At 55.6% G+C, this 57671-nt stretch carries 46 protein-coding genes and 5 pseudogenes (1 of these 51 cut by a window edge); 25 read left to right on the top strand and 26 right to left on the bottom strand.

The window, feature by feature from the left end; genetic code table 11:
* The 5 genes in view from FY112_RS30175 to FY112_RS30155 are tightly spaced (at most 37 nt apart) and all read right to left on the bottom strand, a layout consistent with a single transcriptional unit that may run on beyond the window.
* On the bottom strand, window positions 1-700 hold the 5' portion of the coding sequence (locus FY112_RS30175; protein ID WP_138386454.1) for an ABC transporter permease. 80 nt of this gene lie to the left of the window's left edge; only the first 700 of its 780 coding nucleotides appear in the window; its start codon is at window positions 698-700; the stop codon falls past the left edge of the window.
* A 3-nt stretch (window positions 701-703) separates the two neighbouring features.
* Entirely contained in the window at window positions 704-1738 is a 1035-nt protein-coding gene (nodI, locus tag FY112_RS30170) for a nodulation factor ABC transporter ATP-binding protein NodI (RefSeq protein WP_151519989.1), read from the bottom strand.
* Between the two features lie 37 nt (window positions 1739-1775).
* Window positions 1776-3053 (bottom strand): chitooligosaccharide synthase NodC, encoded by a 1278-nt coding sequence (nodC, locus tag FY112_RS30165; RefSeq protein WP_151519979.1) that lies wholly within the window; start codon window positions 3051-3053, stop codon window positions 1776-1778.
* A gap of 22 nt (window positions 3054-3075) precedes the next feature.
* Window positions 3076-3726, bottom strand: a complete 651-nt coding sequence (gene nodB / locus FY112_RS30160) for a chitooligosaccharide deacetylase NodB (RefSeq protein ID WP_017958627.1) — start codon at window positions 3724-3726, stop codon at window positions 3076-3078.
* Window positions 3723-4313 carry a NodA family N-acyltransferase gene (locus FY112_RS30155; protein ID WP_017958626.1) on the bottom strand — a complete coding sequence of 197 codons (591 nt, stop codon included), beginning with the start codon at window positions 4311-4313 and terminating at the stop codon, window positions 3723-3725. The genes nodB and FY112_RS30155 overlap by 4 nt, the downstream gene beginning before the upstream one ends.
* 257 nt (window positions 4314-4570) lie before the next feature.
* On the opposite strand from FY112_RS30155, the gene nodD1 reads away from it, so the two are divergent.
* The 7 genes from nodD1 (at window position 4571) to FY112_RS30115 (ending at window position 13565) form a co-directional block, all read left to right on the top strand.
* The gene (nodD1, locus tag FY112_RS30150; protein WP_151519978.1) at window positions 4571-5503 is read left to right on the top strand and encodes a transcriptional regulator NodD1; all 933 of its coding nucleotides are present in this window, start codon (window positions 4571-4573) and stop codon (window positions 5501-5503) included.
* 653 nt (window positions 5504-6156) lie between these two features.
* Complete coding sequence (locus tag FY112_RS30145) at window positions 6157-6435, top strand: acyl carrier protein (RefSeq protein ID WP_077988156.1); 279 nt, start codon at window positions 6157-6159, stop codon at window positions 6433-6435.
* Window positions 6436-7647, top strand: a complete 1212-nt coding sequence (locus FY112_RS30140; RefSeq protein WP_151519977.1) for a beta-ketoacyl-[acyl-carrier-protein] synthase family protein — start codon at window positions 6436-6438, stop codon at window positions 7645-7647. It abuts the gene before it with no gap.
* 384 nt (window positions 7648-8031) lie between these two features.
* Window positions 8032-8604: a nodulation O-acetyltransferase NodL gene (gene nodL / locus FY112_RS30135; RefSeq protein WP_017958622.1), complete on the top strand. Its 573-nt coding sequence runs from the start codon at window positions 8032-8034 to the stop codon at window positions 8602-8604.
* A gap of 580 nt (window positions 8605-9184) precedes the next feature.
* The gene (gene glmS / locus FY112_RS30130; RefSeq protein ID WP_138386456.1) at window positions 9185-11011 is read left to right on the top strand and encodes a glutamine--fructose-6-phosphate transaminase (isomerizing); all 1827 of its coding nucleotides are present in this window, start codon (window positions 9185-9187) and stop codon (window positions 11009-11011) included.
* A gap of 77 nt (window positions 11012-11088) precedes the next feature.
* Complete coding sequence (locus FY112_RS30125) at window positions 11089-11574, top strand: MaoC family dehydratase (protein ID WP_138386457.1); 486 nt, start codon at window positions 11089-11091, stop codon at window positions 11572-11574.
* Between the two features lie 791 nt (window positions 11575-12365).
* Window positions 12366-13565 carry an IS256 family transposase gene (locus FY112_RS30115; protein ID WP_151519975.1) on the top strand — a complete coding sequence of 400 codons (1200 nt, stop codon included), beginning with the start codon at window positions 12366-12368 and terminating at the stop codon, window positions 13563-13565.
* 192 nt (window positions 13566-13757) lie between these two features.
* On the opposite strand, the gene FY112_RS30110 is transcribed toward FY112_RS30115, so the two are convergent.
* The gene (locus tag FY112_RS30110; protein WP_151519974.1) at window positions 13758-14606 is read right to left on the bottom strand and encodes a calcium-binding protein; all 849 of its coding nucleotides are present in this window, start codon (window positions 14604-14606) and stop codon (window positions 13758-13760) included.
* Window positions 14607-14922: 316 nt separating this feature from the next.
* Window positions 14923-15164, bottom strand: a pseudogene (locus FY112_RS30105) (SfnB family sulfur acquisition oxidoreductase); the annotation flags it as partial.
* 917 nt (window positions 15165-16081) lie between these two features.
* On the opposite strand from FY112_RS30105, the gene FY112_RS30100 reads away from it, so the two are divergent.
* Together FY112_RS30100 and FY112_RS30095 are read left to right on the top strand one after the other, a co-directional pair.
* Window positions 16082-16732: an outer membrane beta-barrel protein gene (locus FY112_RS30100; protein ID WP_151519973.1), complete on the top strand. Its 651-nt coding sequence runs from the start codon at window positions 16082-16084 to the stop codon at window positions 16730-16732.
* Window positions 16733-17211: 479 nt separating this feature from the next.
* The gene (locus FY112_RS30095) at window positions 17212-17955 is read left to right on the top strand and encodes a LuxR family transcriptional regulator (RefSeq protein WP_151519972.1); all 744 of its coding nucleotides are present in this window, start codon (window positions 17212-17214) and stop codon (window positions 17953-17955) included.
* A 757-nt stretch (window positions 17956-18712) separates the two neighbouring features.
* On the opposite strand, the gene FY112_RS30085 is transcribed toward FY112_RS30095, so the two are convergent.
* Together FY112_RS30085 and FY112_RS30080 are read right to left on the bottom strand one after the other, a co-directional pair.
* Window positions 18713-19189 carry a tail fiber protein gene (locus tag FY112_RS30085; protein WP_017958615.1) on the bottom strand — a complete coding sequence of 159 codons (477 nt, stop codon included), beginning with the start codon at window positions 19187-19189 and terminating at the stop codon, window positions 18713-18715.
* Between the two features lie 231 nt (window positions 19190-19420).
* On the bottom strand, window positions 19421-20116 hold the full coding sequence (locus FY112_RS30080; protein WP_017958614.1) for a hypothetical protein: 696 nt from the start codon (window positions 20114-20116) through the stop codon (window positions 19421-19423).
* Between the two features lie 568 nt (window positions 20117-20684).
* On the opposite strand from FY112_RS30080, the gene FY112_RS30075 reads away from it, so the two are divergent.
* From FY112_RS30075 to FY112_RS30060, 5 genes and pseudogenes are all read left to right on the top strand, one after another.
* Entirely contained in the window at window positions 20685-21251 is a 567-nt protein-coding gene (locus FY112_RS30075) for an acyl-homoserine-lactone synthase (RefSeq protein ID WP_017958613.1), read from the top strand.
* 310 nt (window positions 21252-21561) lie between these two features.
* Window positions 21562-21720, top strand: coding sequence for a hypothetical protein (locus tag FY112_RS37000; protein ID WP_017958612.1), 159 nt, complete (start codon window positions 21562-21564; stop codon window positions 21718-21720).
* A gap of 73 nt (window positions 21721-21793) precedes the next feature.
* Window positions 21794-23392, top strand: a complete 1599-nt coding sequence (locus tag FY112_RS30070; protein ID WP_017958611.1) for an asparagine synthase-related protein — start codon at window positions 21794-21796, stop codon at window positions 23390-23392.
* Window positions 23393-23456: 64 nt separating this feature from the next.
* Window positions 23457-23758: pseudogene (locus FY112_RS30065) on the top strand (transposase); the annotation flags it as partial.
* 625 nt (window positions 23759-24383) lie between these two features.
* A complete protein-coding gene (locus tag FY112_RS30060; protein WP_151519970.1) occupies window positions 24384-25856 on the top strand; it encodes an efflux transporter outer membrane subunit in 1473 nt (490 codons plus the stop codon).
* Window positions 25857-25964: 108 nt separating this feature from the next.
* Here the strand turns inward: FY112_RS30060 and FY112_RS30055 are convergent.
* Window positions 25965-26507, bottom strand: a pseudogene (locus tag FY112_RS30055) (glutamine synthetase); the annotation flags it as partial.
* 432 nt (window positions 26508-26939) lie between these two features.
* Window positions 26940-27716, bottom strand: a pseudogene (locus FY112_RS30050) (response regulator).
* Window positions 27717-28834: 1118 nt separating this feature from the next.
* On the opposite strand from FY112_RS30050, the gene FY112_RS30040 reads away from it, so the two are divergent.
* From FY112_RS30040 to FY112_RS30015, 5 genes are all read left to right on the top strand, one after another.
* Window positions 28835-29065: a hypothetical protein gene (locus tag FY112_RS30040; RefSeq protein ID WP_017958608.1), complete on the top strand. Its 231-nt coding sequence runs from the start codon at window positions 28835-28837 to the stop codon at window positions 29063-29065.
* 432 nt (window positions 29066-29497) lie between these two features.
* Window positions 29498-30223: a Crp/Fnr family transcriptional regulator gene (locus tag FY112_RS30035; RefSeq protein WP_151519968.1), complete on the top strand. Its 726-nt coding sequence runs from the start codon at window positions 29498-29500 to the stop codon at window positions 30221-30223.
* 780 nt (window positions 30224-31003) lie between these two features.
* Window positions 31004-31324, top strand: a complete 321-nt coding sequence (locus tag FY112_RS36995) for a hypothetical protein (RefSeq protein WP_157626460.1) — start codon at window positions 31004-31006, stop codon at window positions 31322-31324.
* A gap of 252 nt (window positions 31325-31576) precedes the next feature.
* Window positions 31577-32290 carry a GntR family transcriptional regulator gene (locus FY112_RS30020; RefSeq protein ID WP_017958606.1) on the top strand — a complete coding sequence of 238 codons (714 nt, stop codon included), beginning with the start codon at window positions 31577-31579 and terminating at the stop codon, window positions 32288-32290.
* A 245-nt stretch (window positions 32291-32535) separates the two neighbouring features.
* Window positions 32536-33252, top strand: a complete 717-nt coding sequence (locus tag FY112_RS30015) for a hypothetical protein (RefSeq protein ID WP_017958605.1) — start codon at window positions 32536-32538, stop codon at window positions 33250-33252.
* 340 nt (window positions 33253-33592) lie between these two features.
* Here FY112_RS30015 and FY112_RS30010 read toward each other — a convergent pair whose 3' ends face one another.
* From FY112_RS30010 to FY112_RS29990, 5 genes are all read right to left on the bottom strand, one after another.
* The gene (locus FY112_RS30010; RefSeq protein WP_151519988.1) at window positions 33593-34663 is read right to left on the bottom strand and encodes a hypothetical protein; all 1071 of its coding nucleotides are present in this window, start codon (window positions 34661-34663) and stop codon (window positions 33593-33595) included.
* A 48-nt stretch (window positions 34664-34711) separates the two neighbouring features.
* Window positions 34712-35920, bottom strand: coding sequence for a glycerophosphodiester phosphodiesterase family protein (locus FY112_RS30005; RefSeq protein WP_245274302.1), 1209 nt, complete (start codon window positions 35918-35920; stop codon window positions 34712-34714).
* A gap of 335 nt (window positions 35921-36255) precedes the next feature.
* Window positions 36256-36777, bottom strand: coding sequence for a GNAT family N-acetyltransferase (locus tag FY112_RS30000; RefSeq protein WP_244666026.1), 522 nt, complete (start codon window positions 36775-36777; stop codon window positions 36256-36258).
* A 154-nt stretch (window positions 36778-36931) separates the two neighbouring features.
* Window positions 36932-37603, bottom strand: coding sequence for an HAD family hydrolase (locus FY112_RS29995; RefSeq protein ID WP_017958601.1), 672 nt, complete (start codon window positions 37601-37603; stop codon window positions 36932-36934).
* 140 nt (window positions 37604-37743) lie between these two features.
* Window positions 37744-39030, bottom strand: coding sequence for a DegT/DnrJ/EryC1/StrS family aminotransferase (locus FY112_RS29990; protein WP_017958600.1), 1287 nt, complete (start codon window positions 39028-39030; stop codon window positions 37744-37746).
* A 463-nt stretch (window positions 39031-39493) separates the two neighbouring features.
* Between FY112_RS29990 and FY112_RS29985 the strand changes: the two genes are divergently transcribed.
* Complete coding sequence (locus FY112_RS29985; RefSeq protein WP_151519967.1) at window positions 39494-40765, top strand: ROK family protein; 1272 nt, start codon at window positions 39494-39496, stop codon at window positions 40763-40765.
* Between the two features lie 36 nt (window positions 40766-40801).
* On the opposite strand, the gene FY112_RS29980 is transcribed toward FY112_RS29985, so the two are convergent.
* The 7 genes from FY112_RS29980 to FY112_RS29955 form a co-directional block, all read right to left on the bottom strand.
* Entirely contained in the window at window positions 40802-42130 is a 1329-nt protein-coding gene (locus FY112_RS29980; RefSeq protein WP_348642765.1) for a methyl-accepting chemotaxis protein, read from the bottom strand.
* Between the two features lie 17 nt (window positions 42131-42147).
* Window positions 42148-42720 (bottom strand): Tar ligand binding domain-containing protein, encoded by a 573-nt coding sequence (locus FY112_RS38640; protein WP_240604623.1) that lies wholly within the window; start codon window positions 42718-42720, stop codon window positions 42148-42150.
* Window positions 42721-42902: 182 nt separating this feature from the next.
* Window positions 42903-44069 (bottom strand): sn-glycerol-3-phosphate ABC transporter ATP-binding protein UgpC, encoded by a 1167-nt coding sequence (gene ugpC, locus FY112_RS29975; RefSeq protein ID WP_017958598.1) that lies wholly within the window; start codon window positions 44067-44069, stop codon window positions 42903-42905.
* 78 nt (window positions 44070-44147) lie between these two features.
* The gene (locus FY112_RS29970) at window positions 44148-45173 is read right to left on the bottom strand and encodes a Gfo/Idh/MocA family oxidoreductase (RefSeq protein ID WP_026158467.1); all 1026 of its coding nucleotides are present in this window, start codon (window positions 45171-45173) and stop codon (window positions 44148-44150) included.
* A gap of 28 nt (window positions 45174-45201) precedes the next feature.
* Window positions 45202-46035: a carbohydrate ABC transporter permease gene (locus FY112_RS29965; protein WP_017958596.1), complete on the bottom strand. Its 834-nt coding sequence runs from the start codon at window positions 46033-46035 to the stop codon at window positions 45202-45204.
* 1 nt (window position 46036) lies between these two features.
* Window positions 46037-46966: a sugar ABC transporter permease gene (locus FY112_RS29960; protein ID WP_026158466.1), complete on the bottom strand. Its 930-nt coding sequence runs from the start codon at window positions 46964-46966 to the stop codon at window positions 46037-46039.
* Window positions 46967-47036: 70 nt separating this feature from the next.
* Entirely contained in the window at window positions 47037-48491 is a 1455-nt protein-coding gene (locus FY112_RS29955; RefSeq protein ID WP_151519966.1) for a substrate-binding domain-containing protein, read from the bottom strand.
* Between the two features lie 286 nt (window positions 48492-48777).
* Between FY112_RS29955 and FY112_RS29950 the strand changes: the two genes are divergently transcribed.
* Window positions 48778-50037 carry an ROK family transcriptional regulator gene (locus tag FY112_RS29950; protein ID WP_151519965.1) on the top strand — a complete coding sequence of 420 codons (1260 nt, stop codon included), beginning with the start codon at window positions 48778-48780 and terminating at the stop codon, window positions 50035-50037.
* Between the two features lie 119 nt (window positions 50038-50156).
* Here the strand turns inward: FY112_RS29950 and FY112_RS29945 are convergent, their stop codons facing one another.
* Window positions 50157-51314, bottom strand: coding sequence for an ROK family transcriptional regulator (locus tag FY112_RS29945; RefSeq protein WP_151519964.1), 1158 nt, complete (start codon window positions 51312-51314; stop codon window positions 50157-50159).
* Window positions 51315-51460: 146 nt separating this feature from the next.
* Here FY112_RS29945 and FY112_RS29940 point away from each other — a divergent pair, with 146 nt between their 5' ends.
* From FY112_RS29940 to FY112_RS29925, 4 genes are read left to right on the top strand one after another with little or no spacing between them, the layout of a single operon-like run.
* Window positions 51461-52465 (top strand): extracellular solute-binding protein, encoded by a 1005-nt coding sequence (locus FY112_RS29940; RefSeq protein WP_151519963.1) that lies wholly within the window; start codon window positions 51461-51463, stop codon window positions 52463-52465.
* A 50-nt stretch (window positions 52466-52515) separates the two neighbouring features.
* Window positions 52516-53520 carry an ABC transporter ATP-binding protein gene (locus tag FY112_RS29935; protein WP_017958590.1) on the top strand — a complete coding sequence of 335 codons (1005 nt, stop codon included), beginning with the start codon at window positions 52516-52518 and terminating at the stop codon, window positions 53518-53520.
* On the top strand, window positions 53517-55226 hold the full coding sequence (locus FY112_RS29930; RefSeq protein ID WP_017958589.1) for an iron ABC transporter permease: 1710 nt from the start codon (window positions 53517-53519) through the stop codon (window positions 55224-55226). Before FY112_RS29935 ends, FY112_RS29930 begins: the two co-directional genes overlap by 4 nt.
* Before the next feature lie 17 nt (window positions 55227-55243).
* Entirely contained in the window at window positions 55244-56167 is a 924-nt protein-coding gene (locus FY112_RS29925; RefSeq protein WP_026158465.1) for a sugar phosphate isomerase/epimerase family protein, read from the top strand.
* Here FY112_RS29925 and FY112_RS29920 read toward each other — a convergent pair.
* Window positions 56155-57095 (bottom strand): annotated as a pseudogene (locus tag FY112_RS29920) (IS1182 family transposase); the annotation flags it as partial. The gene FY112_RS29925 and the pseudogene FY112_RS29920 sit on opposite strands and share 13 nt — an antisense overlap.
* An 83-nt stretch (window positions 57096-57178) precedes the next feature.
* Window positions 57179-57671 (bottom strand): isocitrate/isopropylmalate family dehydrogenase (locus FY112_RS29915; RefSeq protein WP_246700782.1); only part of this gene is annotated, 493 nt, incomplete at its 5' end.

Below are 57671 nucleotides of genomic sequence, written 5' to 3'. Positions count from 1 at the left end.
GCAGGCAGACATTGGCGATTGGTTGGCCCAGCATCATCGGGCGGATAACATCGATCGAATGTGCCAAGGGCAAAAAGGCGGCTATCTGTTGGAATGCTACGGGCAATTGGTCTACGGGAAAGACTGCGCCTGACAAAAACAACATCGGTGTGATGACGAGGGTTTGGTAAAATATGAAGTAATCGTAACTGGGCGCGAGGGCCGTAACGACCATTCCAAGGCTCGCAAACGCTAAGCCAGTGAGGGCGATGACCGGAAGCGCATAGAGAAGACACAGCCAATGAGTGTATCCCAGCGTGGCGGCGACGATACCAATACCGGTGCCCGCCAGCGCCGCCTTAGTTGCTGCCCAGGCCATTTCCCCAACGACGATATCCCCTAGCGTGAGCTGTGTGTACAACATTGCTTCCCAGGTGCGCTGGCCCTGCATTCGGCCAAAGGCCGCATAGATAGTCTCGAAGGTTGCAGCAGTCATCGCGCTTGTCGCGATCATTCCAGCCGCCAAAAATGCAGTGTACGATACGCCGTCAACGCGCCCTACCATCACTCCCAATCCAGCGCCGAGCCCGAATAGGTATATTATAGGATCGGCTAGATTTCCGAGAATGGATGCCAGCGCCGCTTTTTTCCAAGCCAGATAGTTTCTGCGCCAAACTGCGAGCCAGTTCAAACCGCCGGCGGGTAATGTTGCTACGCCCATCGTCTACTTCTCCATCTCGCGTCCGGTTAACCGCAAGAAGACATCCTCTAGATTTGGTGGACGCTCCAGCAAGCGCAGGCCCGAATATCCACGCAGTTGCGCGCGCACCTGCTCTGGATCAGGCGTGTAGCAGAACAGGGTCTCTCCGCTGATCTCCAGTCGCCTAGCATTCGGCCTGACCAAAAGACTAAGCTCCTGCGGATCGCCACCATAAATTTCGATCACGGGACAACCAATCTGCTCCTCGATCAGGGCATGCGGTCGGCCTTCGGCGATCTTTCGCCCAGCTTCAAGCACGCACAGCCGGTCGCACAACCGCTCAGCCTCTTCCATGATATGGGTGGTCAGAAGAATTGTCTTGCCGCGTGCCAACAGCGATCGAAGTCGTTCCCAGATCAAGTGGCGCGCGTGTGGGTCGAGACCAGTAGTCGGCTCGTCCAAAATGAGTAGCTGCGGGTCATTAATGAGCGCACGCGCCAAAGTGAGGCGCCGCTTCATTCCTCCAGATAGGTCTGCCACACGCGTATTCGCCTTGCTCTCAAGTCTCGCAAATTCAAGTAGTGACGGGATGACCGCTTCGATTTCTCGGGTGCTCATGCGGAAGTAGCGGCCGTATACTAAAAGGTTTTCGCGGACCGTGAATTCCAGGTCCAGATTATCGAACTGAGAGACGATCCCGATTTTCGCGCGCGCCAAGCGAACCTGGCCCGGTTCCTGCGCTCCGAGTACAGTGATATTGCCTGCACTTGGCGACGTCATTCCTAGGATCATACGGGTGATCGTGCTTTTTCCCGCGCCGTTCGGTCCTAAAAGACCAAAACACTCTCCTGCGGCGATAGTAAACGACAAGTCATTGACGACGACTTTACCACCATATGACTTCGAAACGCCGGCCAGGTCGATTGCGACTGCGGACAAAGAGCCAGACGGCGAGTCTATTGCCTTAAATTTCGAACGGCCCTGCCGCTCCGATAGGATCATATGATCCTGGTGCGGATCAGCGATCGTCGTCTTCAAATTCACTAATTGCCCGTTCATTTGTTGCCCCAAATTTTGAGCTGCGGTGGCGCGATCATCACTCGCCACTATAGGCAATTTCAGATGTCGCCCGCCCTGGCATTTTGGTAGCGCCCTGCTGCCCAACAGTGGGCGCAATCGCAACTGATCCGCGCGACAGCCAGTCGCTATTGGATAGGGTACAAAGGGCATAGGCCTTCAAGGGAATTAAGAGAAAGATATTCACGAGCGTGTGGAGAGAAAAACCCAGAAACCTAAGCTCGCGGGCACGATAGGCAGCCACACTGCATCGCACAAGAGTCATGGAGCCGATGACCATGATCGTCCACCATGGTACTGTGGCGGTCAACGCAAACTGGCCAATACCCGTCAACACCGACAGCGCAAGAAGTAGAGGGCCGCCATTTTGCCCGATTACGTCCAGCGTGAGATATCGATCAAGGCCAGGCAGTACGGGGAACGCAAGCAAAGTATCCCGAAAAGTGCTGCGTGCCCACCGGAGTTGTTGACGCAGATAAACACCTATTGTGTCAGGAACGACTGTCGCCGCGATGGCGCTCGGAACATACTCGGTTCGAAAACCTGCGCTCAGCATGAGAATCGTCAAATGGCGATCTTCACCGAAGTCACTCGGCTTGCCGCGATAAAGTTGCGTCTCGTACTGATCCAGCAGCGAGAGCATAGCAGAACGCCGGTACATCGCGCATGGGCCGCAGCAGCACATAACTGCACCGAAGCGAGCTTGCGCCGCGCGCTCCTCGTTGCAGGCAAGCCAGTACTCCATGTCAATCAAGCGAGTCAGCCAAGTGTCCCCCTGGTTACTGGCTTTCAATTGGCCCATCGCCGCACCGACCGCTGGATCGCGCATTTTGTGGGCGAGCTTGGAGACGACGTCGGGGGCGAGCGTGGTGTCTGAGTCCACGTTCAAGATGAGATCCCCAGAGGACTGGGTGATAGCGGCGATTTGCGCTTTGCGCTTTCCAACATTTTTAGGGAGAATTGTGAAGTTGAATCTCTCATCGTCTGCATAGACAGCGCGCTGAGCCACAACCGCGTCCCAATTTTTGGAACCGTCGTCGACTACATAGATGCGCAATTGTCCGGCATAATCCTGTTCCGCAAGCGACGCGAGGCATTCCGAAAGAACGATTGGGTCCTCGTTGAAGGACGGCACAATGACATCAACGCTTGGCACAGAGGTGGCGTCGATATCTTTCGCAGGTGTTGTTGAGATCGTTGTCCGCCTAGCATGAAAGACCTGCGCGCTCTTATAAACAGTGGAGAGCATTGCATAAAGCGAGACGGCGGCGATGCTGGTTGTTGCGAGCAGGGTCATGGTTTCTCGTTTGTCCAGTGTTTCAGGGAAGTGAACGAATTTGGAATCCGCGGCTATGCAGTGCCGGAATAATTCGAGAGAGTGCTAAAAGCGTCTGGTCACGCAGTCCGGCAAGCGAGCATTGCTCAACCTCATCGGGAGGACACCCGTCGTGCAAAAGTACGATTGCCCCAGGCCGAGCAGCAGCAAGCACCTCATCAACGATCACATCGGTGCCCGGGCAAGACCAATCTCTAGGGTCGGCCGACCAGTGAACGGCTCCAAGTCCAGCCCTCACCGATGCTGAGAGCACGTCTTCAGTCCACGCCCCGTAAGGCGCTCGTAAGTGCCGGACCCGGGCTTGGGGGCAGGCCGAGACAATAGCTTGATGCGCCTCGTCTATTTCACGTTTCACATCCTTGGGATCGCAGGTGGCGAGGTCGGGATGCGTCATGGTATGATTGGCGACATCATGACCTTCCGCCACAAGGCGTTGAATGAGTTCCGGGTGATCCTTCACGTAGGAACCGATAGCAAAAAATGTTGCCGGGACGCGGTGCTCAGCTAGAACATCAAGGATTTGCGGCGTGCAGAATGGATTGGGACCATCATCGAACGTCAAGTAAACGCAGCGATCTTCCGGTCCGTTTGTGTGATTGACCGGTACTTCGCTCATATAGGCAGGCCGCTTCATAGTTCCGACCCGTTTCGTTCAATCAACGAGCCCGCAGGCCACTCAGTCATCGGACGGTCGACGGGAACTACCAATACGAGGACATCTTCAGTGCGCGTGGCTGGCAGGTCGGAATGCGCGTCTGGAAGCGTGGAGCGCACACGCAGCCCCGTCATCATATTGGCGGTTCCGTCTCGGCAGTATCTTTCCATGTGATTCCGCATGGCGTGGCGAACTGTTCCAAAAGCAAATGGAACGCTCAACTCGCGCAGAACCGGAAACATAGCGCGGACCGAGTGAGCGATGCCTAATCCTTCTAGATCCGGTCGCACTCCGTACAGGCCTAGCTCGGCCACAAGCAAATCAGTCGTACCGACCCTTACGAAGCGGCGTAACAAGCCCATGTGGCTAGCGACACCGCGCGAGTCATATGCGATTGCGCGGCGTTCGGGCCTCGCACCACCCCAGCTTCGGCCAGTCTCGAACGGCTTGGCATTGAAAGCTCCCGTCGGCCCATAGGTCTTGCAAAAAAAATCAGCGAGCTCCGCGTGGTCTGAAGCTTCCAGCTCATTTTCCCAGCATATTTTCCATCGCACTTCAGAAGACATGCAAAAGCTCCACGTTGTTCCTTCACCCAGCCACGATCAAAGCCGCGCGAGATTGTTGCGCATGACTATTGGATTGCCGGTTAGACAATCGAGCGGTTAGGAGAAGTAAAGAATTGAAATCGGGCCCTTGCCCGGCATTTCGATTTTTCGTTCCCGGCCTTGATATTGATCAAGTTCCGGCTTTTCTATAAGTGATCCGAAAGATTGGTAAAATTGATTGTTTGGATGGCAATCATCTATGGAATGGATATACACTCATGCGTTTTAAAGGCCTTGATCTCAACCTTCTTGTAGCGCTCGACGCTCTAATGACCGAGCGCAAGCTCACAGCAGCGGCACGCAGCATCAACCTCAGCCAACCCGCCATGAGCGCTGCCATCTCCAGGTTGCGCGCCTATTTCAACGACGAGCTTTTTATTATGCAGAGACGGGAGCTAATTCCGACCCCGCGTGCGGAGGCACTCGCCCCCGCTGTTCGCGATGCTCTCTTGCATATTCAGCTCTCCGTCATCGCATGGGATCCAATAATCCCTGCGGAGTCCGACCGCCGATTCAGAATTATCCTTTCAGACTTCATGGCACTGGTCTTCTTCGACAAGATCATCTTGCGCTTAGCTCGAGAGGCGCCGGGGGTCAGCTTCGAGTTGCTGCCACTTGACGACGATCCGGAGGAGCTTCTCCGCCGTGGGGATGTTGATTTTCTGATCCTTCCGGATTTGTTCATGTCTGGCGCCCACCCAAAAGCAAGGCTTTTCGAAGAGGAACTGGTGTGTGTCGGCTGCCCTACGAACGAGCAGCTGCCAGGGAAGCTCTCCCTGGAGCAATATATGTCCATGGGGCATGTTGCGGCTAAGTTCGGACGTGGTCTTAAGCCTTCTGTTGAGCAATGGTTATTGCTGGAGCACGGCTTCAAGAGGCGTATTGAACTCGTCGTGCCGGGGTTTAACCTGATCCCGCCGTTGCTGTCAGGCACTAACCGAATAGCAACCATCCCGCTCCGGCTGGTCAAACATTACGAACAAACTATCCCCTTACGGATCATCGAGCATCCTTTGCCACTGCTTTCGTTCACTGAGGCTGTCCAATGGCCGGCTCTTCACAACACTGATCCTGGAAACATATGGATGCGCAAGATTATGATCAAAGAGGCTTCGCGCATGGAATCTGAGATGCAAAGTTGCACGTCGTAAGCGGCACCCCCGGGTTCATTCCACAGCCCCAGTAGTTAGATGGGCGCTGATCATTGGAACCGATGCATTCGGTCCCCTAACGAGGCAACGCATTATAGGCGGGTCCCGGTGCCTCAGCTCATCCAGCGATTTAAGCCATTGTGCCGAGAGCGATCGTTTCTACCTGAAGGTGCCATGTATGCTTTACCTGGCCTAATGCAAAGTGATTCAAAACTTTATTCCTGTCATTTATGTTCGGCTCAATGCTGAAAACCAGCATCACGCCACGGCGACTTCATCGACCTCCCGCACATGCTTCCTGCGCCGCACTGATAACGCGCCGGCCCGGGAAGGGCCAAAGCTCAATACTTTCGATCCGCGTAATCACGCTTTTCCTGGAGGGTTTGAAACGCCGCCGGCTAATGAATTCAGCCGCGCAATGCGCTGAGCCACGATCCATGGCGTGGATGCTTTTGATCCACACAATCAATTTTACCAATCATTTCATATGATCCATAGCAAGGCAGCCGCGCGGTGAGGTTCGGTAATTTTGTCGGTTCTGTCATCACTTAACAGACGAGCCGGAACATCTTCCGATGTTAGCAGCAATTGGATCGGGTCTTCTCGCAAGGCCGGCGGCTTGTCGAAATTAGGCATGATGGAAAGGAACACAAATGGCTGATCAACTCACACTGGAAATTATCAGTGCGATCAATAAGCTCGTCAAAGCTGAAAACGGCGAGAGAACGACCGTAGCGCTCGGCGAAATAACGACTGACACGGAGTTGACTTCGCTTGGCATCGATTCGCTGGGTTTGGCCGATGTCCTTTGGGATCTGGAGCAAATCTACGGCATCAAGATCGAGATGAACACGGCAGATGCCTGGTCGAACCTCAACAATATCGGCGACGTGGTGGAAGCCGTCCGTGGCTTGCTCACCAAGGAGGTCTGAATGGACAGGCGCGTCGTTATCACCGGATTGGGCGGATTGTGCGGACTGGGCACCGATGCTTCCTCTATCTGGACGGAGATGCGCGAAGGCCGCTCCGCCATCGGCCCGATCTCAAACTCAGAGATTCATGAGCTGAAGGGGATGATCGGGACCGAGATCAAAGTGCTGCCTCAACACGACATTGATCGCAAGCAGCTCATCTCCATGGACCGCTTCAGCCTGCTTGCCGTGCTTGCAGCTAAAGAAGCCATGCTACAGGCCGGCCTTTCGTGCGATGAAGGAAATGCCCACCGTTTCGGCGCGACAGTGGGCGTTGGCTTTGGCGGCTGGGACGCTACCGAGAAGGCCTACCGCACCCTCCTACTGGGCGGCGCGACCCGCACTGAGCTATTCACTGGGGTAAAGGCAATGCCTAGCGCGGCTGCCTGTCAAGTAAGCATGAACCTCGGGCTGCGGGGGCCAGTCTTCGGTGCCACCTCCGCCTGCGCCTCGGCCAACCATGCGATCGCTTCAGCGGTAGACCAGATCAAGCTCGGTAGGGCGGACGTTATGCTAGCTGGAGGAAGCGACGCGCCACTCGTGTGGATCGTGCTTAAGGCATGGGAAGCAATGCGCGTACTCGCTCCAGATACTTGCCGGCCATTCTCCGCCGACAGGAAAGGACTAGTTTTGGGCGAGGGTGCGGGCATGGCGGTGCTGGAAAGTTATGAGCATGCCGCCGCCCGCGGTGCAACGATGCTTGCCGAGGTCGCCGGCATTGGCCTTTCCGCCGATGCCTACCACATCGCTGCACCAGCTGTGCATGGGCCGGAGGCGGCGATGCGCGCCTGCCTTGTTGATGCGGGTTTAAATCCCGAGGATGTAGACTACCTCAACGCCCATGGCACCGGCACCAAGGCCAACGATCAGATCGAAACGATGGCGATTAAGCGCGTCTTCGGTGACCATGCTCGATCGATGTCCATCTCTTCCACCAAATCCACTCACGCGCACTGCCTTGGGGCAGCAAGTGCGCTCGAAATGATAGCTTGCGTTATGGCGATCCAAGAAGATGTCGTGCCGCCGACGGCCAACTATCGCGAGCCAGACCCCGATTGTGATCTGGACATCACGCCAAATGTGCCCCGAGAGCGCAGGGTGCGCGTGGCCATGAGCAACGCCTTCGCGATGGGCGGCATGAATGCTGTCCTTGCGTTCAAGCAGGTGCAATGAAGTGAAGATCGTCATGATTGAACCCTTGTAAGGCCAGCGGCAAAATGCCTGAGGCGGGCGCCGCCGATTCCCGTTAGCGAGGTTTTGCTGCAGTTTCGCAGATACTCGCGCATCTGAAAAATGTTCCTCCGCGCAGCCACGTTATTCAGCTTTCACCATGTGTCGCGGGAGCTGGAGCCTGACTATTTTCGTCGCCGGAGTTCTCACTCGGCTCGCCGGTCGACTAAAGTTGACGCCTCATCCTTTTCTTCCACGAACAAGGAGTGTTACTATCAATTCCACCTCCGCCTACGCCCGATATCGTGCCAGGTGCTAGCTAGCTTGGTCGCGAAGTAGTCGCACTCAAGTACCGTCCTCCCGCGAACAAGATCTGAGAAGTGTACGATGACAAGCAGCCAAAAAGAGAAGATGCTGGCAGGCGAAATGTACAACGCAGCGGACCCCGAGATCCAAGCCGAGTTGCTCCTCACCGGGGCTTGGTTGAAGCGGTATAATGACACGCTGGGCGACTCCGCCGAGCGGTGGAATGCGCTCCTTTTAGAACGATTGGGAGCAGTCGGGCTTGGAGCGGTTATTCGTCCGCCGTTCCACTGCGATTACGGGTTTAACATCCGGGTCGGAGCTTGGGTTTACATCAATTACAACTGCGTCATTCTTGACGTGGCAGCGGTAACTATCGGTGACGGAACCGCAATAGGCCCTGCTGTGCAGATTTACACCGCGGACCATCCACATGATCCAGAGCAGCGCCAGGCTGGACTGCAGTTGGGACGACCTGTCAGCATTGGCAGGCACGCCTGGATTGGCGGTGGAGCAATCATTCTCCCGGGCGTGACAATTGGCGACCACGCTGTCATTGGCGCTGGTAGTGTGGTCACGCGAGATGTTCCTGCAGGAAGCACGGCCATGGGAAATCCAGCTCGGGTCAAGGCTGGTGGACGCTTGCCGAAATCATAAAAGCAGGCGTTGGGGTAAATCCTGCGTAAGGGGTAGCTTCTTTGCTTGTGCGAGCGGAACCTCTGGCCGTCCTTGCCGTTCCAACTGTCGGCACTTGCACTCTGACGCCAACCTCTTTGCAAATGCGGCTGGGCGGTCCTGCTGGCCGATTCGTGATCACGTTTGCATGCAAAGGGGCAACTACGACTTAGGGTCAACCCGCAGACACATACCGCGCAGAAAAACGAATTGTCTTTCAGTCCGTGCGCATGATGAAAGACAATTGATCGTGTCGAATGGACATGCGCGCGGCATGTCGTCGGCAAATACCAATTCCTGTTGGCTCGAACATTTTTAGAGGTAGGCGCCCAACACCCGGGCGTAAGTTATCATCGACACTTTGCAGAAGGCACCATACGCTGCCTGCAGCGTCTAATCGACGAAACCCGAGTGCGCGACATCCATATCGTGGATGGTAGCTATTGCAACAATCAATTTTACTAATCTGTTTGGATTTATTAGCACCCCTGGAGGACCCGCACCGAGCGGCGTCCGCCTTCCTGATGACCGGGCGGGGGCTCTTGGGACGTGGGTGACGAGCATGTGTGGGATTGTTGGCATAGTCGGACGGAAGCCCGTGTCGGAGCGGCTGATCGAAGCCTTGGAGCGACTGGAATATCGTGGCTATGATTCAGCCGGCGTTGCGACGATCTTCGAGGGAGAATTGCACCGACGCCGCGCAGAAGGCAAACTCGTGAACCTTAAAACGAGATTGAAAAAAGAGCCCCTGAGCGGCACCGTCGGCATCGCCCACACGCGCTGGGCGACGCATGGTGCGCCAACAGAATGCAACGCTCACCCGCACTTTGCCGATGGCGTAGCCGTTGTTCATAACGGCATCATCGAAAATTTTGCCGAGCTGAAGGACGGATTGGCGAAGGTAGGGGTCAAGTTTAAGACCGATACGGACACCGAGGTGATTGTGCATCTCCTGACCAAATTCCGTCAGGATGGCATGGGATGTCTTGAAGCAATGCAAGCCATGCTGAAGTGCGTTAACGGCGCCTTCGCTCTTGCCATTTTGTTTGAGGAAGATCCCGCAACCATTATGGTGGCGCGCAATGGGCCACCATTAGTGATAGGCCATGGCGATGGTGAGATGTTTCTGGGCTCCGACGCGATCGCTCTTGCTCCGTTCACCAATGACATCACTTATCTGCACGATGGCGATTGGGCTGTAGTAGGCAAAACGAGTGTCCAAGTTTTCGATATCGAAGGCAAAGTCGTTACGCGCCCGCGGCACATATCGATTGCTACCGCCGACCTGGTCTGCAAGGGCAATCACCGGCACTTTATGGACAAGGAAATCTACGAGCAACCCGAGGTCATCGCCCGCGCTCTTGGTCACTACATCGATGTCAACGAAAATCATGTCAAAGCCATTGCAGCCGACATCGGATTTGCCAGGGTTGAGAGCCTCGCAATTTCTGCCTGCGGCACTGCATATCTAGCGGGGCTGGTTGGCAAATATTGGTTCGAGCGCTACGCACGGTTAATGGTTGAAATTGATGTCGCCTCTGAATTCCGCTATCGAGAAATCCCATTGTCTCCGCGGTCGGCAGCGCTCTTCATCTCTCAATCTGGTGAAACGGCTGACACGCTTGCATCGCTGCGCTATTGCAAAGCACAAGGTCTGAGAATAGGCGCTGTCGTCAATACCCCAGAATCTACTATTGCCCGCGAGGCAGATGCCATCTTTCCGATCCTCGCCGGGCCAGAGATCGGCGTTGCTTCTACCAAGGCATTTACCTGCCAGCTTGCTGTTCTCGCTGCACTTGCCATCGGCGCAGGCAAGGCGCGGGGCACAATCACGGACGACGAGGAACAAGCGCTCGTCCAAAGCCTGGCGACGTTACCAGGCGTTATGCGACGGGTGCTGAACGACATCAAGCCGAAGATCGAGCTCTTGTCACGGGAATTGTCGCATTATCGCGACGTGCTCTATCTCGGCCGCGGCACGAATTTCCCATTGGCCATGGAAGGTGCGCTGAAGCTCAAGGAGGTTTCCTATATCCATGCTGAAGGCTATGCGGCAGGAGAATTAAAACATGGTCCGATCGCCCTGATCGACGAAAATATGCCAGTCATCGTCATCGCGCCACATGATCGGTTCTTCGACAAGACTGTCTCCAATATGCAGGAAGTGGCCGCCCGCGGCGGCCGCATCATTCTGATCACAGATGAGACGGGAGCTTCGATGTCGAAACTCCCCACCATGCACACTATCGTATTACCCAATGTCGAGGAGATTATCGCGCCAATGATCTTTTCTCTGCCGCTACAGCTTCTTGCGTATCACACGGCGGTGGTCATGGGGGCAGATGTGGACCAGCCGCGGAATCTAGCTAAGTCAGTCACAGTCGAATGATTGTGACGATTGATTAGATCGCAACTCGCCTCCGGGAAAATCCACGACTTGATCAGACATCAAATAAGTGAGGTCGAATGCACGAACTTTCGCTCGCCGACGTGCCGTCGCGAATTGGCCAGGAACTCGGCAAATCCGAATGGATCACCGTCGATCAAACTACAATCGATCTCTTTGCCGATGCGACACACGATCATCAATTCATCCACGTGCACCCGGAACGCGCTGCAGTCGAAAGCCCGTTTGGTGGCACTATCGCTCATGGCTTCTTGACACTCTCGCTTCTGTCGGCGATGAACTTCAGCGGCATGCCAAGGATCCGCGAGCAGACCCTGGGCCTTAACTACGGCTTAGACCGGGTGCGTTTCATGTCACCGGTTAGGACCGGCAGCCGTGTGCGCGGCCGCTTCGTTCTCTCTGAATGTCAATTTCGCGGCGCAAGCATGCTGGTGACCACCTATGAGGTGACGGTCGAGATCGAGAACGAAAACCGACCGGCACTCACTGCCAATTGGATCACGATCATTCAGTTTGACCCGAACGACAGGCCTAAAGGGATTTGACGCCAGCCTGCCCCAGTTGCCTGGTCTACGAATAGCATCCCCATGAGCCTACGCGCTGTTTTCCATTAAGCGTCTGTTTTTCCTTACGATCGTACCTTGCGAACGTACCTTGCGAACGCCTATTGCTTCGGCCGGTTGATTAGACTTGCGCCGCTAGCAAAGCGGCAGACTGCATGATGCGCAACATCTTGCAAAGCGTTGTCAGCGAGATGACTAGGCTCATTCAACGTAAATGATTGTTGAAGTAACGGCTGCTAATTTCCGGCCGAGCAGATCACCGAAGCCTGTTGCCAACGCCAGTATGTTGACAGCACTGGTAACGGCAACTGCCAACCGTCCTCGACGGAAGACGCACCACCACCGAAAGGACGTGACCGCGTGGGCCCCTCGCCATGCAGCCATGAAACGGGACGTAATCCTGCTAAGGCCCTCGACGCGGACTTTCACTAAGATGGAATTGCTTGGCGAGCCTGTACAGAAGAGGACGCTACGCAGGCGTCGCTCCTGATACCACGCTGGTCTTCAGCAGCAGAGAAACTCCGCCAGCATCTCACGATCATATCGACCAGGTCGCGTCTTTTCGGTTGAACACAACGCCGACATTGGACAGCACGCGACCGGCCATTGGACCGATCGTGTCCCGGCACGTGGTGTAGGTGGCGGGAGGTAGCAAAGCCGAGCGCCCGCGCGCTTTTCATAGCGCTGTAGCGGGTGATTGGGTTTGCGGGCGGCCATCAGTGTTTTCCGCTAGGGTCGGGTTGTTGAAGACCAACCTGACGGAAAGACCACCGATGACCAATGATATGATGAACGTGCGTTCGCTTGTTGAGAAGAGCGCCGATGCAGATTTGTTGCGTGAGATGATCGGCTTTGCCGCCGAGCGGCTGATGGAGCTGGAGGTCGGATCAGCTGCCGGTGCTGAGTTCGGCGAGAAGAACCCGATGCGCCTTGCTCAACGCAATGGCTACCGCGACCGCGATTGGGAGACGCGAGCCGGGACCGTTGAACTCCGCATTCCGAAGTTGCGCAAGGGTAGCTACTTTCCGAGCTTCCTTGAACCCCGTCGCATGGCGGAAAAGGCTCTGACGGCCGTCATCCAAGAAGCGTATATCCAGGGAATCTCGACCCGTTCTGTCGACGATCTGGTCAAAGCCATGGGCATGAGCGGTATTTCGAAGAGCCAGGTGTCCCGGCTGTGTGAAGAGATCGACGTCAAGGTGAAGGCTTTCCTCGACAGGCCGATTGAAGGCGAGTGGCCATACGTGTGGGTGGACGCGACCTACCTCAAAGTTCGGCGCGGCGGACGTGTCGTTTCCGTCGCCGTCATTATCGCTGTCGGCGTGAACAGCGATGGCCGGCGCGAGATCCTAGGCATGGAGGTCGGCACGTCGGAGGCCGAACCGATCTGGACGGAATTCCTGCGTAGGCTGACACGCCGAGGATTGCGCGGCGTGAAGCTCGTCGTCTCGGATGCCCATGAAGGCCTCAAGGCTGCTGTCACGAAGGTTTTGAATGCCACCTGGCAAAGATGCCGGGTTCACTTCATGAGGAACGTGCTGGCCCACGCCGGAAAGAGCGGCAGGCGGGTCGTCTCCGCTTTCATCGCAACGGCCTTCGCCCAAGAGACGTCGGAGGCAGCAAGTGCTCAATGGCGCAGTGTTACCGATCAGATCAGGCCGAAAGTGCCGAAGCTCGCCACCATCATGGACGATGCCGAAGAAGACGTGCTCGCCTACATGACTTTCCCGAAAGAGCACCGTGCAAAGCTGCACTCGACGAATCCAATCGAGCGTCTCAATGGCGAAATCAAGCGACGCACCGAGGTGGTCGGTATCTTTCCGAACGACGAGGCGATCGTCCGTCTCGTGGGCGCGCTGCTGCTCGAACAGAACGACGAGTGGGCCGTCCAACGCGCCAGGTATATGACCCTTGAGACCATGGCTCAAATGAGCGATGATCCCCAAATCAGCCTGCCCGCTGTGGCTCGCTGATATCCGCTCCGACCCATGTCGGAAAGCACGGCCATCAGCCGTCAGTTACACCACTCCCGTGGACACGATCATTGGACCTTGTTCACGTGCCGGTGCATTCGATCAAAAAAGCACGTCGTTTCTAGTTTCCGTACTGCGCCACGTTGGAAAAGTGAAGCGCCCCAAGGGTGGAGCGCTCCTCGGATCTTCGAATTAAATGAAGCCGAAATTTTCCGCCGTAAGTGAGGTAAGGTTCGACACGTCATGCAGATTGTCGACATGAGCGAAGGCATGCGCGTGGTTCGCAGAATCGACATAGGCCAGTGTCGCACCGTGAGTTTTGCCATCCTGACCGAGAGTTTTTTCATCATGGTAGACAATAATGTCACCGCGGGCTTCGCCTTGAATAGCGGTAGCGGCGGCAGAGCTGGACGTGAACCCTCGATCAGTGATTACCACAACGTGCTGACCATGCGCTTTCGCGGCCTCGCCATTGTAAAAAGTGTCCACAAATTCGCCCGGGAAACCCTTCGAATGGTTGATGAAATTTGCGCCAAACAGTTTCCCGTTACCGAAGTCACTGGCGTCCATGACAAAACGGTCTTGCTTCGGGTCGAAATCCGTCACAGTCGTATAGCAGTGCGTTGTTCCAACCATAGGATCGTGGAAACGAAACACGAAGGCGTCACCGTCTTCGCCGCCAGTCAAAACATCTGCGCCGTCACCAGCCGCTAGGATATCCTTCCCCTTTCCGCCGTCGAGCCAGTCGTCGCTCTCGCCGCTATGTGGTGTTACGCGGCGCTGTTCGAACGGGTTGAAGGCGACGTATGAGCCGTCGCTATACAGGACGTCGTCACCATCACCGCCATTGATTGCGTCTGAGCCATCCCCGGCCCAGACAATGTCATGGCCGTCCCCGGCCTCGATGCTGTCGTGGCCGCCTTCAGCCCAAATTCGATCATCGCCGCCGCCGGCTTTGATCCACTCATTGAGCTCGCGTCCATAGATTGTGTCGTAGTCATCGGATCCAATAATAAAGGGGCTGTTGCCTTTGATCATCATCGCATATTCTCCTTATGAGGCAGCCGAAGTTGCCAGTGCCCCTTATGTTTTCTGAGAGCGAATTAGTGAAATCCATTGTTTTGATACGAACGATTTGAGTGACGGATGCCGCAATGTTTATCTCGGCCGAACGGTCCGCCTTTTGTCGTGGGCCGGCAGAATATGAAAACGACTTAGGGCTATGACAATCCGCAGCCAAGCAGTGGCAACAATGTCCGCGACACCTCGTTGACGAAGGTGAAAGCTTCCCCCTCGTATACGTTGCAGACAAATCTGCAGAGCACCTGATCTCAGGGTGCTTTGCAGATCGAAAACCTCAGCTCCAGGCATGGAGCGGTGGCTTCTCGCCATTCAGGAAATACTTACCCAAAATGGCGTACTTCCAGCGGACCGGGTCATGCAGAGTATGGGTGCGGGCGTTGCGTCAGTGGCGATCAAGCCCGTGCTCTGCAAGGGTTGAACGCGTTCCTGCCAGCTCGAACAACTTGTGGCCGCAATCGCGATTTCGGTGGAGAGTATCTTCGCTTCGGCGGTAACGATCTGGGCTTCCGCAACCGTTCAGGAAGAACAAATTGGCGATGCTGATCACCCGCAGGAACAGCGCAGAGATACTGGTCGCGACGACGCCGTCAATGTTGTGAATATCCTCAAGCCGACCCGACGCGTCCCTATGACACGCTTCTCCACCAACGGTGAGCCCAACACGGCGGGGTGGGAGTCGGACGGGGGTCTCACCCATCACTCGCGAGTTGCCCAGACGGCTGAACCGGCCTCGGGATCGGGCATCGCACCGCGGGTCGGCAGCCGCTCGGCCCCACCCATCGGCTGACCGACGATCATATCACTGCGGATTACAGGCTCCTGGACCAGGAGTTGCAGGGACGCTCTGCGGATCTGGCCGCCCGGACGAGCGTCGTGAATTCTGTCGTGGCACAAGCTCAGCTACAGTCGCGCTTTCGTTGTACGAGCCTAAGTTTGTTGGCGCGGCAAATGCTTGTGCCACCAGCTGGAAAATAAACAATAAAATATTCGGAAATATATTTCCGTATAGTTTCCACTAAATGGTGAGCTATCAATGCACTACCGTTCTCTGGCGTAAGATAAACAAATATATTATTAAATATATCCTCTGCGTCTCTTGTCTTTAATCGGCCAATTGTAGAGAGTCGACTTATGAAAAAGGTATGACCATGCTGAAATATTCAACAGGCGAAGGGCTGTCGCAGGGAGGAACGTCGGGGGCTATGGTCCAGGAGATAGGCTCCGGCACAGCAGGGACAACCCCTCCTATGTCCCAAAGAGCGTCGGGTCGACACAAGACCCAACGGACGCGATGCGAAACTTGATCCAGTCCAGCGATCTGGCTTTTCTCATGGAAGCTCATGATGCCCTCTCCGGGGGTCAGGCGGGGTTTGCAGACCTTTGGGCGTCCAGCCCAGCACCGGATGTTAGCTTCGCTCGTTATGGAGTTATATATGTCGCCAATTAAAAGAAAAATCTTCTCCGTAGGCGTCTCGACCCTGATGGCATGCGGCGCGTCGGCGGCCGATCTAGCTGACCACAGGGTTCCGAGCGCGCTCTCTTATGGCGCACCGGGAACCTTCTCGTGGGCCGGGGCTTACGCCGGTCTTCACGGAGGTGTCGCGGCCTCCAAATTCGGCCCGTTTAACAATGATCGCGCCCCAGCAGTGGGCGCTCAGGTAGGTTACAATTTCCAGGCCGGATCGGGCGTTTTCGGCGCAGAACTCGAAGGCTCTTACATGAACAACGAAGTGCGTGTGCCCGGCGGCAAGGTGGAAAGCCGCTTCCGCGGTGCCGCGAAAGCGAAGGCTGGCCTGGGCTTTGACCGCACTTTCGTCTACGGCACCGCGGGCGTCACAACGACCGAGTTCGAGGGCCGCCACGCCGCATCCGGATCGGACATGTGGAAATCCGGACCGAGTAGCTGGAAAAAGGGCTACCTCTTCGGCGGCGGCGTCGAGCACGTGTTTTCGGGTGGCGTGTCGGCAAAGATCGAGTACAACTACGTCATTAACAACGCCGTCCCGACCACGAGCGGAGGCATCAGCTCGAAGTCCGACCTCAACGATAATGTAATTGAAGCGGGCCTAAACTTTCGCTTCTGACGAACTCGTCTGAAGCATTGAGCAAACCCAGATACAAGGCAACCGCCAGCGCGATCGGCCATGCTTTGAAAAGTGCCGGCCTTGAAATCATCCATCGATTGCCGCTTCAGCTTTTCGGCAGTAGCACTCAGAATCATCGGCTCGCTCCACAACTTTCGGAGCGGCAATCTCTCTTCCCATGTCAACATACCGTTGAGCGCCAAAATTTGCGACAGGCCCTGCTTCGAAGTTGTCAGTCGTCTGCCGCACGGTTCCGGGTGAATGCGTAGCTATGGCGATCGGGCTGACGCACTCGGTTAAAATTGACGGCTCGAACTGTTTTTAGACGAGCGGCGCCAAACGGTTTGCCGAGAATGCGCTTTTTGGTTGTATGCATCAAGGGTATCTAATATGGTTTTCAGAGTTTCGCTGCCCACGGAACTGGACACTCACTGCTTAGATGTGAGGAAGTTAATCTTGCGCCGAACCGGGAGGTTGTCGTGAAGGAAGAATCCTCAGCGGTCTCGAATCTGGTGTTCGATTTCCTGTCAGAGTCAGCCAGCGCAAAGAGCAAAGACGATGTGTTACTCTTACTTGGAAAAATTTCACAATATTTCGGGTTTAGTTATTTCGCGATATCCGGCATCCCCTCGCCTACTGAGCGAATTGATCCCTATTTCGTTTTGGGCAATTGGTCAGTCGGGTGGTTTGATCGCTATCGTGAAAACAATTATGTCCACGCCGACCCCATAGTGCATCTTAGCAAGACATGTGATCACGCATTTGTTTGGTCGGAAGCTCTGCGAGATCAAAAACTCAATCGGCAGAGCCGTCGTGTCATGGATGAGGCACGCGAATTCAAGTTGATTGACGGCTTCAGCGTTCCTTTACACACTGCCGCTGGGTTTCAATCGATTGTCAGTTTTGGAGCGGAAAAGGTAGAGCTCTCAACCTGCGACCGAAGCGCGCTCTATCTGATGGCGGCTTACGCGCATAGCTTGCTCCGCGCCCAAATTGGGAATGATGCCAGTCGAAAAATTCAGGCCTTACCCATGATCACAACGCGAGAGCGCGAAATCATCCATTGGTGTGCCGCAGGCAAAACAGCAATAGAGATCGCAACGATTCTCGGACGATCCCATCGAACCATTCAAAATGTCATTTTGAACATCCAGCGAAAGCTCAATGTGGTTAATACACCTCAGATGATTGCCGAAAGCTTTCGTCTCAGAATCATTCGCTGAAGCATATGGAGTTTTCGGCCACTTCAAAGATCGGGCCTGTTGGATCCCGACAGCCATCATGATCAGATAGTAGCCCCGTTGAAATGCAGAGCTAGATCTGCGTCTGAATTGATAGACAGGCGCAACACAGTCTTCGGTAGGTCGAGCAGGCAGCATCGATTGAGGTGGCTGCGAGGACGTGCTTTGAATTTGTTTCCCCAGAAGTCGTCCAACGACCGCCTACCGCCAGACGGCCCCCCCGAATTGACCAGTCCCGTCTTTTGGGGTGATCCCCGACAGATCGCAGTGGTTGGCATTTTCTGGTCGGGCAGCTTGGATTAGCCGCGCACTTTTGACCGGCGCATTTATCACGCAATACGCGTTAAAGCGTGCGGGAAGCCCTGGCAATGTATTCGCCCGGTTGCCACTTGGCCTGCAGTTGACGCTTGCCCCCTCCAAACGTCCGGATGGATCCACGGGCTCACCGCTGAAATCGCATGTTTTCCCGGTTGACGTTCCCGGATTTCCAACCGGGCCGGCAAGCGTGATGCCGCGGATCACAACGCCAGTTTCTACGGGCTTCGCTGCGACCTTGCCTTTTTGGTGCTCCTCAGCCGCGGCTCCCTGCGTTAAGGTGAAGGTCAGAGCGAAAGCAGCTAGGCATCCGAAAGCTCTCAAAGTAGCAGTCATTAGGCTTCTCCTCTTTTGCCGGCCGGCAAGATGTCGCTTCCGGACCGATGTCTCTGAATCGAATGAAAGGACCTGCGCCCCTTTCAAGTTACCGAAACTTGATCAGGTAATTCACGGCCACGTTCTTGGGACGCGTCTCAAGAGCTGTGCGTGCCGGATTTTCCGGTGAACCTGTCGATTTGCTTGAAATGGAAGTTCCGGCGGCACTGCCCTGTTGCGAAATTCCCGCCGGCGTCGTTATCTCATAGGGATGCGCATGAACTTGCAGAGCATCGCATTGGAGTGATCCAACAACGTTTGCAACATTATTGCCAGTAGGATCTAGCCGTCGTTTCGCGTCAGGGTCCATACCGGCACCGGAATCGAAACCGCGCAGGAACAGCCCACGGTAGTCTGGAATCCGAAATTCCAGATCGGCCGTGGAATTCCGCTCTCCATAGAGTCCGCCGAGAACGGCGTAGAGTTCTGGATAGGCGGCTGCCCTGAGATAGCGTCCATCGCAAAGCATCCATCCCTGGGCTTCGACGTAGCTGATCGGAGCTTCCGCATTTGTACCCGCAGCCACGCCAGAGCTTGCGCAGGGTGTGTTGCTCCAGATTGTGTTAACCGAGCTCGAGATAGGGGCAACTTGCCCCGCAAAGGGACACACCGCACCGATTGGAGGCCCTGCAAACATCTTTGGTTCCTCGGTCAAATTGATGTGTGAGGGAAGGAATGCCAATTATCAGCAACAACAGGCACTCCCCTGCATCAGCTCCGTCCTGACGGACGGAGCTGATGCCAATTCACCTTGCCATCAAGCCGGGTTGACATCCCAGGTATTGTCGTCTTGGAGCACGCCTACGAGATTGAAGACGGCAGAGGGAAACTTGGCTTCCCTGGTCTGGGTGATCGTGTCGATACTGAGCACCGAGCCGATGGTCACATTCGTTCCCGCCGCAATCCAATAACTCGGAGTCGGCGTGAACGTGTGGAGCAGATTGGTGCCCGCTTGTGCAACATAAGTTCCTGTTCCGGACATGCCGATGCCCACGGAGAACCGGTTGTTTGGCACATTGGCAGCATCGTTGATGACCAGTGATCCTGCAGGATCACCCTTGATCGGCGCGGTCAGGCCAGGTCCATCACTTAATGAAAAAGTAGTGGTGTTTCTCCCGCTGGGGCTGCAGTCCTCCACTCCAGAGGCAAGAAAGTCCACGCCAGCAATCAGGTGTCCCGTGTCGCTCCAGACGAAGTTATAGGCGAGCTCCCAAGTGAATTTGATTTGATTGCCAACCCGAATTTGATACGGAGAGCAGAACCATGCCAAGGAGAAGACATTGGCAACAGGCTGAGGCATCTTTTGATAGACGTAGAAGGTCCAAGGTTGCGCCGATTGATTCTTCAACAGCAACGAATATTGCGTTCCTTGGGCAAGCGCCGCGCTTCCCGGCTGTGATGCACGGGCATGATCCGTCATTTCCTTGTCTACGTAGCTGACATGCAAGGACATTTGATTCTCCCTTTCCGCTGATTTTCTATCTTCACGCCAGGACTGATCCAATCGTTTGGACCGCTTCTTGGCCCAGCTCCAACTGAGGCGAGTGTTATTGGAGACACCAATTCAGCTATAAGTATTTCTGGGTGACGTAAATGAGTAGATATACTCCCTGACAGACCACCATCAACCCATAGTCATGCCCCCGAGACCCGGGACGGTAAGAGCGGTCGATGCCTATTTGGTCGGTAGCAGATAAGCACGGCCGAGATGATTTTCTAACGCAATCCCATCAAACGAAAAGCGGCCTGAGAGCCGGCTCGATCGAGCCTTAGGCGTCTTTGACGCACACCGTATGCTCTGCAAATTTACTCTAGCGGTACGGGATGATGGCATTCTTAAGCCCGTTTTGGCTGATATTTCCGTTACCGCCATTTCCTATGCCGCGCGGATTATTTGATTTCAAACCATGGTAGCGCGACGAAGGACGTCAAACATCCGCGACCTAACTCAGAAATGAGTATTTCTACTCATTTTGAAGGACAGAAAAATCGCGCATAGTAATCCTCGGGGGCAGGGAGCGATGATGAAGATTTGCATTGGGAACTCTCGGGCTAACGCCGTGCTCATGGAGAAAATCTGGCGATTTCGACACCAGCAATTTGTGGAACGACGTGGATGGCAGGCATTACGCAAGAGTGATAGACGGGAAATAGATCAGTTTGATCACGATTGCGCTATTCATTTTAGCGTCCTCAAGAACGATGCGGTGATCGGGTATTCTCGGCTCCTTCCTACGGTGCAGCCACATCTTCTTTCAAGCGTCTACCCGCAAATCATGCGGGGCCAAAGGTGGCCAAGGTCGCACGACGTTTTCGAATGGACGCGGTGGGCGGTTGCAAGCGGTGACGAAAGGATTGACGGGGTTCGAGTATCGCGGGTTTTAATGATCGGGTTGATGGAGTTTTGCCGCGTTGCCGGCATCACCTCGCTTATCGGCGAGACGCATCCAAAGCTGATAAACTCCTTGCGCGCCAACGGGTGGCAAACACACATACTCTCAGAGCCCAGCATTTTCGAAAACGAATTAGTCGTGCCACTCGAAGTCATCCCCTCGTCCGCCCCGCAGACGTTGAAGGCAACTAGCTAGCATAGGAAATTCCGCTCGATGTTTGAACCTTATGGCTCAGGAAGTTTTGGTCACCAATTCGCCGCCAGTCCGGCTCATAAACGCACACAAGTTCCCGCCTGGATATCTTTTGCACAAGCGGTGCTACATCACAATCGATGCTGGGGTCAGAGAGCCAGTCACGTAGCCGCCCGGATCGATTGCAGCCTAATGATTCCGCAGCCTATGCCACCCTAGAACGGCATGGGACAGTCAGTGTACCTCAGTCACTCGCGTCATTGGCATCCCTTTAGGGGGACGGCGAGGAAAGCAACCAACGGAGAGTCATAACATGGAAACGACAACCACCCGCAAGCCCGTCAATCTCATCGGTAGCGAGTTGAGCGTGTTTGCCAAGGCGCCGCGCGTCGGACCGACCCCTTCGACCACAGAAATTGCTGCCATGATCAAGGGGGGCAAGCCAGGCGACATGGACAAACTGGACGTTTAAGTTTCATCCGTGTGACCGTCGCCAAGGCGGCGGTCACTGCCCCTTTAGATTTTCATCAACTAAGCGATCACCCATGTTCAAGGGAACGATTGACCGAGGTCATCTCGAGTGCGTGGCTGAGCCCCCGATGTACCCGCCGCCCTACCCCAACATCTCGATCAAGATCCTAGACCATCCTTTGCTCGAAAGCTTCCGGTGGGACACTACTGATCAAATCATCCTGATCTGCCGCGAGCGTTCCGCCGAAGCGAATGGGCAGCTTGTGGCACTCAGGGATTGGCCGATAGAACGAGCGCAGGATTTCTGTGCCTTTGGGCAATGGCCATTGGACTATCAGACAATTTCGATCAACCGCCATTCCGGCACGGTGACCTTCAGCGCCGGACATGGAGGTGTTGCGCCACTTTATCTGAAGGTCAGCGGCGAGCGCATTGATCTCTCCTGGTCGATAGCGGACTTTTATTCGGGCATGACCCTCGCCGACGTCGACACGGACCGAACTGGCCTGCGTCTTGTCGGCACGCTCCCCTATGCAACAACCACGATGTTTCGCGGTGTTTTCATGCTGACGGAGCGCGCGTCGCTTTGCATCAGCAGGACAGGAGCCGTCGAGACGAAATACCCCCCTCCGGCACCGTATTTCATCCCGACCCCGCTTGTGGATGAGGCCGATGTTGCAGCCGCAGCATGCCGTTTGATCGACACCCTGCTGCGTCGCTGGCAGCTCACGCCCACCCTCACTGCTAGCGAATTCAGCGGAGGATTGGATTCGGCAGTCGTTGCCGCCATTTTGGCTGGGCAGCATCCTGACGCCCTGCAAACCTATGCCTTGGAGGTCGAGGGGCAAGCTCGAAGTCAACAGACTTCGCGGCGCGAAATAGCAATCGAGCACTTTGGCTTCCACGACCAAACGCTGCGTGTTGACACGATACCAATGGTTCCGTGTGGATTCGAAGTGAGTAGCGACTACGTCGCCGCTCCCTACAATGCCGATCTGCAGCGGCCCCTCCATCAACTATTGAAGTCGCTCGCAACTGCCTCAGCCCCGCGGGCGGTCGCAACTGGTACAGGCGGTGATGAGTTGCTAAGGGCCCATGCTTTCGAACAAAGTCACGAGCAAATCGCTCGTAATATTAGCGATGCATTCCTTCCTGCGATCCTTCCCTCCGCCATGACGCTGGTGCTCAAAAGCCGATTGCCCGACTATGCAGCATGCTGCGATCGGGCACCCTTTCCTATTCTGCCGATCTCGGTACTGGAGGCACACGCCGCGCGGGCTCCTTTGTTTGCGAGCCATGGCATATGGCCAATTAGCCCATTCGCCCAGCCAGAAGCCGTACGATTTTATCGGAGTTTGCCTTTAGCCTGGAGGCACGAAAAGGCGCTGCATCGCCGGATGTTGGAACGGCTTGGATATCCGAAACGGTTCTTCGGCGTTTCTATAAGAGAAAATTTCGAACACTATCTGACCGGCTCGCTGATTATCGGTGCTAGCGAGATCACTAATCAATTATCCCGTCGTTGCCTGCTGCATGAACTGGGACTGATCGATGCTGACCGGCTGATCGCCACAATAGACGACATCCGATACGATTCTCCGCTTAGCGAACTCGGCTTTATCTTCCACGCAATTAACGTTGAACACATGCTCCGGCGAATTGATGGAACTTGAAGGAGATCACCCGCTAATGCAGCGGGATTTCGAGATGCCGGCAATTAGGTCCCTTACAATTCGGAAGCCAATGCAGAACGGCTATGTCGAGAGTTTCAACGGGCGCATGCGCGACGAGCTGCTCAACGATAGCCTTTTCTTCGGGTCTCGATCATGCCCGAAGCGCCATTGCTGAATGGGCGGACGATTACAACCGCTTCCGGCCACTCATCGCTCGGATACAAAACCCCAGCAGACTTTGCCGGGACCATCGCCGCAACCGGCTCCAACGCTGCGCAAGATGAAAACTTCGCGTTTCCGCCGGTTGCTCACACCGCGCCAATTGGCGTATTCAAAAACGCCGGGGCTCTAGTCGCCGCTGGCTGAAAGTTCAGTGGCAGGTCAAGGGGTACACGCCGAATCGTCGCCTTCCTGCAATGTCCGCCCACGCTGCGATCGCGATACCGCTGAGTGGTCTGGCGATGACCGATAGCAGCATCGTTGTGCCGGGGATTCCCCGGAAAAGTCTCATCAATCAATCACGGTATGACGTCACAACAGGTGAAATCGAAGAACTCTAAAATATGTCGAGGACAGCCGCTGCAAGCATATCCAGGATATGGCGCAACGATGTGTTCCGTCACTGTGGGTTGCAATCGCAAGACAGCGCGCCTCAAATCGACATCATGTTACCGGTTGGGCATCTAACGTGTCCGTCGAAATATGCCTGCTGGACTCGTCAAAGGTGTCATAAGCCAGCGTCTCCCCCAAAGCGCCGAAATTCTAGGCTTCCTGTCGGAGTCTGGCCGGCTTTCTGGCGACTTATTACAAATTTAGTCAAATGGGGAGGACAACGGTTGTAGACTTGTTGCTTTGGCTGCACGCGATTGCGTAGTCTCACGCCCGAATTCTTCGCCTCGATCGACTGCGTCGGCAATTGTGCGCTTGCATCATTCTTCGGGCAGGCGAAACGGGTTTGGCTTGAATTGTGCTGTAATCGAGGTTGATTGAAATGCATTCGCTCCGTCTAGCCGCTGCGGTGTTGCCGCCGCTTTTGTCATCTTGCATGCTCGGGCCCGACTTTGCATCGCCGGAAACACCTTTACCGGCGAAGTTTTCCGAGGGTGCAAAACAGAGCGTCGGCGATGTTGCGGTGTCGGCATGGTGGAATTCCTTTTCAGATCGTACGCTCAACCAGTACGTTGCCACCGGCCTGGATAAGAACCTCAGTGTTCAGCAGGCGCTCGAAAGGATTAATGCCGCCGCGGACGTCACCATCACTGGCGCCGGGGGCCTTCCCAACCTTGATTTTGGAGCATCACACACGATCTGCAAAGCGCGAGATGTCACGAGCACCCAGAATATCTCCGGGGGGCAACTATCGTTGACCGGGCTGCTGGACGTATTCGGCCAGTACCGGCGCAGCACCGAAAGCGCACTTGCTTCTCTTGATTCTGCGCATGCGGCTGTCGACGTCGCAAAGCTGGCTCTAATCAAAGATCTTGTTTCCTCCTACATCGACGCCCGGTACTACCAGCAGCGCGTCTCCATTTCTCGAGCGAACCTGAAGTCGCGCCAGGAGACCTACGATCTCACGAATTTTCAACTCGAAGCGGGAGCAGCTTCCCGGCTGGATGTCTCGCAGGCCGAAGCGCTTGTCCAGTCGACGATTGCCGAATTACCAAGTCTGGAACTGAATTTCCGCGTGTCGGCTCATCACATTGCGTCCCTCATCGCCTTGCCGTCGGAAATGGTGGTCAAGCAACTGCAGAAAAACGAAGGGCAGCCGGTCTATCGCGGAAAGATCAATGCCGGCATTCCCGCCGATCTTATTCGCAATCGACCCGATATTCGCCAAGCTGAGCGGAATCTCGCCGCGGCGACTGCAAAGATCGGCGTGGCGGAAGCACGGCTTTATCCCGCGATAACGCTCTCCGGCTCGATCACACCTTCCTACATCAATCAGCGTGGCCGTCGCGGCGATATCTCGAAATGGTCCTTCGGGCCGAGCCTTGACCTCCCGATTCTGGACGGCGGCCGTTTGCGGGCAAACGTGGAGACTTCTAAATCGGCCGCGGCAGCAGCCTACATAAGCTGGAAATCAACCGTGCTGACAGCTGTGCAGGAAGTTCAGGACGCTTTGACAGCCGTCCGACGCGACGTTCGCACAGTAAACTCACGTCACAGGCAAGTGGAAACGACCGAAGAAACACTGAGGCTTTCGGTGGACTCGCACAAGGATGGCGCCTCGTCTCTGCTTGATGTTCTCGACGCGCAAAGGCAGGTGTCCAGCGCTCAATCAAGCCTCGCTACGGCAATCCAAAAATTGGCCAAGGATCACGTGCAGTTGAATGTCGCAATCGGCGGTCGTTTTGCGGCTCCCATGGTCGCGTCGCCCTGGGTGGAGGCTTCACGGGTGTCGCAGCAAATGCAAACGTCCGGTCCCACTCGCAATAGTCGAGCATTGCATTGTGAGATGTTTTAACCTGATCACGTCATTGGCGCGCCAGCGCCCGAGTTGCATTGGCGCCGGCGGGAGGCCGGCGCCGTAGTAAAACTTAGGATGCAGCCGAAGCGGAGTCGGAGGGGATTTCTCCGAGATGGTCTTCAGAATCTGCGAAGCGAGCTTGTAGGGCGCGCCTGGGAGTTCGGGCTGCAATCTTCGAGGTAGCCCTTGTAGTGCTTCCTGAGAAGGAGTGCGGCACGCGGATCGAAGCACCACGGTCGGCAACGCCGTAGGAGAACTTGTTTCACGGAGCCGTCTTATGCTTGCCGGTCAGGCGCTTGTCGTTGTCAGGACCGTAGACGTTGATGTGGTCCATCAGGTTCTTTTCGAACTGGGCCGTCAGCGCTTCGAAATGGGCCTTGCCGCCAACTTCGCGGATGTTGCATGCCCGAACCGGTCCAGTCGGCGTCGCCGTGCGGCTTACAATGATACTCGATGTCGATGCCGTACTTTTCGGTCAGGCGCTGCAAGAGGTAGCGTGTCTATCCAGATCTGGTCGGCGATTTTATTGAGCCCTTGCCGAGGGTCCGGAATTCCCACTGGCGCTTGGCCACTTCGGCGTTGATGCCTTCGTGGTTGATGCCGGCTGCGAGGGCAGAGGTCGAGATGCTCTTTGACGTGTTCGCGGGCAGCCCGAGCCGACGCTCCCGCTCTTATTCATGACCAGACAGGTAAGGTCGTCCTGGATGATAAAGTCTGCGACAGCAATTCCTTGCGCGCAACAATTGCACCAACATGGAGGCCGAGGCGGTGATATCCTCAAATCGTTCCCGAAACATCATTATCCCGCAGGATCCGTCATCTACAAGCAGCGCAATCACATCGAAAGGTGCTTCAATCGCTGAAGCACTTCCGACGGTTTTCCCCCGCTACTAGAGTCGAGCTATCCGTTTCACAGGATTCATCCATCTCGCTGTAGTTATGATCTGGATACATTGAATCTCGATTGGTTCTAGGCGGCATTAAGACGAGGAGACGCTTGGCAGCGATATGCTGCATGACTATCTCGGTGGTCTCGTCATAAGGAATCCACTACACTCGCGCAGGTCCTGATTGCCGTTATTAGATCGGCGATGGCCCGTGCGCAACACGCACCCGATTGTCGTAAGGACCATTGACAAGACGGCTATTGTCCCCGTGCCGGATGCCCACATCAGCGTCGAAAAAATAGCCTGCGCCCCGGGCTGTTTAATTAGACGGGGGTTGGCCGGATCTGCTTCAAGCTTTCGGCGCACGCGCAAAATGAGGACATCAACGCTTCGGTCACACACCTCTTCTCCTCGAACTCGGCTCGCAAGTAGAAGCTGTTCTCGTCATAACGTCACGTGGCCTTTCCAAAAAGGCGACTAAAAGATTGAATTCACCGGCCGTCAACTTGACCTCATCGCTTTCTTCAGAGGTTAACTGACGCTGCCTAAGGTTCAAAGTCCATCCGGAAAAATGAAAGGAACGTCGATCTTTTGCCCGTGGGCCAATGGGCCGCCGGCGCAATGCTACGCGGATACGGGCTAAGGATTCGCGCATTCCAAAAGGCTTCGAAATAAAATCAGTTGCGCCGAGCTCCAGTGCAACAACTCGATCTGCCTCCTCAAGGCGGTCGCCGCTAATGGCAATGATGGGGATATCCCATTTCACCGTCAGATTACGCACGATGTCCGATCCATCTTCACGACGCAGATTAAAATCAAGAACTACAAGATCAACCGGTTCACATGCGAGCACACGTTTCAGCTGCCCACTATCGCTGACTGCGGTTACCTTAAAGGCATGCAATGTCAGATACTCGACAATAAGATTGCGCGTGGCGAGGTCGTCATCGGCGACAAGAACGTGTTTCAATGGCGTACCTTTCAAACTTATCCACGCTGGCAACTCCAGGCTACTGGTTTGTATTCGATCGTTTCCAATGAAGTCACTAGTTCCGTGCACGCTTGAGAAGCGACCCAAAGTTCGCGATTTGGTGAAGACACAATTTGTCGAAATATTCTAACAGCGGCGCATCCGTTAGAAACAAACTTCTTGGTCCGCCAACTCATGCGCGGCCGTTCGTCGAGGAATGCGCAACGATGACAACGAGGCCGACAGGCCGGGTGTTGGCCTTAAAGCGGATGTTAGCGACGTGCTTTCGATGCGATCTATCGGTTCCACTTCGTTTCACGCGCTTGATAGACTCCGAGAGTTGTAGCCGATCGAGCGGGACGACTATTTTGCGCCCCGAATTCGATCATCTAATGCTCTTCCGATGAAAGCGCGCGTTTCCCGGTTGTCGCGAATCTCAGTGCTTTTAGCGTGTATGACATTGCGTTGGCATTCCTGCACATTGCAGCGAGCTTCTTCCTGCTGTTCATCCAAGCACGCTTGAGTATGGGTTGGCCGGGCAACGTGACACAATGCCGTCGAGGTATAAATGGAAGAGAACTATGGGTTTACTAACCAATCCGGGCCATCCTGCACTCCTTGACTCGTCCTTTACCGCCTTCGAAACTGTCGACTTCAGTCTTCCTAACGATTCGATGAAATTGGTGCTATTGATCGTTTGAATGAAGTCCATCTACGGAATGGATGCTTAAATGACGCAGCGCTTAAATGCGGAGTCGACATCATGCTAATTGAGCTGAACGCAATTATCGGGGTGGGTACGAGTTCCTCTAGCCAGAGCACGCTTTCAGTAACTGATGTTTCGCCCCACGTTGTCGTATCGGCCGTGATCTGGTGATGGGCTTCCCATGATGAGCGAAGGGAGTTGTCTAGCCTTATTGGCGTTGGGCCCGTGCTGTAATGCGAGCGCCCGAAGCCACCGAACAGATGCGGCGCGATGATGCGCGTGGCTGTTGACCTCGCTGCGATCTGTTTCCTTGTGGATCACCGAATGAGCATATACTTCAGGCTGTCGGTCCAAATTATTCGGCTGCGACCGCTTGAGAGACACTTATGCTCCCGCCAGACTGGAGAGCACGGTGGTGTATCTGCAATATCTCCTTACCCTTGATGATGACGACATCGAATTGGTCACCAATGTCGTTCACGATTGGTGTAAAGCGTGCCACGTCCCGTTGGAAAGCGAGCTGGGACTGGAGGCGATGCGCTTTGCGGTCGGGAGGACGCTTGCGGGGGAGAAATCACCGGCTGCTCTTACCGAGGCAGTTACAATTCATATGCAGGTGGAAAGCTTTCGGCACCCGAGCTGACGCTATAACGCTGGAACGAGCGAGCAGCCCGCCGACCAACTCGATCCGCTACGTCCAGTCCCGAGTGGAGATCATCACAGACGACAGCGATGGTCTCGCTGCGAGCGAATTTGCACGCCGGCAATAAAAGAAGTCGATGTGTTCTGCTCAGAAAGGATGATGAAGCGGTCGAGAGGGCTATTGCGGATTTCACCTGACGATTAATCGGACATGCGCCGAGAAAGGGAGTATCCTGAGTAGCGTGCGAAAACGGACAATCGGGCGATCTTCATCGCATAACGGATTGCTTCGTAATGGCAATGACTTAGTCGACTTATGTCGAAACCGCACAAACAGCGCGTGGCCGTGGCCAATTCCGTTCTTGCTTCGTAGTTTTACGATTCACATTCACTTTGGCGTTTGGTAGCACCCAGGCTCCTCGGACGGAGCGCCATGACAACTTTCGAGCAATCGAGGACTTACAATACCCTCCTGAGGACGGTCAGCCCTCACATATTCGCTCGTCTCGCGGACGGTATGGAGCGGGTCGACCTGCCTTTGAAGTTCGTTTTGGTCGAAGATGGCGTCGCCCCTGACCATATTCATTTCCTGGAATCCGGACTCGGTTCGGTGGTCGCAACCAGCTCTGACGAAGAAGGCATCGAAGTGGGACACCTCGGGCGGGAGGGCGCATCTGGCATGCATGTCATGCTTGCAGTTCCCACAACGCCGGGCCGAACGTTCATGCAGGTAGCCGGGTCGGGAATACGTGTACCCACGAATGAGTTCACCGAAGCTGTGGTCTCCGACCGGGAAGCTCGCGAGTTCTTTCTCCGTTACGTCCACACGACTGTTCTGCAGCTTGCCCATTCGGCACTGGCAAATGCCCGCTACAGCATGCAGGAGAGGCTCGCACGCTGGCTATTGATGTGTCATGACCGCCTCGACGGTGACAATCTAATGGTGACGCATGAGTTCCTGTCGCTGATGCTCGGCGTACGGCGCTCTGGCGTGACGGATCATCTTCATATCCTCGAAGGCAGGCACGCCATCCGTTCCACGCGCGGAAATGTCCGCATTCTCGACCGCGAGATGCTGCTCGATATCGCTGGCGGTTGCTACGGCGTACCAGAGAGGGAATATGAAAAGGTGCTCGGCCTTCCGATGCGCGTGAAATAACTCAAGGTGCTGGCTTGATCGCGTCGGCGAACGCCAACGTCAGCAAGGCATCCCCAGCCTCGTTGCAAATTTCCAGCCGTCGCGAAGAGTGGCCGAGCAAAATTGAGTCGCTGATGAGGGCTCGGGCCCCCTCGAGGGCCTCTTCCCGAGCCTGTTCAAGACTTGGAAGCTCTCCAGGTCCTCCCGAACGCCATCTGCCCGATCAGCTGACTGTCGAGAGAAGTTCCGTGGGGCATGGAGAAGCTTAGGAATAAATCCGCTTCCCGGGGAGCGACCCGAACCGTCTGCGGCGATCTTACAAGCTCGAGGTCAAGATCAGGGGTCATGTCAGCGATCTGTGTTTGACTTTCAATACAAGCGCGAAGGAAATGTCTCCGTCGAGACTCAGATCCTTCCAATAAATTCAATCACTGGCGATCGGCCCGGTGGTGACGAAATACTCAATCCCACCAACATGTCGGGGGTGTCAGATAGAGGGGAACTTTTCGTGCTGCTTGAGGGAGACATAGCCGTACAGGATCACTTCGAGCTTTGGCCATCACCAACGGGCGATTGTCAGCTCGAGCATTCGCGGACTCAAGCAAACCTTCAATGCGCTTGAGCTATACTATTCGGCCGTAAGATTGTATTCGGCAATTAGAGTACAAGCGTCCGCTATGGCAATTTTCCAAATATATAAAAAAATATATTATTGTTAAATATTGATCTATGACGGAGCGCCGTCTAGACCTGCTCAACACGCGGCAGGGGGACTACCCTGGTCAGCGACGGGAGGCTTAGATGAACCGACGTGACAAAATGCATCCAAACAATGCCAGGTGTGATAGCCCGGAAATGGGGCTCGCCTTCCTCGATGGCGAACGTGTGGTTGCTCCACGGCGTGCTATACGCTGGCCGGCCGTGCGGAACGAGCATCTGGATGCGCTTCGCGACGTCGCAGATAGCGGAAGATACATCAAATCCGCCGATGCCTATAATCGGCTGATCGGTAGGAATAACCGATCAGCAAAATTATTCGTTGACGGTGAGGCCGACACGCGTCCACCGAAGAGCAAGGTTCACTTAAAGCCGGCCGCTTACGCGAAATACGACAGGCGGTAGACATTGGACCAGCGTGCCATCCCGACGCAGCCGTGTGCCTATGGCATTGAAATTAGAGGTAGAATGCAATAGCTGCCAATTACGGCCGCGGCTGTTACAGGTGGTTGGTGCCGAATCTGATTCGGGCGCGAAACGCGGTGCCGGCATTGGAAGGGCCGATTAATTCGACCTTCAATTCGAAGCGACCGTCCAGTCTCAATGCAAGAAACTCCTGTAGGTCCTTGAAGGATATCGACAGAGGAAAACTATCAAATGCGGTGTTGCAAGAACGCGCCCCAAGGTCGTGGGGGTGGCCCAAATTTTTCTACTGAACCAGAACCTGCAAAGGCCGATATTGCCTACGATGCTATTCTACGAATTCTCCACAGCAACGGTCGTGTGCCGGGGCAACATCTCAGGGAACAGGATCTAGCGTCTAAGCTCGATCTTGGTCGAACGCCAGTTCGCGAAGCGCTTCAGCGGCTTGCAGCTGAAGGGAAGATCCAATACATCCCTCAAAGAGGCTTTTTCACGAGACCGATGTCGGAAAGAACTCTGTTAGATCTTTATGTTGTCGGACGTGAGACGCTGATCTCGGCATTAAATCGAATGCGGCCGCAGGTCCCAGAGAGCTGGACCGTGACGGATAAATTGTCCCCTGACGAACTCGCCTTAAGGGCAGAAGCGATATTCACTAAAGTCGCCCAAGAAGCATCGAATTGCGAGGCTTGCAAAATCGTCCACCGATTCTGTTTTTGCACTCACCCTCTACGAATGGAAATAACTGCGTCGGAACTTCGGCCCGCGTTTGTCGAAAGCCTCGAGAAGCTAATTGCCGCAATGTCTGAACTAGGCACGGCAACGACCCTGGTGGAGTCCGCGTTGGTGAACCACCTTGATCTAGAACAGGGTGCCGTCTCAAGGATTGTACAAGAGGTGAACGAACGTGGATTAACAGGTTTTCCGGGGCCTGCGAGAAGTTTGTGACATCGCATACCGTCATCTCGACGAATGATCCTAATCAACGAACCCGAAGAATCTTGTCGAGTGCCGCGCATATCTGCGGCTGCTGCGGGCAATCCAAAAGCCGACGTCGGCATTACCTACCAGCATTTTAATTATGTTGCCAAATCAAAGAGGCTGCCACCATCCCTTCAGCATTCCAGAATACTGCGCTGGCAAAGCGAAAGTTGCTCGTGTCCTATCGGGCAACGCCCTCCGCAGGTTTCCATTTGCCGCAGCTTGCCCAGGCCAGCTATGATGATCGAGCGACGTTTTCAGCCGAAGTCTCAAAAGACATTGTGCCAAAGATAATAACAGCCAACGGGATCGACGCTGCGACCTTGAGGACAGAGGTTACGCCAGGCGGGTATCTCCTCAAAACCAATGCATCGCTTCAGACCGAGGGTGATCTCGATGACGCCGCGGCGGATCGACTTGCCGGCTCCCTTGGCTACGTCTTCCGCCAATATCGCGTCCTTACCTCTCGCCTCAACGACACGACAGGTAAGACAGGCTTTGTTGTCGTGCGGTTTCCGCAGGGCAGCCTTAACGCCACCGTCGCGCAGAGATTCTTCGAGGCAGCGGACGCAACGAAAAAAGGCTTGGGCGGCGGATATGCCGTGTTCGGTGACGAGCAGATCTTCCTTAATGCAACGAGTTCCGAAGGAAAGCCTTATAGCGGACTCGATGACGCAAGCTTCCAAGACGGATTGAGACGCGCAGCCGTATCGTTTGGCAGCCCCAAACCAATGGTTTCTTCCCTCGGCAATGCGACCGCGCGCTTTATTGGGAATGATTGGCAGAGGTCAACAAGAGGCGAGGGCTATCAAACTTTGCTCGGTGGATCGGACGGCGAGTTGGTGAGAAAGCTCGACGAGATCAGCAGGTGTTATGCATTCCTCCTCGCGAAGACAGCCGACAGCAAGGGCTGGGCCAAAGATGAATAAGGGCCGGACGAGGACCTACGCTCAAGTCGCTTAGCGAGTTCAAATGGCGTTTCGCAAAACGGATCTCGCAGTCGATACGATTTTGAGTGATCGTACGCCGGCCACCTGGGGCCGCGCCGGAGAAAATCTCACTGCTGCAATGCTCGAAATTCAAGACGGCTTAATCCTGCTTTGGTTCTAGAATATCTTAGCGCGGCGACGTCACAGCTTGAGTGGTCACCATCTTTGCTCGATCTGGCTCAGACATTTGCTGCGCAAGCGGCCGGGATTGCGGCATCGAGGTAGCTGAATCTGATGCCGTCTAATCGCCGTCGGAACAAATGAGAGTCGTCCAACATCGCTAGTCATAGCGTTCGATATTGGTGCGGATCCCATCACCAGCCACCGATTTTACATTCGACGGGGGATTACCAGGGCGAGCCGTGCCGCAGGGAGTCCTTATCTCGCCGGAAAGGTACTGGCCGCTGTTGCAGGGCAGCATGTTGACGTCGAGAAAGTCGCTCCTCTTCAGGGAGTTCTGATACGCTACAACTTCTTTTATCGACATCGGGCTCGAGAAGATCGTCGCTCCCTCAAATCCCGGCAACGCCTCTATTGGCTCAATCATGGGCGACGCCTGACCGGGCGCGGCTGCAGCGCCAATAACCCATGGTCCAACCGATCCGAAAATCACGGATTTCGGACGATCGGCTGGCGTACCAGAGCTGAAAGGAGAATGCGGAAACCCACTGTCGAGCACTGCCTCATCCCATTGGTAAGCTGTAAAAGCTAGAAAATAGGTATACGGCGCAAAACGGTCGATGCGCACTTTGCCGTCTGGAGTAAAGGTATAGTAAATCCACTCTGTGCCGGAGAATGCCCCTGTTGGCCCCACGACGTTCATATCCCAGGGCTTCTGCCACCATGCAATAGACGCCATGTCGCTTTGAAGCAGGCTTTTCGCAAAAGACCACTTTTGACCATTCGGATTGGGCGTGGCTCCCAACGCGAATGATAGGTAAGCATCGTTCGAATTAGAACTTAGAAGCGATAAGGCGCTACCGCCATTAGGAGCGGTATTTTCACGGGTCTTTTCGACCAAAAGGACAGTGAACCCCGTGTCCGGTCTGATCGACGCGCTTTGACTAGTCACGATTGACGCGTGCGGTGGAAAGTTGAAGGAAGTCTTGTTGGTATAGAAGTCAAATGCCTGCCTCGTATCTTCGGGCACCGGATAATCCGCTTCTGTCGCCGAGTCGTGGATGTACAGCTTTGGAAATTCCCAGAAAATTGGCACTACCTTCGGTGTGAGCGTCTGAGATACTTTGTCCGACGCGCTTCTAAGACAATTGGCTTCATTGGTGCATGATGCCCCTTGCCCTTCGCCAGCGACAAGACAGCCCAGCGTGGAAAACAATAGGAAGAATTTCATTCCATTATTCATCAAAACAATCCCGTTTTTGGAAGCGGAGGTCTTGCTCTAGCGCGTGAGCTCGGTGGTGTTGCGGCGCCCTATCTGGCGCAACATATCGCCGACTACGTCGGGCCAATCAGTGGTGATAAGATTGGTACGATTGACGATCGCCATCTCCGGATCTCCTCGGTAATCTGGTACGATCCCTCGTTGAGCGGTCGATTTCGGATCCGTGTTGTGGTCGAAGCAGCATTTTCCGGCGCTGTTGGCGACGCCCTCTGGAAAGTAGTTACTTTCATGATAGGTGGCGAAGCCCTGCTTCTGGTCGATATAGTCGAAATATGCCTGCAGACCGTCACCTTTATAGAATTGGTTCATTTCAAACTGAATGGAGAACGGCGCCACATTCCATTGATAGTAGATTGCGTCCTCGTGGGGATCGTAGCTGGAATCCTTCACATTCTCGTCATCCGGGTTTTCGACGACAATTAGCCCGCCAATGAGGTTGGGGTCGTAGGTCGTCCGATTTAAAATCGTGCCGACATCCACCGCATCCTTTGCTTTGAGCTTGAATACAACGGCTTTGCTGAGTTTCGCATTTCCCTTGGTCGCGAGAATGTCAAGGCAGCGTTGCATGAGCTCGATGGGATCAGTAGGGTCCTGATCATCGACTGCCGCCTTGATATCGACGATCATCACGTAGCCATGACCATCATCGGAGACATATTGGGCGAGTAGATCGAGCGCGGCAGAGAACGTTAGGAACTTCGCCTTTCGCCCTTGTGAATCCGTAAAAACGCGGCCATGTCGGTCCCGTAGATCGGCCTGTCGTAGCTGCGAAAAGTTCTGATTATATAATAGGCCGCTTCCAGTTGACTCGCGCTCAATCCTGTAGTCGTGAGATAGAACGACTTCATTGTCACCGGTGAAGCGGGCATCGACTTCCACGCTCTCGATCTGCGAATTCCAGGCGTCTTGCAAGGCATAGGCTGAATTCTCGGGATAGATCTCCCAAGATCCGCGGTGCGCAGATAGCAGGACCAAGTCATCGTCGGGTTTCGGCAGCTTAAACATGTTTCTTGTAATCGCACTTACAAGATATGGTGAAGGCTTTACCGGAAGCAGCGCCTCTGCTTCGGCATAGGATGGAATAGCGAAAGCAAAAAAAGAAGTCAAAATGAGCGATGCCCGCAGATCCCGTCGGCCGCCGAGGTAACCAAAACGCGAGGCGTAAGAATTTAGGATTGCTGATGCTACGTTGTTGCTGGTGTGCATAAGGTTTCAGAACCTTTCGATGGGAATTTGGGTAGCTCGCTACGTTGTACGGCCTGTTCCTGGGGCTTTTTGCAACAGCACGAACCGCCTCAGCAGTGGCTAAGGCCTGGGCCGGGAACGAAAGAGGGGAGATGGCCTCGCTACGCGAGGGGATTTGTTAGCCGACCGCCTGGTTCCCCCCTTGCTCTATGGCTGTAATAACAGGCTGTTCGACATCAAGATGATCCATAAAAGCGGAGCCTAACAAAGGCGTTGCGTTGCCGGGTCGCGACATAGCGTGCTCAAGGGTTGAGAGAGTTTCGGTGAAAGCAGCTTGGAGCTCGACACGATTATTTTCATCCTGGTGCAGCGGTTCTCAGGTGAGGAGGCGTTGGCAGGGTTTTCTCCATCAAAGCTGCTGCGCCATAGGGTGTTTGGACGCAATCAATTGCCTGCCAGCCGCTCTTTTCGTAAAGAACTCGCGCGTCCTCCGTTATCAAGAAAAGGCTTTTGTAACCGAGGCGCGATGCTTCGTGCTCCAGCCGCTCGATCAACAACGTGGCTATCCCTTTCTTGCGGTGAAATGGATGGACAAAGAGCGACTTAAGCCACGGGGATAGATGAGATTTTCCATCGAAATCACGATCAGCCAACGTGACCATCCCAACCGGCAATGCGTTTTCAATGGCAATCAATGTTAGCGGTATCGAATTTTTTGTTGCTGCTTCAAACTCGCCCCGCGTTTGTTCGTACGAGCCATTTGATTGACAACCCCATTGTCCGAAAGTCCAACTTGCGCAAATGGAAATGAATTTCGGAAGTCTTTCTAGGTACTCGATCGTTACCGGAGTTGCAGCTACCATTGGTTTCGCGGTCATAGTATCTCCATTCTTCTGGCGGGCCGAGCAATCGAGCGAGGATCGGTCAATTTGAGGTGAAGCCCGTGCACCAACCGATGCTATCGGATCCCACGATATATCCTGGACGGTGACGCTGCGATTCAAGACGCTTCGCCTGAGCGCAACTGCGTGGTCACAAAGCTGCTAAGATTTGTGGCAACGCCGTCATGCGGCTAAACAGCTTTGTGGCACCTGCCTCCATCAGTTTGTCTCCATGCCCAGCAAGGCAATGAGAGCCACCCACGAAGCCAATCACCATCATCCCGGCTGCCACTGCCGCCTGAGTTCCAGCAACGCTGTCTTCAATAACGAGACAACTGCCAGCCGGTGTGTTCATATTCTGTGCTGCAAACAGAAAGAGATCCGGCGCTGGCTTACCACGCGCAACTTGCGAAGCGCTGAAGACATGGGGCCAAAAGAAATCATGCAGGTCTGTGACTTTAAGAGCCAAGCAGAGCTTCGCAGCATCACTGTTCGACGCCACGCACTTCCTTAAATTGATAGCTTCCAAGGTTTGCCGAACGCCGCTGGTTGCACGCAGATCACGAGCATATCGATTTGCAACTTCGGCCATCACACGTTCATGATGATCCTCCGGTAGGCGCAAGCCGCCCTCGGATTCTATGACTGAATAACTTTGCTGGTCAGTCACTCCTATGAAGCGATCGTTATACTCTTCAGCGGATATGATATAGCCACATTTCGCCAAAGCTTCGATGTGCACCCTGGTTGCGATAAGCTCGCTATCGACGAGAACCCCGTCGCAGTCGAAGATCAGTAATTCCGGACTTTTCGAAGAAGACATACAAGGACTCCTCGTTGTAGAATCACTCTGAGTTTTGTCCCAGCGCAGCTTTCAATCTTCCGGGCATTGAGCAAAGTATGATTGAAAAGGATCGGATGTTGACCATTGCGGCACTGGGAAATTGGTGCGACGCGCGGGGCTCAGCCAGAAATTGCTCCTGCGGCGACCTTCGGACCTTGCTTATGAAGAGCATTCCAAACCTTGTGAAACGCCTCTGCATAAAGCTTCATCAATTCGCCATCGTTGGGTGGCGCAATCTCGGAAACGTAAAACATCGTATCCAAGAGTTTCACTGTATTTGGAAAATCGGCGGCCTTCCAGTTGTCGCGAATGTCTGGAAGATATTCGAATACGGGCTTCGTGAGCCAAACACAGATAGGCACGCCTTCGGCCTGCAGCGATTTCACCACGAAATCCCTTGCAGCCGGGCCTGGCGCGAAGCCAAGTGCCGCAGGTTCGATCCGGAGGGGAAAGTTGAGCATCGAATGGTCGCAGTCAGATGGGTTGAAAAGAGGAAATATACCCACAAGCTCGCTGATCATCTCCCATAAAAGCTTGCTATTGTCTCTTCGGATTTGCAGTTGCGTATCCATCTCAGTGACCCGCAAGTTCGCTATAGATGAAGAGAATACGTTGGGCCTGTAGTTGTACCCTTGGGAATAGGGCGAGAATATTCGCGCTCCGCTCCGAGACGAGCTGGACAGCGATACGCGATCAACATGTGCAATCAAGTTGGCGTCTTCCGTGATGACAAATCCTAGCTCCCCAGCCCCAAGGTGCTTGGCGCCGTTTCCGGATAGAGCGAGTGCGTCTGCATCAAGATGCGCACCGTCGACGATTGGTTTCGCGGCGCCGATCGATTGGCAGATGTCGTCGATCACAGCAATGCCTTGAGCTCGCGCTGCAGACCTCGCGTCGGGGACGAGAACATTGTTTCCGAAAAGGTGAGTGACTAAAACTGCAGCCACGTTGGGGCCGAACTCTTCAGCGGCGGCGCGCTGATCAATCCCGGCCAAGTTCATGTCGACATCAACGAAGACGGGTTGAAGACCGCTGATCGTGATTGGCCCTACCGCTCCCGGCCAATTCAATGCTGCGGTAACAACTTGCTCGCCTCGCTCTTTGACGTAGTCGAGCTCGATGTGAATGGCTGCCGTTCCGCTGCCGACAGCGCGCACTTGCCACTTCCCGGTCCACCTTGCAAGGCTTTCCTCCAAACCGCTCACAATTGGATGATTAACGCGGTGATATCTTCCACCATCCACAACTCCACGCAGGGCATCCGAGTGCTTCTTCTCCGCGGCGGGCCAAGGTGTAACACGTCCCTGGGGGACCACAGGCTTCCCACCGAAAACGGCGAGCTTCTCGACTGAGAAAGCACCAGTTGCGTTGCGAGTTATGAGCCGTAGTGCACCGAATCTGTTCATCTCGATCTCCAATCATGCTCATTAGAATGCTGATCAGCCCACACAAACGCTAGCACTGCTTTCCCCGGTATGATAGCTCAAACTAAGTATATAAAAAAGTATATGCTAAATTATATTCAAGATACGCGAGATAAAATAAGTATAATTTCGATTCTGTCGTGTATGGTCAGGCAGCCGCTTGGGCGTCACCTTGGTCAGCTTCTGCACGGAGCTCGGGTATTTCAATAGTTTTTAACGATTGAGCGGACACTAAGATCACTGAATGAAGGCTTGGGACGGGAACCGGCCAAAGTTTCCCGTAAACGCCAGGTGCCGATCATAAGATGCGTTAGATGCGTTGGAAGAACAGCACATGGCCCCCAGATCATAACCCGAGCCTCACCAGATTGCGAAGAAGCGGTTAGCCCCCTGATAGTGCTGGCCGTTGGCGGCGCAATTGGTTCGGCCAACAGGATTGGATGCTATGGACTCTTTGATAAGAAGACTCGAAGCTCACCGACTGGGAGAAAGTGAGGGCAGTTCTGACGATCGCCATAAAGATGAGAGCGCTAAGGGTATAGTACCGGCCCAAAAACTGATTCCAACGCGAACCTTGGGCCCTGCGAATCGGGGCCGATTGCTGCAAGCCTTGTACGACATAGGGCCATCCAGCAGGGCGGACCTGGCCCGCCTTGCGGGTGTGACTCGAGGGACTATCGGAGGGATTGTGCAGCCCCTGATCGATCAGGGTGTTCTTGCGGAAGGAGAGGTGATACCTCCCAACGAAGCAGGCGGCAAGCCGGCTACCAAGTTGTGGTTTTCCAAGGATGCAAGGCCAATATGCGCGGTGCTCCTGATGCACGACCGCGTGAGTGCTTGTTTGGTCTCTTTGGAGGGCAAGGTCTATGCTCAACACGCCGCCGATTTTCCGAAGAACCTTACACACCCCACCGACGCATTCCGAATTATAAGCACCTGTGTCGAAGAAACCATCGCATCTGGCAAACCGATCTTAGGGATAGGTGTAGCAGTTGCAGGAATGATCAATACGGAGACGGGCACAATTGTGACCGCCAGTCTCGGGCCATTCCTGGACGGCTTACCGCTCGAAGCCGAGTTGCACAAAAGGTTCGGCGTTACCGTGTGTGTCGATCAGGATACCAGAGCCTTGCTGGTTGGGGACCGATGGTTTGGACAAGGCCGCGGCCGGAGAAACTTCGCCTCCGTCCATATCGGCGAGACTTTGGGTGGAGCGCTTTACCTTGATGGGCATCTCTATCGGGGACCAGCAGGTGCAGGCGGCGAAATCGGTCATACGACCGTAGACATCAAAGGTCGGATATGCCAGTGCGGCCGACGTGGATGCTGGGAAACAATCGCCGGCTCGAAGTGGTTAACGGACGAGGCCAAGGTTAGGCGGTTGCCACAACCGCACTCCCTGGATGTGAGCCGATTATTGACTCTGGCCAACGACGACGTCCCAGGCGCACGAGAATTACTTCGCGACTACGCGTTCAACGTTTCGGTCGGCCTGGCGAACCTCCAGCAGTTCATGGCGCCCAATTTTATCGTTATTCACGGCGACATCGTACGAGGGGGAAACCCCATGCTTCATTTGATCCAGGAAAGCTTCCGGGAATTGGTATTCCATCGCCCGGGCGATGAAATTGCCCTTGCTTTCGGAGATAGCGAATGCTTGGCTTTACGCGGTGCCGCCGGTCTGCTTCTTTCTGAATTGCTGAATTTCGTCATCTAAGGACATCCGCAATACGTTCCTGCGGGAGGTCCGCGGTCATTGCCGGGATCTATCTGCAACTCGACCGTCACTCACTTTGCCGAGTTCGTTCGCGACCTTTGCCAGCATCCGGCGTGCTGGCAAAGATATTGACGCTGTTTCACGGTTGCTTTGACTGGTCTGCTGCTCAGAGAGTGCATTCTCAATCTGAAACTCCGCCACAATCCCGCGCAACTGTTTTGCCTCAAGGGCAAGTGCCGTGCTTGCAGCCGTGGATTCCTCGGCCATGGCTGCATTTTGCTGCTTAACCTGATCCATTCGATTGACTGTCCGGTTGACCTCAAAAAGGGTTGCGGACTGCTCGTTGGAAGCGGCTGTGATGGCATCAAGCTGAGTGTTAATCAGCACTATCTGGTCCACGATGATCTTGAGCGCCTCGCCGGTATCGCGGACCAGCTTGACGCCACTGCTGGCCTCATCAACCGAATTGAGGATAAGATCCTTGATCTCTTTTGCTGCATGCGCAGAGCGTTGAGCAAGCTCCCGCACCTCCTGGGCAACCACTGCGAAACCTTTGCCTGCCTCGCCGGATCGTGCCGCCTCGACGCCTGCGTTGAGCGCCAGAAGATTGGTCTGAAACGCGATTTCGTCGATGATCCCGACAATACTGGAGATCTGCGAGGATGACCGTTCGATGCGTTGCATTGCCGCGACAGCGCTGGAGACCACTCCCCCGGAGTGGCGCGCCGACTTGTTTGCCTCGATCGCAACATGTCGCGCCTCCGCTGTGCGCTTTGAGGAACTGGCGACGTTCTGGGTAATTTGATCCAGCGCGGCGGCGGTTTGCTCCAGTGAAGCAGCCTGGTGCTCTGTGCGGCGTGACAGGTCTTGCGCGCTCAAACTGATTTCCTGCGCGCCATCATCTATCGATTCGGTTGCGTTCGACACAGCTCTCAAGCTCTCGGCGAGCTGGGCAACAGCAGCGTTGAAGTTCGCCCGCAACGGTTCGAAGTCCTCGGCGAACTTGTCGTCGAGGCTGAACACGAGGTTCCCGTCGGCGAGATGCCTTAGGCCCTCTGCAAGCCCGGTCGTTGCCTCCGCCCGCTGACGATCGGTCTCGGCGAGACGCGCACGTTCAATCTCGTTTGCGCCACGACTTGTCTCTGCATCCTTTCCGAGATCGCGCGCCCTCAACTCGTTGTCCCTGAAGATCTGTACTGCCCGGGCCATCGATCCGATCTCGTCGCGGCGAATCGTTCCCTCAACAGTCGAAGTAAGATCGCCGTCGGCTATGACTTTCATGGTCGTAACCATCTGTTTGATCGGTTTGACCAACCAGGCGCGAATTGCGAGAAAGCCGAAACACGAGACAGCGAAGAGTGCCACAATAGCTGTTCCCAAACTCAGCACGGACGTGTCACGGACAACGTTTGAAACGCCAGCACGCTTTTGATCTGCGTCGGAAGCGATTTTTCCGTGACGGATGTGAATCTTGGTGAGATGGCAGCAAAGGCCGGTTGGCAAAGAGTGAGATAGAGTTGCTGCACCATGGCAAGCTCGGCTTCACTAGTTGCGCCGCGACCAACAGCGATGGCTGCACCACACGTATCGGTCAGGACGGAGAATCCATCCGCCTTCAACTTCGGCAGTTCGCTCTGCTCAGGAACTGCGGCAATCGCCATATCCATGAACCTGACGAAGTTTTCTCGTGCGTCATTCAAGCCAAATTCTGCGCGCGCCCTCGCCTGTTTCGACCGCGTCATCACCATGTCGCTGATGCTGGCACGCGCTATTTCCAGACTTCGGTTCGACTGGGTCAAGCGAAGTGCTGCAGATGCATCTTTGTCGAGAAGCTCCTGATAGCTGTCGTTAACTTTCAACATTTGCCGGCTTTGATAGAACGTCAGACCGAGTGCCATGACGCCAAAGACGGCCATGATAATAAAGAACTTACCGACAATGGAAATGTGTTTCACGGGCCACTCCTCTAAGCTCGGTGTCACTTACGGCGGATGGATGTTCAGATTCTGATGGTTTGATGTCTCGAGTTTTAAAAAAATGGCTGCCGCCGACCTCGTAATCGACGACAGCCAAGTTGCCTGGGAGGGCAGGAGAAAAGAGTTGAAACCCGAGCTGGCGATATTTCGTGCACGTTCTGTCAGTCGCGGATCGCAGCCCCCGTTACTGGGTCGAACCAGTGCAATTTCTCCAGGTCGACTGTCAATGGCAGCACCTGATTGGGTCGAGGTGTCAGCGCCGGTGGTATACGCGCGACAAGCCGGTTCTTACCCTTATTGGGAAAGTCTTCGGTATCTTCAGCATCGTTGATATTGACCGGCGGTGAGGCGATGTCGAAAAACACGAAAGTGTCGGCTCCAAGCGCTTCGGCAACCGGGATCTGCTCATTGAACAACGCCTCGGCCTCGGGACAAACCTTGAACATCTCCGGGCGAATTCCAACAATGACTTGTCGCCCGGCAAAGACCGACAATGCTGGCTGGGCGGGGATGGAGAAGGATATATTCGTCCCGGTAATCGCAGCTTTCAGCGTCCCGGCTTCCGCTGTCAGCTCGATGCGTACGAAATTCATTGCGGGCGAACCGATGAACCCCGCGACGAACAGATTGGACGGCTTGTCGTAAAGCTTCTGCGGCGTGTCGATCTGCTGAAGATTACTCTCCTGTCCGTTAAACACCGGCTTCAGCACAGCCACGCGATCGCCCATGGTCATAGCCTCGACCTGATCGTGGGTCACATAAAGGGTTGTGACGCCGAGCCGCTGATTAAGCAGCTTCAGTTCACCGCGCATCTGCACGCGGAGCTTGGCATCCAGGTTGGAAAGAGGTTCGTCCATCAAGAAGGCCATGGGATGGCGAACGATCGCTCGACCCATCGCCACGCGTTGGCGTTGACCACCAGACAATGCCCCCGGTTTGCGCTCGAGATAGCGCGCGAGATCAAGCATTTCGGCTGCATCGCGCACCAGCTTGTCAATCTTGTCCTTGGGCATTTTGCGCTGCTGCAAGCCAAAAGCCATGTTGTCGTAAACAGTCATATGAGGGTAAAGCGCGTAGTTCTGAAAAACCATCGCAATATCCCGGTCCTGGGGTTCTGTCTCCGTCACATCAGCGTCATCCATGAGCAGCCGGCCGCTGTTGAGCGCTTCAAGACCCGCTGCCATCCGCAATAATGTCGACTTGCCACAACCCGAGGGGCCGACCAACACGACGAATTCTCCGTCCGCGACCGAAAAACTTACATTCGCAACGGCAACGGTTCCGTCCGGAAAGGTCTTGCCGATCCCGTCGAAGGTCATGGACGCCATTATTATGTACTCCCCGTATTTTCAAGCGAGGCAAGCCGCACCGTTATGCGGACATGCCCCGCGCCTTTGGTTCCGGCTTTAGCCGATGTTCACAGCCTTGCCGGTCGCAACGGATTCCTCGATGGCGGCCAGGATCTTGGTGTTTGCCAGGCCGTCCTGCGCATCTGCCAGCAGCGGAGCGTCACGCAGGACGCTATCGACAAAGCGAGCAATGGACTCCAGGACAAAGCCGCCGATACGCGTCGCGCCGGTGGGCGTTATGCCGATATAGTCATTGTATTTCAGTCCGCCGTCGACGATACGGCGCAGGCCGCCGCTATGGGTCGGGTCTGCCTGGATCTGGCCCTTTTCACCAACGAACTCGACCTTGAAATCGACGAGCGAAGGATTGTCGCGCGACAGGATCCAGCTGTTCTCCATGGTCACGACCGTGCCCTTGGAAAATTCAAGGATCGACGCATGGAAGTCTTTCGTATCTACGCCGCCGGCAGACAGTGTCCCAGAGCGGGCGACGGAATAAACACGCACGACCTCGTCTGCGAGAATGAAACGCAGGACATCGACGAGGTGGCTTCCCAGGAACCAGAGTGCCGAAGACTTTGCAGCCCAGCTCAGCATTTCGAATGGAACAAATGTCGTATTCGAAAGACGCGCGGTCCCGTGCTTTGCCAAGCCGATCTGACCGTCCTCAATCATGTCGCGAACCTGGGCGAGGATCGGATTCACACGGTTGTGGAAATCAATCATCAGCTTGCCCTTGGATTTTGCGGCAGCCGCGGCAATTTCCTCGGCTTCACTCACCGTCGTCGCAAGCGGCTTTTCGCTCAACACGTGTTTGTCAGCTTTCAGAGCGGCGAGGATTATCGGCGTGTGGGTAAAGTCGGGTGTCGCAACCGAGATCGCATCGATCTGATCGCTGGAGATCAGCTTCTGATAATCGGTGAAGGCCCGCGTTGCGCCGTAGGTTTCCTTCATCTTCAGCGCCCTGCCCTCATCGAGGTCGCAGACGCCGACCAGCTCGGTCTCCGGCAAGACATTGAAGGTGTGGGCGTGATTGCCGCCCCAAAGACCGGCGCCAATGACGCCCATTCGCAGTCTGCTCATTTCATTACTCCATTCATAAAGGGAAAGCTCAGCCCTTCACCGAACCAAAGGTGAGGCCTCGTACGACGTATCGATCGAAAACAAGGAAGATGATCATCGGAGGTATCATCGCGAGCACTGCGGCGGCGGCGATGTAGTTCCAGGTCACTCCGCTCGTTGCGAAATATCCAAGTGTTCCGATCGGAAGAGTGGCGGTCGAGCGTGAGCTCAGCACCAGCGGAAAAGCGGCATTGTTCCATGCGAACACGAAGGCGAACATCGACGTGACAATGACGCCGGGACGTACGATGGGCAGCGTGATCCGCAACATGATCGTGTACCAGCGGGCGCCGTCGACCCGGGCAGCCTCCTCCAGTTCCACCGGCACTTCATCGATGAAACTCTTCATCAACCAGACGGAAAACGGGATCGTCAGCGTTTGCAGGACCAGGATCATGGAGAAATAGGAACCCTGCAGACCGATGCGCGTGATGAGGATGAAATAAGGGATCAGGAATGCGACCGGCGGGGCCATCAACAGCCCGAGATACCACAACATGATGTTCTTCTTGCCGCGGAGCTTGAAACGGGACAACGCATAGGCCGCAGGAACCGAAAAGGGCAGATTGAGTAGCACAGCACCAATCGCGACGATGAGGCTGTTGACCAGTTGCCGCGCATTGGTGCCTGGATCGACGAGGATGTGCCGGAATGCGTCGAGATTGGGCTCGAATGTGAGTTGCGGCGGCATGGTGAACGCCGTCTCGGCCGGCCGGATCGCAAGGGCGATGAACCAGAGGATCGGACCGACGAAGATTGCCAGGAAGAGGAGGCCGGCGGCGTAGGTGAGTGCCGTGTTGAAGCTCGTGTGGCGCCGGGACATTTTACCACTCCTCGTTTCGGAACGCGAAGAAGACGTAGAGGGCAACGATGACGTTGACGATCAATACGGTGATCCAGGTCATGGCGCTGACCAGACCGATGTTGAAGTTCACAAGGCCCTGTTCGTAGAGAGAGTATCCAAGGGTGCGTGTAGACGTGCCCGGTCCGCCGCGGGTGAGCACAAGCACCGTGTCGAAGGTGTTGAAGATCTGCATGAAGCGCAGCATGACGATAATGATTGCGGTGCGTTTGATCAGCGGCAGCTTGATCCGCATCAGGATCGTCCATGCAGACGCGCGATCCAGGCGTGCGGCCTCCAAAATCTCGTCGGGCACGGCCAAAAGGCTCGCATAGAGAACTATCGCAAAGAACGGCGTCCACTGCCAGACGTCGACGAAGAGGATGGCCGCGAGTGCAGTCGATGGCGAGCCAAGAATTCCCTCTGCGGGAACGGGGAGCCAGAGCGACTGCAACAGCCAACTCAACAGTCCACCGCCGGGATCATAGAGGTAGCGGAACAAAAAGCCGACGACGATGGGTGCGATCGTTGTGGGCAGGATCAGCAGGGCCCGCACGATGTTCATGCCAGGCAAGGCCTTGAGCAGAATGAGCGCGATCGCCAGGCCGAATGTGAACTCAAGTGCCGTGCCAAGGATCGACAGGATCAGGGTGTTGGTGAGCGCGGCGCGAAAGTCGAATGCGTTGAAGGCCTGCACATAATTTTCGAACCCAACGAACTGGAGCGGCTCCGGGCCGATTTGCAGGTTCCAGAAGTAGAAGCTCGATCTGAGGGCAAACAGCAAAGGATAGGCAATGAGCGCGAGCAGCATCACGACCGAAGGCGCGATCAGAAAGTAGGGCAAGTTTCGTCGGATAAAGCTCTTCCGGGCAGGCCCGAAGGCTCGCGGAGAGCGAACAGTTGTCGTGTGCATTGCCAGATCCAGTTCTTCTTCAAGTGGATGCCGGCGCGATCGCTGTCGCGCCGGCCCGAGGAGAACTCTGTTACTTCTTGGCGATCAGGGCTTTGGCCCCATCAAGAGAATCCGCGTAGCTGTCCTTTTGATAAGGGATCATGAGATTGCCCTTCAGGATGCTCTCGAACAGGCTGTTGGCGCGCTCGAGGCCGGTCTTCGGCTCCTCGTTGCCGGTCAGAAGCTGGTTCAATGTGAGACCCAACACGCTTTCGACAGCAGTGTAACCAGGTACAGGTGGGCGTGTGACCTTGCCGTTGCCCTGCTTCATCATCGCATACTGCACATCGAGGTACGGATAGATCGCCTTGACTTCCTCGTCTTGATAGAGCGAAACGCGCGCAAAGTCGGAGAACTGGTAGTTGAGGTCCGGCCAAAGAGCCATTTTCTTCTGCGTGGCCTTCGAGGTCGCCCATTTGATGAAGGCGTAGCCTGCCTCTTGCCTTTCGGAACTGGACGGGATGCCAAGGCTCCAGCCGCCGAGGCTGACCGTCTGAGGCACGCCCTCAGCTTTCGGTAAGGCTGCCGTTGCATACTTCTCCATGACGTCCGACTTCTTGCCGGTCATGTAGCCGGAATTCTTGATCAGATAGAAGTACGGGGTCCACCAGTAGAACATGCCGATGTCGCCCTTGGCGAAACGGGTGCCGGCGTCGAACCAGACATAATTGATGGCTTCAGGCGGAGACAACTTGTAGAGCTGCCTGTAGACTTCGACAGACTTGATCCAGGCGGGGCTTGTCAGTTGCGGGGAGAAATCCCACGGAGCGGCCGGGAACGATTTGAACCAGTTCGCCCCGTGGCTTGCTGAGACCTGCGTAAACATGTGGACGATCGGCGACGGCTGGGAACCGCAAACGACGGTTGGGAAGAGCGGCTTGCCGCCAAATGATTTGCCTTCCATCGACTTCAGGGTGTTAACGTATTTCGTCCACGTCCAGCCTTCCGATGTCTCGGTCGGCGGTGCTGCAATGCCGAGTTCGTCAAAGACGTCCTTGCGGTACATAACCCCCTGGGCATAGGCGGCGACCGGCAATGTGCCGACCTGGCCGCGCCACATATTCGAGGAGTAGAGGACCTCCGGGATGAAGTCTGAGAGATCGAATTCGGTGTCCTTGGCAATAAAATCATTCAGCGCGATGATCCAGCCATTGTCGAGGTACTGCCCGAGCCACATCTGATCCACAACGATGACGTCGGCGTCTGAGGTTTTGGCGACAAAAGCAGACACGAGGCGCGATTGCAGGGCGTCATACGAGAGGCTTTCCAGTTCCACCTTGATGCCGGTTTCCTTCTCGTATTCTGGCACCAGCGCCTTCATTGAGAAAAAGAATGGGTCTTCAACGGACAGGACGCGCACCGTGTTCGCATCCTGTGCTGCTCCTCGCCGTGGCACGGCCAATGATCCCGCGCCAGCCACAAGAGCTGCGACGGAAGCGCTTTTCAGCAGGTCACGTCGCGACATATTTCCGATATCGATTGTCATAAACAGCCTCCTCAGTTGCTTCGTATCCCAACCCCGGCCCTTCAGCGCAGCCCTGGGCTTCCGCTTGTCGATACTGAGATTGTTACCCCTAATGTGCTTTTTGTAAGCAGTTAGTTTGTACCTCGCACAAACTTATGTTAGTGTCAAGAAGTTGTCGCGGCGAAAAAAATTCGCGCTTTACCGCGGTTGTCATCGACGTCCTGGTTGCATCACCGGAAAGCGCCTTATGTTTATGGCCGCTTGATAATGTACGGGCTAAAAGGATCGGGTAGATTGGAGAAGAGAATTGAAGTTTGAGAGCCAGCCGTCCTATTCGTTGGGCCAGCGCACCCCTGCAAGCAGAGAAGTCGCCGCCGGCGAGAACGGCGGCAACGTGACACTTGTCTCCCAATCGGCACTCGGCGCGATAAACCGCGGTCGCGTCCTTCAAGCCTTATATGACAACGGACCAAAAAGCCGGGCAGATCTCGCTCGACTTGCAGGTGTCAACCGGACCACGATAACCGGTATTGTGCAGCCGATGATCGAAGACCAGCTTCTTGTTGAGGGCGATGCGTCACCTTCCGACGTCAAAGGCGGCAAGCCGGCTCGTCCGCTTTATTTTAACCCCGATGCACCGATGCTTGGCGCAGTCCTCCTTCTGCCCGGCACGATACAAACATGCCTCGTGGCGCTAACCGGTGAGATCAAGGCCGTTGCGAAAGCTGAGTTTGATACGCATGGCGACACAGAAGCATTCATCGCGGTCATGACGGAGACGCTTACTGCCACACTGTCTCAGGCCCAGCAGGCGCCTTTCGGCATTGGCGTGGCCTCTGCTGGAATGATCGACAGTGACAATGGAACCATTCTTACCGTCAACCTTGCTCCCGTTCTAACGGGACTTCCCCTTGTAGCAATACTACAAGAACGCTTCTCTCTTCCGGTTGTCATCGATCACCACCCCCGTGCCTTGCTTGTTGGGGACAGGTGGTTCGGACCCGGTCGCGGCCAACAAAATTTCGCAGCAGTCTATACTGGCGAGGTTCTCGGCGGCGCCTTCTTCATCGACGGCAAGGTCTATCGTGGACTCGCCGGATCCGGCGGCGAGCTCGGTCACAGCGTGGTGCAGATCGATGGTACCCTTTGCAATTGCGGAAAGCACGGCTGCTGGGAGACCGTCGCTGCCCTTCCTTGGTTACGAAAAGAAGCCGCCCGAATGGGCTTGCCGCATCCCAAGAGCGTCACCTGTGCCAGGCTTGTCAAGGAAGCAGACGAAGGCTCGAAGGCGGCAGAGGAGCTTCTCGACCGTTATACGCGGAACGTAGCTTTCGGCATCGTCAATCTGCAGCAAACACTCTCCCTCAACTCCTATGTCCTTCATGGAGACGTCGCCGGAGGAGGAATGACGGCAGCGGAGCTGATCAGGCAGCAAGTCGAGCAACTGGTGGTGAAGAGACCTGGTCAGGAGATATCGATCACGGTGAATGGCATCGGCGAAGGCCATACGGCTCTGCGGGGCGCCGCGGGTTTGGTTTTATCCAGCCACCTCAAGCTGGTCATTTGAGGCCTTATAGCGGTACCGATATGCAACGAAGGGGCTTGCGGACCTGTTGTGTCAGTTCGCGCCGGGCAAGGCCTGCCCAGTAGATTTCTTAAAGAGACCCAGGCGCTCCGTCGAATTATCTAGGGTCGGGATTTGGGCTTGCGACCGTTAAGGTAGGGACTGCCATCGTCTGCGACGGCGGCTGAAAAGAGAGAGGCAAAGAACGGTATGCAGGCGGCCCCGATCGCGCCGGCGCGAGGGCCAAGTCGGGAGGCCTCGACTGCAGCGACCTCCAAGCCGCGCGACGGACCAAGGATTGGCTGACTGGAAATTGCGTGTACCAGCCTGCCTGTCACGACTTCTGGCAGCCGTCCCCCGAGGACAATCAGCGCGGGGTCGAACATCGCCGTTGCAACACGTACCGTCTCGCTGAGCTGCTTTCCGGCGCGTTCTACCCAGGCTCCTAAAGCCACTTCGGCGCTGTCTGGCAACCGCTCGAGATCGATGAAGTCGTGGATGGCGAAGCCGGTACTGTTGAGGGCGGCAAAAAGATCTTGGCCGGATGGGCGCGGCTGGTCGTACGGGTATAGAACTCCGGGCAGGCAGGCGTTTCCATTGATGCCGCGGTACGGTCGCCCGTCGATAACCGCGCCTCCCCCGACGCCGTGTCCGATGTGAATGAAGAACATTGGATCAGGCTGCGGGATGCGTCCGCCGAACACATATTCTCCGAGCGCTGCAGCTGTTCCATCATTCTCGATGTAATAGGGCGCCTCGAAAGTCGCTTTAAAAGCTTGGTCCGCCTCACCATCATCGAAAGCCGGGAAGAAGCTATGGGCCTTGAGGATATTCGACATCGTGCCGAAATTGCCGGGCACCGAGCAGCCGACCCCGAGAAGGCGATCCCTTGGGGTGCCGAGGTCGTCCAGCATCGCTGCAATGGCCTCCTGCGCCGCCTCTGCCACAGACAAAGCCGCGCTGGTTTCGATGTCAACCGAGCGGGAGGTAAGAATCCTACCCGCTAGATCAACAATTGCTACCTCCATTCGGGAGACCGAGAATGTTATTCCCGCGGAAAGATACCGGTCAGCCCGCAAGCTCAGCAAGCGCCGAGGCTGGCCTTGGGCGCCGGTCCGCTCGACCACCTCGATCAGAAGTCCGATCTCAATTAAGCGACCTATCAGCCGAGTTACAGAAGCACCCGTCATGCCGGACCGTTCGGCCAAGTCGACGCGCGCAATCTTCTTGCCCACGAAAATCAGTTCGACCAGTCGTCGTTCGTTCCGTGAAAGGTCCATTGGTTCCACGAGTGCCTCAAATCATTAGCAGCAGAAGAGCTATTGCAATATATATTAAATTACGCAATGTAATTAAACCGTCATGAAGCTCCATTAAGAAAGCGCCAACCAGAGATGACCGGCCAAACTGAAACGAGGGGAACATCATGCATCAGATCAAACGTTTATTGAGCCTGGCAGCCGTGCTGATCGCGGTCACCTCTCCGGTCTTGGCCCATAGTCTTGTCGTTTATTCCCCTCAGGGAGAAGAGAACGTTCAGTGGATAATCGACCAGGCTAAAGCCGCCGGTCACGATGTGCAGTTTCTGCGCGCACCCGGAGGAGAACTTTTTGATCGGCTGATCGCCGAGAAGAACAACCCCCAGGCCGATGTCGTACTGGGTATGGTCGACACGTCTATGGCTTTGCTCAAAAAGAACGGCCTGTTCCAGCCATACATACCAGCCTGGGCGGCGGACCTCCCTGCGCAATACAAGGACAAGGAAGGCATTGTCTACAAATTCTGGAGCACACCGGTTGTCATCGCCTTTGATCCCGACAAGCTTGCCGCTGAGCGGGCGCCGAAAAGCTGGCTGGACCTGACAAGGGGCGAATACAAAGGCAAATACGTCATCGGCAACACCGCCTGGCAGACGACAAGGGTCTATCTGGCCGGCATCTTGGCCCGATTCCTCGACGACAAGGGCGAAGTCACTCAGGCTGGATGGGATTTTCTTGGCGCATTCTATGCGAACGCCATCGTTGTCGATGACGCCGATGCGCGCAAGGAAGCCTTCAAATCGGGCGGTGCGATCATCAATCTGAACTGGTTCGGCGGCGCCATCAAGGACGCCAAGGAGCTCGGCATGCAAGTCAAGGTCATTGACCCGGAAGGTGGCACGCCGGTCATCTCCGAAGGCGTGGCGATCATGGCGGGAACCGATCAGCTGGAGCAGGCAGAGGCATTCGTCGACTGGTTCGGCTCTGCCGATGTCATGGCCAGCTACGCCAAAGAGTTCGGTCAGGTTCCGGTGCTGCCGGCGGCGCTGGCTAAATCACCGCCAGAGGTGCAGGCGAATGCGGAACTAGTCAAGGCGCAGCCGATCGACTGGGATGCGATCGCGCCCAAACTGGACGGCTGGTTGCAGAAGATCGAGCTTGAAATCCGGTGAGGATGTAGGGCCAGGCGACGCAGATCGCCAGGCTTCTCAGGAGTATTATTATGCCGACCCCGATCCTCATCATCGATAAACTGCATATTGGCTACGGCGACAAGGTGGTCATCCGCGACCTCTCGCTTGAGATTCACGAAGGCGAGTTCGTTGCTCTGCTCGGGGCTTCCGGCAGCGGCAAATCCAGCGTTCTAAGGACACTCGCCGGCTTTCATCCGGTCATGAGCGGTCGGATTATTCTTGAAGGAAAAGATATTACCATCGCTCCTCCGGAGCGGCGCAATGTCGGCATGGTATTCCAGAACTATGCGCTGTTTCCAACGATGACGGCTTTCGAGAACATCGCCTTTGCTTTGCGTGTGGCGAAAATGCCGCAGAGCGAGATTGGCAAGCGTGTCGCTCAGATCGCCGAAACATCCGGGATTACGGAGCAACTGCACAAGAAGCCAGCGAACATGTCAGGCGGGCAACAACAGCGGGTCGCGATTGCGCGCGCGCTCGTCGCGGGCTCCAAGGTGCTTTTGTTCGACGAACCATTGTCCAATCTCGACGCCAAGGTGCGAGTGACGATGCGCCGCGAGATCAAGAGGCTCCAGCAGGAATTTCGCTTCACGGCAGTCTTTGTCACGCATGATCAGGAAGATGCGCTCACGATGTCCGACACGATCGTCGTGCTGGCGAATGGTGGCGTTGAACAGATCGGTGACGGACGTACTCTTTATCGAGCGCCGGCAACGCCGTTCATCTGCGAGTTTATCGGCACCGCCAACGAACTGCCCACGCCGCTTGCCGGGCAAATTCTAGGCCCCGACGTTCGGGGGCGCATCTTTGTCCGCCACGAAGATGTGTGTGTCGGGAAAGCGGTAGAAGCCGGGTTGCCGGCGACCGTCCGCCATGTGGAATTTCTTGGCGCCCACAGCCGCATCGACCTGGATGCCGGCGGGCATTTCATTTCGGCCGCCAGGATGGGGCACGAGTTACCCGAAATCGGTGAGACCGTGTCCTGGACGATCCGGCCGGGCTCGGTGCATATCTTCGAGGAAGCGGACAGATGAACCGCGCGGCTGCCGTCGAGCGCGTAGTCTATTGGATCGGGTTGGCGGCCCTGATCTGGATCGTCGTCACCTTCCTGATACTGCCGCTGGTCGCGTCACTTCATGCGGCATTTTTCAAGGACGGCAGCCTGGTGGTCGGCCAGATCGTAAGCGAACTTTCAAGATCACGAAGAGTGCGCGCTGCCCTTTGGAACACGGTCTGGATGACGTCAGCTACCATGGTCACGGTGACCATTGTCGGGATTTTCCAGGTGGTCGTCCTTGAATATTTTCACGTACGCGGTCGCGCACTCTTGAAAATCGCCTATGCAACGCCGCTGGTCTTCGGCGGTGTCGTTGCGGCGGCGGGCTACAACTTCACCTATGGTCCCGGAGGTGCGGTGACACATGTGGTGAAGGCGATCGTTTCCAGCCTCCCCCGAGACTGGTTCATCGGCTGGTTTGGCGTGCTTTTCACGCATACCTTCCTGATGACCAACTTTTATTATCTTTTTCTGCGTGCTGCGATGCGACGCGTCGACTACGCAACCATCGAAGCCGCGCGCAGTATGGGTGCCTCGGAATATAAGATCCTGTGGCGTGTGGTACTGCCCGCAATCATGCCGACGCTCATCGCTGTCACCCTTCTCACCCTTTACACCGCGATCAGCTCTTTCGCCGCCCCTCAGGTGCTGGGCGGTCGCGATTTCCACATGCTGAGCCAGATGGTGCTGACTCTGAACAGCCTGCGCCGTCCCGACATGGCCGCCTTACTGGCGCTTGTGATGGGACTGTGTCTCATGGCGCTTATCCTGCTGTCTCAATATTACGAGGCGCGCGGCTCCTATGTCGGCGGCGCGAAAGCGAGTGCGCCCATCCAGCTACGCAAAATTTGCAGCCCGATCGGCAATGCAGTGCTACATTTTTTTGCCTATCTTCTCGTGGCTATCTATGCGGTGCCGATCGCTCTTGTCGTACTCTTCTCCTTCGCCCCCGCCGCGAGCATCGGCATCGAAGTGATCCCATCCAGCCTGACGCTAAAGAACTATGCCCGCGTCTTTACCGAAGGCACCGCCTTTCTTCCGTTCTTCAACTCCATAGTGATGAGCCTTGTCGCGGTATCGGCGGCGCTCGTCGTTACGCTGTTTGCCGTCCCGGTTATTCTTGGCCGGCGCAGTTGGCTGACGCGCCTTCTAGACATCACTTTCTTCCTGCCATGGGTAGTTCCTAGTATTCTGCTCGCTGTCGGGCTTATCGTCACCTTCGACACGCCAAACCCGCTCGTTGGAAACGCAGTCCTCCTCGGCGGCTACTGGCTCCTGCCGATTGGCTACGCCATCGTCGCCTTGCCGCTTATGGTGAGATTTCTGAGGGCAGCCTTCGCAGGAATCGATCCGGCCTTCAACGAGGCGGCCCGCTCGATGGGCGCCACTGGTCTTTATCGCTATCGCCGCATTATCCTGCCGATAGTGGCGCCGACTGTAATTCTCGTCGCCGGGATGGCCTTCAACGATCTCATGTCGGAATACCCCTTGTCGGCGTTTCTATACAACGTCAACAACAAGCCTTTGCCGATTGCAATCGTAGACAGCTCGCTGTCTGTCGATCCTGAGCAGGCCGCGCTCAACCTCGTCTACGTCACTCTGATCATGGTGTTTTCACTGGCGATCATTCTGTTGGCCGAGCGCATCGGCCTTGGCAAAGGTCCAGAAACCACAACATTGTAGAACAGGAGACTGATCCATTGGATACCTGCATCACCGTCTGGCATTGGCCGCACCAGGAGCGTTGGTACGACGAAGGCATTCGCAACTCGCTCACCCTCATCAAGGAAGCTGGCTTCACACACATCAACTGGAATCCCGACTCCGGCAGTTCGTACTGGCTGGCCGACGCCGAGATTGAGTTTACAAGCAGGATCGTGGCCGATGCTGGGCTAAAAGTGCACTCGGTTCATGGCAGCAATGGCCGCAATCCCATCACTGAGATCGGCCACAAAAACCCTGGCCCTTTCGCGATGGAGACGCGCAAGGACTTCCTGTCGCCGCATGAATGGCAGCGCCGCAGCGGAGTCGAGCTGTTGCGTAACCGTGTCGACCTGGCGGCCGCGTTCCAGTCCCCCAATATCGTTCTGCACATCGATATCAACGACAACGTCTTCGGCAGCGAAGCCGCCGAACGAGCGTTCTTCGACCCCCTTTTCCAGTCTCTCGACGAAATCAGGCCTTACTGCGTCGAAAAGGGCGTCCAGATTGCCGCAGAAACTCTCCTCTGCGCCAACGCCCAGAATTTCCTCAACCTCTATGATCGGCTGTTCGCTCGATATGGCAAGGAGTTCATCGGCGTCTGCTTCGATTGTGGCCACTGGGAACTGATCGAGCCAGGCAAGCTCCGCGTGCTTGAGCGTTTCGCCGATCGCCTCATTGCTACTCACATTCACGACAATTTTGGAGCAATGGATAACCATCTCTTGCCATTCGACGGACGATTAGATTGGCAAACGATCGCCTCTGCGATCGCCGCGACTCCTTATCAGACTCCGCTCAACTTCGAGACACCAATGGACCGATATGGGATTCCAGAATCCGCCTACTATCGCCGCGCTCACAGTGTTGCTGTTAGGCTCGAGAAGATGGTCGCCGAGGCGCGCGCGAGGAACCGCCCATAGCGATTGCCATGAAGCTGCTTGGCGTCGGCAAAGGATCGTTCGACCGTCTCTTTGCGCCTCTTGTAGACTGCCTTGCCACAGGCGGTGAAACGATGGCCGTCAGTGCGTTCGCGGGCGTCGGCCCAGACATGGCAGGTGACGGTGGGGATTGCCTTGGCATTCGAGGTGCAGGAGGCCAACAGCGGGCAATTGGCGCAGGTGGCCGGGTCGGATGTGTAATGCCGGTAACAAGTTGCGGTCAGTCGTCGAATAAGTCAGCAACTGGCCTTCGGGGCAGCGATAGCCATCGGTCTCGGGTTCGAAGACGAGCGTCGACTTGCGCATCATGACGGGCTTGGGCGGAGTGGGATTGCGACAGCCTGTGACGCCAAGGATCTGCCGGTCTTCCAGGGCCTTGGCGATGCTCGGTGCAGCATAGCCGGCATCCAGCCCGTCCGCGCCGACATCGAAGCCGAAACGGGTCTGCTGCCGGTCGAGCCTTGAGAGATAGACGTTCGAGTCGTGGACATTGGCCGGCGTGACATAAGTATCGGTGATGATGGCGAGCTTGCCGTTCACCGTGCGATGATCGAGAGAGAAGAGGCCCTTCGGCTTGCCGTCACGCACCATATAGCGCTCTGGATCGCTGCGCGAGACCTTGGTCTCCTTTCACCTCTGGCCGGCGTTCCTTGTCCTTCAAAGGCTTCTGGCCGTGCAGCTTGCGTTCGGCCTCGATCGCCGCATCCAGATCGGCCCAGTAGTCGGCGCGCGACTTCTCGACCATCGCAAGATCGTATTTGCCCTTGTTGGCATTGGCCTTCAGATGGGTCGAATCCGCGTAACGCACCGTGCCGTCGACCAGCCCGTGGCCGATCGCCTGTTCGATGATGTGATCGAAGATGTCCTGGGCAACCGATGTATCGTTGTAACGGCGGCGGCGATTCTGGGCTGAGCGTCGGGGCGTCGAACACTCGCAGCAATCTGACGGCGGGGAAATCCCCGCCGCTTCGATTTTATCTTGGAAAGGCCGGCTTACGCCATGGCCTTCTGCAGGTTCTGATCGATCTTGTCGAGGAATGCAGTGGTCGAGAGCCATGGCTGGTGGGGGCCGATCAGCCGCGCCAGGTCCTTGGTCATGAAACCGGATTCGACGGTGTCGACGCAGACCTTTTCGAGCGTCGCGGCGAAGCGGGCAAGCTCGGCATTGTCGTCGAGCTTGGCGCGGTGGGCGAGACCACGGGTCCAGGCGAAGATCGAGGCGATCGAGTTCGTCGAGGTTTCCTGGCCCTTCTGATGCTGGCGGTAGTGGCGGGTGACCGTGCCGTGCGCGGCTTCGGCTTCGACCGTCTTGCCGTCGGGCGTCAGCAGAACCGAGGTCATCAGGCCGAGCGAGCCGAAGCCCTGGGCAACGGTATCGGACTGGACGTCGCCGTCATAGTTCTTGCAGGCCCAGACGTAACCGCCCGACCACTTGAGCGCCGAGGCCACCATGTCGTCGATCAGGCGGTGTTCGTAGGTGATGTTT

Origin of the sequence: Rhizobium sp. PEPV16, from assembly GCF_008919455.1 — a bacterium.
GTDB lineage: Bacteria > Pseudomonadota > Alphaproteobacteria > Rhizobiales > Rhizobiaceae > Rhizobium > Rhizobium leguminosarum_Q.
Note: the sequence above shows the minus strand (reverse complement) of the source record. Positions and strands in the feature narration are given on the sequence as shown.

Bases quoted from the DNA above. Each gene is read 5' to 3' on its own strand.
- FY112_RS36995 (WP_157626460.1), top strand. From the start codon at position 31,004: ATGAACCGACGTGACAAAATGCATCCAAACAATGCCAGGTGTGATAGC.
- FY112_RS29945 (WP_151519964.1), bottom strand. From the start codon at position 51,314: ATGGACCTTTCACGGAACGAACGACGACTGGTCGAACTGATTTTCGTG.
- FY112_RS29970 (WP_026158467.1), bottom strand. From the start codon at position 45,173: ATGAGCAGACTGCGAATGGGCGTCATTGGCGCCGGTCTTTGGGGCGGC.
- FY112_RS29955 (WP_151519966.1), bottom strand. From the start codon at position 48,491: ATGACAATCGATATCGGAAATATGTCGCGACGTGACCTGCTGAAAAGC.
- nodL (WP_017958622.1), top strand. From the start codon at position 8,032: ATGACAAGCAGCCAAAAAGAGAAGATGCTGGCAGGCGAAATGTACAAC.
- FY112_RS30000 (WP_244666026.1), bottom strand. From the start codon at position 36,777: ATGACCGCGAAACCAATGGTAGCTGCAACTCCGGTAACGATCGAGTAC.
- nodB (WP_017958627.1), bottom strand. From the start codon at position 3,726: ATGAAGCGGCCTGCCTATATGAGCGAAGTACCGGTCAATCACACAAAC.
- FY112_RS29995 (WP_017958601.1), bottom strand. From the start codon at position 37,603: ATGTCTTCTTCGAAAAGTCCGGAATTACTGATCTTCGACTGCGACGGG.
- FY112_RS30010 (WP_151519988.1), bottom strand. From the start codon at position 34,663: ATGAAATTCTTCCTATTGTTTTCCACGCTGGGCTGTCTTGTCGCTGGC.
- FY112_RS37000 (WP_017958612.1), top strand. From the start codon at position 21,562: ATGGAAACGACAACCACCCGCAAGCCCGTCAATCTCATCGGTAGCGAG.
- FY112_RS29935 (WP_017958590.1), top strand. From the start codon at position 52,516: ATGCCGACCCCGATCCTCATCATCGATAAACTGCATATTGGCTACGGC.
- FY112_RS29940 (WP_151519963.1), top strand. From the start codon at position 51,461: ATGCATCAGATCAAACGTTTATTGAGCCTGGCAGCCGTGCTGATCGCG.
- FY112_RS30020 (WP_017958606.1), top strand. From the start codon at position 31,577: ATGCGGTGTTGCAAGAACGCGCCCCAAGGTCGTGGGGGTGGCCCAAAT.
- FY112_RS30110 (WP_151519974.1), bottom strand. From the start codon at position 14,606: ATGATGATCAAAGGCAACAGCCCCTTTATTATTGGATCCGATGACTAC.
- FY112_RS30125 (WP_138386457.1), top strand. From the start codon at position 11,089: ATGCACGAACTTTCGCTCGCCGACGTGCCGTCGCGAATTGGCCAGGAA.
- FY112_RS30115 (WP_151519975.1), top strand. From the start codon at position 12,366: ATGACCAATGATATGATGAACGTGCGTTCGCTTGTTGAGAAGAGCGCC.
- nodC (WP_151519979.1), bottom strand. From the start codon at position 3,053: ATGACCCTGCTCGCAACAACCAGCATCGCCGCCGTCTCGCTTTATGCA.
- FY112_RS30140 (WP_151519977.1), top strand. From the start codon at position 6,436: ATGGACAGGCGCGTCGTTATCACCGGATTGGGCGGATTGTGCGGACTG.
- FY112_RS30155 (WP_017958626.1), bottom strand. From the start codon at position 4,313: ATGTCTTCTGAAGTGCGATGGAAAATATGCTGGGAAAATGAGCTGGAA.
- FY112_RS30060 (WP_151519970.1), top strand. From the start codon at position 24,384: ATGCATTCGCTCCGTCTAGCCGCTGCGGTGTTGCCGCCGCTTTTGTCA.
- FY112_RS30080 (WP_017958614.1), bottom strand. From the start codon at position 20,116: ATGTCCTTGCATGTCAGCTACGTAGACAAGGAAATGACGGATCATGCC.
- glmS (WP_138386456.1), top strand. From the start codon at position 9,185: ATGTGTGGGATTGTTGGCATAGTCGGACGGAAGCCCGTGTCGGAGCGG.
- ugpC (WP_017958598.1), bottom strand. From the start codon at position 44,069: ATGGCGTCCATGACCTTCGACGGGATCGGCAAGACCTTTCCGGACGGA.
- FY112_RS29965 (WP_017958596.1), bottom strand. From the start codon at position 46,035: ATGTCCCGGCGCCACACGAGCTTCAACACGGCACTCACCTACGCCGCC.
- nodD1 (WP_151519978.1), top strand. From the start codon at position 4,571: ATGCGTTTTAAAGGCCTTGATCTCAACCTTCTTGTAGCGCTCGACGCT.
- FY112_RS30035 (WP_151519968.1), top strand. From the start codon at position 29,498: ATGACAACTTTCGAGCAATCGAGGACTTACAATACCCTCCTGAGGACG.
- FY112_RS30100 (WP_151519973.1), top strand. From the start codon at position 16,082: ATGTCGCCAATTAAAAGAAAAATCTTCTCCGTAGGCGTCTCGACCCTG.
- FY112_RS29930 (WP_017958589.1), top strand. From the start codon at position 53,517: ATGAACCGCGCGGCTGCCGTCGAGCGCGTAGTCTATTGGATCGGGTTG.
- FY112_RS30145 (WP_077988156.1), top strand. From the start codon at position 6,157: ATGGCTGATCAACTCACACTGGAAATTATCAGTGCGATCAATAAGCTC.
- FY112_RS29960 (WP_026158466.1), bottom strand. From the start codon at position 46,966: ATGCACACGACAACTGTTCGCTCTCCGCGAGCCTTCGGGCCTGCCCGG.
- FY112_RS29990 (WP_017958600.1), bottom strand. From the start codon at position 39,030: ATGAACAGATTCGGTGCACTACGGCTCATAACTCGCAACGCAACTGGT.
- FY112_RS30070 (WP_017958611.1), top strand. From the start codon at position 21,794: ATGTTCAAGGGAACGATTGACCGAGGTCATCTCGAGTGCGTGGCTGAG.
- FY112_RS30005 (WP_245274302.1), bottom strand. From the start codon at position 35,920: ATGCACACCAGCAACAACGTAGCATCAGCAATCCTAAATTCTTACGCC.
- FY112_RS29985 (WP_151519967.1), top strand. From the start codon at position 39,494: ATGGACTCTTTGATAAGAAGACTCGAAGCTCACCGACTGGGAGAAAGT.
- FY112_RS30075 (WP_017958613.1), top strand. From the start codon at position 20,685: ATGATGAAGATTTGCATTGGGAACTCTCGGGCTAACGCCGTGCTCATG.
- nodI (WP_151519989.1), bottom strand. From the start codon at position 1,738: ATGAACGGGCAATTAGTGAATTTGAAGACGACGATCGCTGATCCGCAC.